At 69.2% G+C, this 57,671-nt stretch carries 46 protein-coding genes and 1 pseudogene (1 of these 47 running past the window's edge); 20 read left to right on the forward strand and 27 right to left on the reverse strand.

The window, feature by feature from the left end; translation table 11 throughout:
- On the forward strand, window positions 1–1,390 hold a 1,390-nt coding region (locus E0H50_RS38450), incomplete at its 5' end, for an HNH endonuclease (protein WP_131296085.1).
- Window positions 1,391–1,582: 192 nt separating this feature from the next.
- Here the strand turns inward: E0H50_RS38450 and E0H50_RS38455 are convergent.
- Window positions 1,583–1,786: a hypothetical protein gene (locus E0H50_RS38455; protein WP_131296086.1), complete on the reverse strand. Its 204-nt coding sequence runs from the start codon at window positions 1,784–1,786 to the stop codon at window positions 1,583–1,585.
- Between the two features lie 156 nt (window positions 1,787–1,942).
- On the opposite strand from E0H50_RS38455, the gene E0H50_RS44110 reads away from it, so the two are divergent.
- Window positions 1,943–2,164 carry a hypothetical protein gene (locus E0H50_RS44110; protein WP_238151643.1) on the forward strand — a complete coding sequence of 74 codons (222 nt, stop codon included), beginning with the start codon at window positions 1,943–1,945 and terminating at the stop codon, window positions 2,162–2,164.
- Between the two features lie 95 nt (window positions 2,165–2,259).
- Here E0H50_RS44110 and E0H50_RS44115 read toward each other — a convergent pair.
- Together E0H50_RS44115 and E0H50_RS38465 are read right to left on the reverse strand one after the other, a co-directional pair.
- Window positions 2,260–2,433, reverse strand: a pseudogene (locus E0H50_RS44115) (RNA polymerase sigma factor); the annotation flags it as partial.
- 112 nt (window positions 2,434–2,545) lie between these two features.
- Window positions 2,546–3,352 (reverse strand): TRM11 family SAM-dependent methyltransferase, encoded by an 807-nt coding sequence (locus E0H50_RS38465; RefSeq protein WP_131296088.1) that lies wholly within the window; start codon window positions 3,350–3,352, stop codon window positions 2,546–2,548.
- Window positions 3,353–3,641: 289 nt separating this feature from the next.
- Between E0H50_RS38465 and E0H50_RS38470 the strand changes: the two genes are divergently transcribed.
- The gene (locus E0H50_RS38470) at window positions 3,642–4,358 is read left to right on the forward strand and encodes a class I SAM-dependent methyltransferase (RefSeq protein WP_131296089.1); all 717 of its coding nucleotides are present in this window, start codon (window positions 3,642–3,644) and stop codon (window positions 4,356–4,358) included.
- Between the two features lie 99 nt (window positions 4,359–4,457).
- On the forward strand, window positions 4,458–6,266 hold the full coding sequence (locus E0H50_RS38475; RefSeq protein ID WP_131296090.1) for a glycoside hydrolase family 2 protein: 1,809 nt from the start codon (window positions 4,458–4,460) through the stop codon (window positions 6,264–6,266).
- Here the strand turns inward: E0H50_RS38475 and E0H50_RS38480 are convergent.
- Window positions 6,251–7,276, reverse strand: a complete 1,026-nt coding sequence (locus E0H50_RS38480) for a YeiH family protein (protein WP_131296091.1) — start codon at window positions 7,274–7,276, stop codon at window positions 6,251–6,253. The two genes, E0H50_RS38475 and E0H50_RS38480, sit on opposite strands and share 16 nt — an antisense overlap.
- A gap of 161 nt (window positions 7,277–7,437) precedes the next feature.
- Here E0H50_RS38480 and E0H50_RS38485 point away from each other — a divergent pair, with 161 nt between their 5' ends.
- From E0H50_RS38485 to E0H50_RS38505, 5 genes are all read left to right on the forward strand, one after another.
- A complete protein-coding gene (locus tag E0H50_RS38485; protein WP_131296092.1) occupies window positions 7,438–8,211 on the forward strand; it encodes a GntR family transcriptional regulator in 774 nt (257 codons plus the stop codon).
- Window positions 8,212–8,242: 31 nt separating this feature from the next.
- Window positions 8,243–8,638: a VOC family protein gene (locus tag E0H50_RS38490; protein WP_131296093.1), complete on the forward strand. Its 396-nt coding sequence runs from the start codon at window positions 8,243–8,245 to the stop codon at window positions 8,636–8,638.
- A gap of 24 nt (window positions 8,639–8,662) precedes the next feature.
- Entirely contained in the window at window positions 8,663–9,448 is a 786-nt protein-coding gene (locus tag E0H50_RS38495; RefSeq protein WP_131296094.1) for an arylamine N-acetyltransferase family protein, read from the forward strand.
- Window positions 9,449–9,581: 133 nt separating this feature from the next.
- On the forward strand, window positions 9,582–10,292 hold the full coding sequence (locus tag E0H50_RS38500) for an ArsR/SmtB family transcription factor (RefSeq protein WP_131296095.1): 711 nt from the start codon (window positions 9,582–9,584) through the stop codon (window positions 10,290–10,292).
- A 53-nt stretch (window positions 10,293–10,345) separates the two neighbouring features.
- Entirely contained in the window at window positions 10,346–10,585 is a 240-nt protein-coding gene (locus E0H50_RS38505; protein ID WP_131296096.1) for a hypothetical protein, read from the forward strand.
- Between the two features lie 343 nt (window positions 10,586–10,928).
- Here E0H50_RS38505 and E0H50_RS38510 read toward each other — a convergent pair whose 3' ends face one another.
- The 4 genes from E0H50_RS38510 to E0H50_RS38525 all read right to left on the reverse strand — a co-directional run bounded on the left by E0H50_RS38510 (window position 10,929) and on the right by E0H50_RS38525 (window position 13,103).
- A complete protein-coding gene (locus E0H50_RS38510) occupies window positions 10,929–11,591 on the reverse strand; it encodes an anti-sigma factor family protein (RefSeq protein WP_131296097.1) in 663 nt (220 codons plus the stop codon).
- Window positions 11,588–12,097, reverse strand: coding sequence for a sigma-70 family RNA polymerase sigma factor (locus tag E0H50_RS38515; protein ID WP_130388757.1), 510 nt, complete (start codon window positions 12,095–12,097; stop codon window positions 11,588–11,590). Before E0H50_RS38515 ends, E0H50_RS38510 begins: the two co-directional genes overlap by 4 nt.
- 40 nt (window positions 12,098–12,137) lie before the next feature.
- A complete protein-coding gene (locus E0H50_RS38520) occupies window positions 12,138–12,518 on the reverse strand; it encodes a DoxX family protein (RefSeq protein ID WP_238151638.1) in 381 nt (126 codons plus the stop codon).
- Window positions 12,519–12,683: 165 nt separating this feature from the next.
- Entirely contained in the window at window positions 12,684–13,103 is a 420-nt protein-coding gene (locus tag E0H50_RS38525) for a MarR family winged helix-turn-helix transcriptional regulator (RefSeq protein WP_131296099.1), read from the reverse strand.
- Window positions 13,104–13,155: 52 nt separating this feature from the next.
- Here E0H50_RS38525 and E0H50_RS38530 point away from each other — a divergent pair, with 52 nt between their 5' ends.
- Complete coding sequence (locus E0H50_RS38530) at window positions 13,156–13,749, forward strand: TIGR03086 family metal-binding protein (RefSeq protein ID WP_131296100.1); 594 nt, start codon at window positions 13,156–13,158, stop codon at window positions 13,747–13,749.
- Between the two features lies 1 nt (window position 13,750).
- Here the strand turns inward: E0H50_RS38530 and E0H50_RS38535 are convergent, their stop codons facing one another.
- Genes E0H50_RS38535 through E0H50_RS38545 form a run of 3 tightly spaced genes read right to left on the reverse strand, consistent with a single transcriptional unit; the run spans window position 13,751 to window position 26,428 of the window.
- Window positions 13,751–25,720, reverse strand: a complete 11,970-nt coding sequence (locus tag E0H50_RS38535) for a WXG100-like domain-containing protein (RefSeq protein ID WP_131296101.1) — start codon at window positions 25,718–25,720, stop codon at window positions 13,751–13,753.
- Between the two features lies 1 nt (window position 25,721).
- On the reverse strand, window positions 25,722–26,105 hold the full coding sequence (locus E0H50_RS38540; protein ID WP_131296102.1) for a hypothetical protein: 384 nt from the start codon (window positions 26,103–26,105) through the stop codon (window positions 25,722–25,724).
- A complete protein-coding gene (locus E0H50_RS38545) occupies window positions 26,102–26,428 on the reverse strand; it encodes a YbaB/EbfC family nucleoid-associated protein (protein WP_131296103.1) in 327 nt (108 codons plus the stop codon). Before E0H50_RS38545 ends, E0H50_RS38540 begins: the two co-directional genes overlap by 4 nt.
- Window positions 26,429–26,529: 101 nt before the next feature.
- On the opposite strand from E0H50_RS38545, the gene mycP reads away from it, so the two are divergent.
- Window positions 26,530–27,738: a type VII secretion-associated serine protease mycosin gene (gene mycP, locus E0H50_RS38550; protein ID WP_131296159.1), complete on the forward strand. Its 1,209-nt coding sequence runs from the start codon at window positions 26,530–26,532 to the stop codon at window positions 27,736–27,738.
- Between the two features lie 39 nt (window positions 27,739–27,777).
- Here the strand turns inward: mycP and E0H50_RS38555 are convergent, their stop codons facing one another.
- The 5 genes from E0H50_RS38555 to eccCa form a co-directional block, all read right to left on the reverse strand.
- Window positions 27,778–28,071, reverse strand: coding sequence for a hypothetical protein (locus E0H50_RS38555; RefSeq protein WP_131296104.1), 294 nt, complete (start codon window positions 28,069–28,071; stop codon window positions 27,778–27,780).
- Between the two features lie 14 nt (window positions 28,072–28,085).
- Window positions 28,086–28,412 (reverse strand): WXG100 family type VII secretion target, encoded by a 327-nt coding sequence (locus E0H50_RS38560; protein WP_131296105.1) that lies wholly within the window; start codon window positions 28,410–28,412, stop codon window positions 28,086–28,088.
- A 120-nt stretch (window positions 28,413–28,532) separates the two neighbouring features.
- The gene (locus E0H50_RS38565) at window positions 28,533–29,975 is read right to left on the reverse strand and encodes a hypothetical protein (protein ID WP_131296106.1); all 1,443 of its coding nucleotides are present in this window, start codon (window positions 29,973–29,975) and stop codon (window positions 28,533–28,535) included.
- Window positions 29,972–30,322 carry a hypothetical protein gene (locus tag E0H50_RS38570; protein WP_131296107.1) on the reverse strand — a complete coding sequence of 117 codons (351 nt, stop codon included), beginning with the start codon at window positions 30,320–30,322 and terminating at the stop codon, window positions 29,972–29,974. The genes E0H50_RS38565 and E0H50_RS38570 overlap by 4 nt, the downstream gene beginning before the upstream one ends.
- The gene (gene eccCa / locus E0H50_RS38575; protein WP_131296108.1) at window positions 30,319–34,188 is read right to left on the reverse strand and encodes a type VII secretion protein EccCa; all 3,870 of its coding nucleotides are present in this window, start codon (window positions 34,186–34,188) and stop codon (window positions 30,319–30,321) included. Before eccCa ends, E0H50_RS38570 begins: the two co-directional genes overlap by 4 nt.
- A 114-nt stretch (window positions 34,189–34,302) precedes the next feature.
- On the opposite strand from eccCa, the gene eccD reads away from it, so the two are divergent.
- The 7 genes from eccD (at window position 34,303) to E0H50_RS38610 (ending at window position 42,481) form a co-directional block, all read left to right on the forward strand.
- Window positions 34,303–35,607, forward strand: coding sequence for a type VII secretion integral membrane protein EccD (gene eccD, locus E0H50_RS38580; protein WP_131296109.1), 1,305 nt, complete (start codon window positions 34,303–34,305; stop codon window positions 35,605–35,607).
- A 3-nt stretch (window positions 35,608–35,610) separates the two neighbouring features.
- Window positions 35,611–37,026, forward strand: coding sequence for a type VII secretion protein EccB (gene eccB / locus E0H50_RS38585; RefSeq protein WP_131296110.1), 1,416 nt, complete (start codon window positions 35,611–35,613; stop codon window positions 37,024–37,026).
- A gap of 26 nt (window positions 37,027–37,052) precedes the next feature.
- A complete protein-coding gene (locus E0H50_RS38590; protein ID WP_131296111.1) occupies window positions 37,053–37,367 on the forward strand; it encodes a hypothetical protein in 315 nt (104 codons plus the stop codon).
- 5 nt (window positions 37,368–37,372) lie between these two features.
- On the forward strand, window positions 37,373–38,572 hold the full coding sequence (locus tag E0H50_RS38595; protein WP_131296112.1) for a hypothetical protein: 1,200 nt from the start codon (window positions 37,373–37,375) through the stop codon (window positions 38,570–38,572).
- 302 nt (window positions 38,573–38,874) lie between these two features.
- Window positions 38,875–39,567 (forward strand): type VII secretion protein EccE, encoded by a 693-nt coding sequence (locus E0H50_RS38600; protein WP_165547441.1) that lies wholly within the window; start codon window positions 38,875–38,877, stop codon window positions 39,565–39,567.
- A gap of 170 nt (window positions 39,568–39,737) precedes the next feature.
- Window positions 39,738–40,835, forward strand: a complete 1,098-nt coding sequence (locus E0H50_RS38605) for a helix-turn-helix transcriptional regulator (RefSeq protein ID WP_131296114.1) — start codon at window positions 39,738–39,740, stop codon at window positions 40,833–40,835.
- Window positions 40,832–42,481, forward strand: a complete 1,650-nt coding sequence (locus tag E0H50_RS38610) for an AAA family ATPase (RefSeq protein WP_131296115.1) — start codon at window positions 40,832–40,834, stop codon at window positions 42,479–42,481. The genes E0H50_RS38605 and E0H50_RS38610 overlap by 4 nt, the downstream gene beginning before the upstream one ends.
- On the opposite strand, the gene E0H50_RS38615 is transcribed toward E0H50_RS38610, so the two are convergent.
- Window positions 42,476–43,012, reverse strand: coding sequence for a hypothetical protein (locus E0H50_RS38615; protein WP_131296116.1), 537 nt, complete (start codon window positions 43,010–43,012; stop codon window positions 42,476–42,478). The genes E0H50_RS38610 and E0H50_RS38615 overlap by 6 nt on opposite strands.
- Window positions 43,012–43,572 carry a hypothetical protein gene (locus E0H50_RS38620; protein ID WP_131296117.1) on the reverse strand — a complete coding sequence of 187 codons (561 nt, stop codon included), beginning with the start codon at window positions 43,570–43,572 and terminating at the stop codon, window positions 43,012–43,014. The genes E0H50_RS38615 and E0H50_RS38620 overlap by 1 nt, the downstream gene beginning before the upstream one ends.
- On the opposite strand from E0H50_RS38620, the gene E0H50_RS38625 reads away from it, so the two are divergent.
- Entirely contained in the window at window positions 43,571–45,211 is a 1,641-nt protein-coding gene (locus E0H50_RS38625; RefSeq protein ID WP_131296118.1) for a serine/threonine-protein kinase, read from the forward strand. The genes E0H50_RS38620 and E0H50_RS38625 overlap by 2 nt on opposite strands.
- On the opposite strand, the gene E0H50_RS38630 is transcribed toward E0H50_RS38625, so the two are convergent.
- The 6 genes from E0H50_RS38630 to E0H50_RS38655 all read right to left on the reverse strand — a co-directional run bounded on the left by E0H50_RS38630 (window position 45,212) and on the right by E0H50_RS38655 (window position 53,984).
- Window positions 45,212–47,251, reverse strand: coding sequence for a transglutaminase TgpA family protein (locus tag E0H50_RS38630; protein ID WP_131296119.1), 2,040 nt, complete (start codon window positions 47,249–47,251; stop codon window positions 45,212–45,214).
- Window positions 47,248–48,375, reverse strand: a complete 1,128-nt coding sequence (locus E0H50_RS38635) for a DUF58 domain-containing protein (protein ID WP_131296120.1) — start codon at window positions 48,373–48,375, stop codon at window positions 47,248–47,250. Before E0H50_RS38635 ends, E0H50_RS38630 begins: the two co-directional genes overlap by 4 nt.
- Window positions 48,372–49,370 (reverse strand): AAA family ATPase, encoded by a 999-nt coding sequence (locus tag E0H50_RS38640; RefSeq protein WP_238151641.1) that lies wholly within the window; start codon window positions 49,368–49,370, stop codon window positions 48,372–48,374. The genes E0H50_RS38635 and E0H50_RS38640 overlap by 4 nt, the downstream gene beginning before the upstream one ends.
- Window positions 49,371–49,375: 5 nt before the next feature.
- A complete protein-coding gene (locus E0H50_RS38645) occupies window positions 49,376–51,691 on the reverse strand; it encodes a fibronectin type III domain-containing protein (RefSeq protein WP_131296121.1) in 2,316 nt (771 codons plus the stop codon).
- A gap of 95 nt (window positions 51,692–51,786) precedes the next feature.
- Window positions 51,787–53,139 carry an AfsR/SARP family transcriptional regulator gene (locus E0H50_RS38650; RefSeq protein WP_165547443.1) on the reverse strand — a complete coding sequence of 451 codons (1,353 nt, stop codon included), beginning with the start codon at window positions 53,137–53,139 and terminating at the stop codon, window positions 51,787–51,789.
- 152 nt (window positions 53,140–53,291) lie between these two features.
- Window positions 53,292–53,984 (reverse strand): VOC family protein, encoded by a 693-nt coding sequence (locus E0H50_RS38655; RefSeq protein WP_131296123.1) that lies wholly within the window; start codon window positions 53,982–53,984, stop codon window positions 53,292–53,294.
- Between the two features lie 78 nt (window positions 53,985–54,062).
- Here E0H50_RS38655 and E0H50_RS38660 point away from each other — a divergent pair, with 78 nt between their 5' ends.
- Window positions 54,063–54,608, forward strand: coding sequence for a DUF2231 domain-containing protein (locus E0H50_RS38660; RefSeq protein ID WP_131296124.1), 546 nt, complete (start codon window positions 54,063–54,065; stop codon window positions 54,606–54,608).
- 5 nt (window positions 54,609–54,613) lie between these two features.
- Here the strand turns inward: E0H50_RS38660 and E0H50_RS38665 are convergent, their stop codons facing one another.
- The 3 genes in view from E0H50_RS38665 to E0H50_RS38675 are tightly spaced (at most 18 nt apart) and all read right to left on the reverse strand, a layout consistent with a single transcriptional unit that may run on beyond the window.
- Window positions 54,614–56,212 (reverse strand): arylsulfatase, encoded by a 1,599-nt coding sequence (locus E0H50_RS38665; protein WP_202868522.1) that lies wholly within the window; start codon window positions 56,210–56,212, stop codon window positions 54,614–54,616.
- Between the two features lie 17 nt (window positions 56,213–56,229).
- Complete coding sequence (locus E0H50_RS38670) at window positions 56,230–57,525, reverse strand: Gfo/Idh/MocA family protein (RefSeq protein WP_131296125.1); 1,296 nt, start codon at window positions 57,523–57,525, stop codon at window positions 56,230–56,232.
- A gap of 18 nt (window positions 57,526–57,543) precedes the next feature.
- Window positions 57,544–57,671, reverse strand: the 3' portion of a protein-coding gene (locus E0H50_RS38675) for a hypothetical protein (protein ID WP_131296126.1). It continues 289 nt past the right edge of the window; only the last 128 of its 417 coding nucleotides appear in the window; its start codon lies off the right edge, out of view; the stop codon is at window positions 57,544–57,546.

Consider the following 57,671-nt stretch of genomic DNA (forward strand, 5'->3'; position numbering starts at 1 on the left):
GGTCCCGACCACCGTCCCGGTCGCCGACCTCGACTTCGCCGAACAAGAACTCGTCCGCTTGGGGCGCCACCTGGCCCCCGCCGATCTGCGCAAGGCCGCTGAACAGTCTCGCGACATCCTCGACACCGACGGCCCCGAACCCGACGAACACAAAGCCGCCGCCCGCGAAACCCTCACCCTCAAAACCGCCGACCACGGCGTGAAGTTCACCGGGTACCTGGCCAACGACAACGCCGAACTCTTCCGCACCCTGATCACCACCGGCGCCCGCCCCCACAAGACCATCGACGGCGAGCCTGACCCGCGCTCCCGCGAGAAGCGCCAAGCCGACGCCCTCACCACCACGCTAACCCTGGCCGCCACCGCCCTCGACACAGGCACCCCGTCTCCCACGATGCCCCGCCCCACCAGCAAGCCAGCCAGCTCCACGGAGACCAGCACGCCGGAGACCGGCTGCACGGAGGATGACTCCGCAGGGACTGGTTCTACGGCGTCAGGCTCCGCGGAGGCCGGTTCACTGGCGACAGGCCACCAGCCGGTTGTGGTCGCTGGCTCGGGTACTGGTTCGAGTGGGGATGTGGGTAGGGAGGTGGTGCCTGGGTTCGGGGCGAAGGCGAACCTCACCGTCACCATCGACTTCCAGGACCTGAAGGCGGCCACCGCGGACGCGATCGGGCACACCGTCTACAGCAACGGACTGTCCGCAGCCACCATCCGCCGACTCGCCTGCGACGCAGGCGTCATCCCGATCGTGCTCGGCTCCAACTCCGAACCCCTGGACGTCGGCCGCGCCGAACGGCTCGTCACCCGCGCCATGCGACGCGCTTTGAATACCCGCGACCGCGGCTGCGTCGTGTGCGGAGCCCCACCCATCATGTGTGACGCCCACCACCTCACCTCCTGGATCGACGGCGGTGAAACGAAGATCTCCAACCTGGTGTTGCTGTGCCGCCGCCACCACTCCGACCTGCACAACGGCCACTGGACCATCACCGTCACCGACGGCGAAGTCCACGTAACCAGACCCCACTGGGCCGACCCACCACCCCGCAGCCCACACAAACCACCAGACACCGCACCCCCAGCACACGACCCGCCGGGCAGAACCCACCTGCCCACCGACGATCCACGGCGCAGGACCGACCTGCCCGCGGACGATGCACGGCGCGGGACCGACCTGCCCGCGGACGATCCATGGCGTGGGGCCGACCTGCCCACCGACGATCCATCGAGTGAGATCGACGGGCCCGTGCCCGGCGCACCCCGCGTCAAGACGAGCCGCTGGCACGCCGACGAACAGACGCGCGCAGAAGCGGCCCGGTTCGCCGTCTGGGGTGAACGCACCACGAACGAGTCCGGCGCCGGACCGCCATCCTTCGCCACGATCTGAACCCCGGCGTGTCATCCGCAACCCCCGGCACCAACGCCAAGTGCCGGGGCTGCGGGCTGCCCGCTCGTCGGCCCCGACCCTCGCTGGCGGTCCCGGTCAGCGCCGCTTCTCGTTCGAAGACGCGGAGACCTGCCCAGCCGCAGTTCAATTCGTGGGTCTCTGATGAACACCGAGGGATATCCGCGGGAGTGGCTATCGGGAGGGGCGGATGTTGCCGACCATCCACAGCCCGCCGCCGCCGGCGCAGTCGCGCCCTGTCCACGTGTCCTTGAAGTTGTCGGCACCGCCGCCGCCGATGTCGAGGGGAGTGCCGGACTTCGCGACGACCTTGTTCGTACGGTCGAGGATCTCGAACGACTGCGCGTCTCCCCGGACCGTGTACCCACGGGGCCACACGAGCGTGGTCCTGGATTGCCCCGCCCGAACGCACCCACTCGCGTCCACGGTCAAGGTGGCTCGGAGAAGCGCCTCCATCCCGCTCGGACTGTCCGTGTCGGACTGGACGATTCGAGGCAGGAGGTTGGCTGTCGACGGCTCAGTTGCTGTCGGGCGGTGTCCGTCGCCGGGACGGACGGCCAATGCGGTCGCCGCGAGCACCACCGCGCCCAACGCGACACCCCCGGCCGCCAGTCGTCTGCTGCGGATCCGGCGCCGCTGGATGCGCTCGACGACCGCGTCCTCGCCGAGGTCAACGAGGTCACTGCCCTCGGAGAAAGGGTCGCCAGCCCTCTCCGGACCTCGTCCGCCACCGCGAGCCGGTCGTCGTCGTGGTGAGGTACGTCGATCAGTAGATGGAGGGTCGCGTTCCACCGCTTGAGTCGCCGACGACTGTCGACGTACTGATTCAGTATGGCGCGCCGGACGTACGCCTCGAGCTGGTCGATGTCGTCGCCGGTCCGCCGACGGCTGAACACCCGCGTGAGCGCTTCCTGGACCAGATCGCCGGCGGTTGTCGGGTCACCGGTCAGGAGATAGGCGTAGCTGCGTAGCGCGCCGCCGCGCGTGGCCAGCAACGTCCGGAACGCACGCTCCCAGTCAGCCACCCCACCACCGTCCGTCCTCTCACCTACCTGGACGAACAACCGGGCAGCGGCGTTGGGGGTCAGGCAGAACAATTTTCGAAGAGTGTCCGTCGGGACTTGCAGGACTTCAATCTCATCTGTCGCCTGTTGACGATGCAGTGGTTCTGGCCGGCCGGGTTCGGGCGAGGACGTAGGCGGTCGGCGTCGCGCCGTTGTATTTGAGGAGGCGCTGTCGCACGACCTTCAGCCCGCCCTGCCGTTCGATGGCAGTGCGGAGCAGGCGTTTGTCCTCGGTGAGGAGTACGGCGCGACCGTCACCGCTGAGGATCCGGTCGAGTTCGTCGAGTGCGGCGGGATAGAGGGTGCGGTTGCCGCGATGGCTACCGACCTGTTTGCCGAACGGGAGATTCGCGACGACCCGGTCCACGCTGCTGGTCGCGAACGGGAGAGCTTCGGCCGCCGCCTGGGAAAGGGTTCCGGACAGGTTGCGAGCGGCCAGGTCGAGCGCCTTCGGGTCATGGTCCGTCCCGACGGCGAACGCGCCCGGCTCGCGACGCCGTACGGCCCGCAGGATCGTGCCGGTCCCGCAGAACGGATCGAGCACCTGATGCCCGGGCCGGATCTTCGCCAGCCGCACCAGCACCTCGGCAACGATCAGATTCGTTGACCACGGCAACCGTTCCACCCACCCGAACCGCCGCGTCCAGGCCATCGACCCGATCTCCGTGATCGAACCGTCCTCCAGATCGCGGACGGCGATCGTCGAATACAGGGCGCAGCTGATGAGTTCGTCGAGCAACCCGTCGAGTGTGCACTCGACGGTGTCGACGGATGACTGGCGGATTGAGTGGATCGACGACATCGGCCGGAGCTCCTCGATGAGGAGGTCGGTGGCGCCGTCTATGGTGCGAAGAACGAGATGGTTGGTGACGCGGGGCAACGAAGCTCCTGAAGGCTCGCGATCGACAGAACAGTCGAAGCGCGGCGCAGGCACGCCACATCGAGCCGACCTCGTCCAGGGCCCGCCACGACGTACCTACACCTTCAGAAACGCTGCATCGGGCGACAGCCTAGGCGCACCACAGTGCGAGTTCACCACAGGCGAGCTGCAACCCGAGGCGATCGCCCTCTACGAATCGAGCGGATACACCCGCACGGCGCCCTGGGGAAAGTACGTCGATCAGCCCGGAACACACTGCTACGCAAAGGAAATCCGGTAGAATTCAGAGGTGACGGGACCTCGTATCTTCACGGTTGACCAGTTGCTCGATGTGCTCGATCAGGTGGTGAGTGGGAGTGGACGAGGAGATCGCTCCAGCGCCTCCGCCGCGGAGTACTGGACCGGCTTGCTGACCACGCCCGGGCACCCACTGGCCACCCAGCTCCCGGACGAAGCGCTGGTCGACTGGCACGAGCGCGGCCTGCTCGGGGACCTCCAGACCGCACGAGTTCTCGACGTCGGCTGCGGTGCCGGCCGCAACACCAGATGGTTCGCCGAGCAGGGCGCGACCGTCGACGGGATCGACCTCGCCACGGACCTCCTCGACACGCTCCGGCCGAGCATGCCCGCCGCGGTCACGTTGACCGCGGTCGACGTACTGCGTGATCCGCTGCCGGCCGGTGAGTACGACGTGGTGTACGACTCCGGGTGCTTCCACCACATCGCGCCGCACCGCCGCATCACCTACCTCCAGCGGGTCCTCCCCCTCGTGCGCCCCGGCGGGCGGTTCGGCATCGTCGCCTTCGCCGCCGAGCGCATGGACATGCCCAGCGACCTCGACGTGGTCACCACCGGCGACACGTACGGCGGCATGACCTTCTCCGTCGACGACCTCCGCACGATCTTCGGCACCCTCACCCCGGTCGAGCTACGCGCCGTACATCCGGACCGTGAAGGCACCTTCGCCGCCGACTTCCTCAACGCGGGCCTCTTCACTCGGCCCTGAGCAGTCGATTCCAGTGGCTGGAACTGGCCATTGCTGGGTCCATTCCAACGTTGTAAAGTGCAGCTGTCCCGCCACCGATCAAGCATCACGGGAGAGTTCATGTCGCAGCCTCGTGCGGAGTACCCGCGTCCGCAGTTCGTCCGGCCCGAGTGGGTGAACCTGAACGGCGAGTGGCAGTTCGAGATCGACCGGTCGGACTCCGGACTGGAGCGCGGCCTGCGGGATCGCGAGCTGACGCAGCGGATCGTCGTACCGTTCGCACCGGAGACCGAGTTGTCCGGGATCGAGGACGTCGACTTCATGGAGGCGGTCTGGTACCGCACCACCGTCACGATCCCCGCGGAGTGGGACGGCAAGGACGCCGTACTGCACTTCCAGGCCGTCGACCACGACACCACCGTCTGGGTGAACGGCGAGGAGGTGGTCCGGCACCGCGGCGGGTTCACCCCGTTCAGCGCCAACCTGCACCACGTCGCCGAGCCCGGCCAGGAGGCGACCATCGTCGTCCGCGCCCGCGATACGCACCGCGGCCCGCAGGCACGAGGCAAGCAGAGCCAGCTGTACTTCAACCACAGCTGCCTCTACACCCGTACCACCGGCATCTGGCAGACCGTCTGGCTCGAAGCGGTCCCGACGGTGCACCTGAAGCGGCCCCGGATCACCCCGGACGTCGCGGGTTCCAGCTTCCACCTCGAGGTCCCGGTCTCGGCCAACAAAGCCGGCTACACGATCAAGGCCACCTTGAAGGACGCCGACGGTGAGATCGTCAGCCACGAGGTCCGCGCCGATCTCGACCTGGCGCCGCGTCTGACCCTGCAGGTCCCGGCCGACCGCGTCCGCCTCTGGGACACCACGGATCCGCACCTGTACGACGTACGCCTCGAGCTGATCGATGCCGACGGCAACGTGGTCGACGGGGCCGACTCGTACGCCGGTCTGCGGTCGGTGAGCATCAACGGCAAGGCGATCCTGATCAACGGCAAGCACGTGTTCCAGCGGCTCGTGCTGGACCAGGGGTACTGGCCGGAGAGCCTGATGACCGCGCCGTCCGAGGAGGCGCTGGTCCGCGACATCGAGCTGAGCCTGGCGGCTGGGTTCAACGGCGCGCGCCTGCACCAGAAGGTGTTCGAGGAGCGGTTCCTGTACCACGCGGACCGGCTCGGGTACCTGGTCTGGGGCGAGTTCGGCGACTGGGGTTCGGGCGTCGGCAACACCGACAAGGAGAACCAGCAGCCGACGGCGTCGTACGTCGGCCAGTGGCTCGAGGCGGTCGAACGCGACTACAGCCACCCGAGCATCGTCGGCTGGTGCCCGCTGAACGAGACGCACCAGCTCCTCCACGACCGGATCACCCAGCTCGACGACGTGACCCGCGCGATGTTCCTGGCCACCAAGGCCGCCGACACCAGCCGTCCGGTGCTGGACGCCTCCGGCTACAGCCATCGTGTGCCGGAGACGGACGTCTGGGACTCGCACAACTACGAGCAGGACCCGGCTGAGTTCGCGCGGCAGATGGCGGATCTCGTCAACGACAAGCCGTACGGCAACACCGGCGGCCCCGAGGGCAAGCCGATCTCCCTGGCGTACGACGGCCAGCCGTACTTCTGCAGCGAGTTCGGCGGCATCTGGTGGAACGCCGAGAAGGCGGCCGCCGGCAAGAGCGGCAACTCCGCGGACTCCTGGGGCTACGGCCAGCGCGTCGCGAACGAGGAGGACTTCTACACCCGCTTCGCCGGCCTGGTCGACGCGCTCCTCGACAACGAGCTGATGTTCGGCTACTGCTACACGCAGCTGACCGACGTCTTCCAGGAAGAGAACGGCATCTACAACTTCGACCGCACCAACAAGCTCGACGTACCGCGCATCAAGGCGGTCCAGGACCGCCAGGCTGCCTACGAGAAGGACTGAATACCGAGGCTGCCGGCAGCGACCAGGACCCAGAGGATCGCTCCGAGGAGGAGTGGTCTGGGTCCTGCGTCGCGCAGCTCGCGCGGGCGCAGGGAGAGGCCGATCGCGGCGAGCGCTGCGGTGATGAGGGTGCTGCCAATGATGGTCAGGGTCGGCAGCCAGGACTCGGGTACGGCGCCCGCCGAGCGGAGGCCGGCCGCGGCGATGAAGCCGATCAGGAACAGCGGAACGAGCTTGCGCCACGGCAGCGGCTTCCGGATCGACGCGGTCGCCCCTTCGTAGGAGCCCTCGGCGGTGGCGTCGAGGGCGCGGGCGACGCGGTTCTCGCGGCGGATCTTCAGCGCGACCAGTGTCAGCACGATCGGGATCAAGGTGAGCGACCGCGTCAGCTTCACGACGATCGCCTGGTCGCCGGCCGCTTGGCTGTACGCGTACCCGGCTGCGACGACGGACGACGTGTCGTTGATCGCCGTACCGGCCCACAACCCGAAGGCCTCGGGGCTCAGGCCGAGCAGGTGCCCGAGCGGCGGGAACGTCAGGACGGCGACGATGTTGAAGGTGAAGATCGTCGCGAGCGCGTAGGCGACCGACGACCGCTTGGCGCCGATCGCGGCGGTCGCGGCCGCGATCGCGGAACCGCCGCAGATCGCGGTTCCGACGCCGATCAGGATCTGGGTGTCGCCGCGTACGCCGAGGATCCGGCCGAACAACCACGCGCCGCCGAGAGCGAGCGCCAGCGTGCCGAGCATGACGGGTAGCGACGAGACGCCCACGCGCGCGACCTGTTGCAGCGACAGCCCGGTACCGAGGACGACGATCGACAGCTGGAGCAACGTCTTCGAGGCGAAGTCGTACCCGGGCCGCCAGACGTCCGAGCGCAGCGCCGGGACCACACTGCCCGCGATCACGCCGAGCAGGATCCCGAAGACCGGTCCCCCGACGAGCGGCACGAGTCGCCCGAGCGGGACAGCCGCGGCGGTCACCAGCAGCACGATCCACAACCCGCGCAACCGGCGTACGGCAGACCCGAGGCGACGGACGGTGGGAGCGGCGGAGTGAGGGCGAGGTGCCCTAACCTCGAGCTGCACCACTAGCCGGTTCCCTTCCGTCAGAAATGTACGTACATTCACGGTAGGAGATGACCGGACATTTGGCAACCCGGGAAGGATCCATGCGGAAGCTTGAGCGAGGGAGCGGCGAGCCGCTGTGGAAGCAGCTGCAGGAGGATCTCGTACGCCGGTTGCGCTCCGGCGAGTTCGATGACGCGTTCCCGGGTGAGCTCGCGCTGGTCGAGGAGTACGAGGTCAGCCGGCACACCGTCCGCCAGGCGCTCGGACAGCTCCGTACCGACGGTCTGATCGTCGCGGAGCGCGGCCGGCAGCCCCGGGTCGCGACCGCACCGGAGATCCGCCAGCCGATGGGCGCGCTGTACAGCCTGTTCTCCTCCGTCGAGGAGTCGGGCCTGCCGCAGCACAGCGTCGTACGGGCACTCGACCTCCGCGCGGACGGCGTGGTCGCTGCCCGCCTCAACCTCGAAGGTTCCATTCCGCTGCTGTACCTGGAGCGCCTCCGGTACGCCGGCGACGAGCCGCTCGCCCTCGATCGCGTCTGGCTACCCGCCAGCCTCGCCGAGCCGCTGCTCGACGCGGACTTCACCCACACCAGCCTGTACAACGAGCTGGCCGAACGCACCGGCATCAACCTCGACCACGGGCGCGAGGACATCCGCGCGATGAACCCGAACCCGGCCGAACGCGCGCTCCTGCACTGCCCCGCCGACGCCGCGGTCTTCTCGATCATCCGCCAGGGCACCGCACAGAACCGTCCGGTCGAGTGGCGGCACACAGTCGTCCGCGGCGACCGCTTCGCCCTCTCCGCCGAGTACTCCGCCAACGCCGGCTACCGCCTCACCCCGGCCACTACTGCCCTCGCTCAGGCCTGGTAGTTGACGCCCCGCGGTTGTAGATACTGGCTGGATGAGTGTCAAAGAGCTGCGGTTGGTGGTGACGGTGGACGACTACGACGCCGCGGTGGCGTTCTACCGGGACGCGCTCGGGCTGCCCGAACGCGAGTCCTACACGACCGGCGATGCGCAGGTGATGATCCTCGAGGCCGGCCGGGCGACGCTCGAGCTCGCGAACCGCGCGCAGGCCGAGTACATCGACGAGGTCGAGGTCGGGAGGCGCGTGGCCGGCAAGTTCCGGGTCGCGCTCGAGGTCGACGACTCGGCGGACACGACAGCCCGGCTGACCGACGCCGGCGCCACGGTCGTCGCCGAGCCGACCCGTACGCCGTGGGACTCGCTCAACGCCCGCCTCGAGACGCCGGGCGGTATCCAGCTGACCTTGTTCACGGAGCTTGACCTCAAGTGAACTGGAAGTGTTGAGGTAGCGGGCATGTGGAACACCTCGCACCTGGACCTCGACGCCTACCTGCGCCGGATCGGCCACGAACGCGTCGCGCCCTCGGCCGACGCGTTGCTCAGCCTGCATCGGGCGCATGTGCTGGCGATCCCGTTCGAGAACATCGACGTGATCCTCGGCACGCATCCCGGCATCGGCCTCGACGCGATTCAGGCCAAGCTGGTCGGCCGGCAGCGCGGCGGGTACTGCTACGAGCACGCGCTGCTGTTCGGCGCAGCACTCGAGCAGCTCGGGTTCGACGTCGTACGGCGGGTCGCCCGGGTGCAGCCGCACAAGGCCGGGCCGCGGACGCATGCACTGCTGAAGGTCGGCGTCGACGGGCAGGAGTTCCTGGCCGACGTGGGATTCGGCGCCGGGCAGCTGTACCCCACCCCGTTGAAGGACGGCGCCGTCGTCGACCAGGCCGGCTGGGACCACCGCCTCACGCTCGACGGCGACGTCTGGACCCTCTCGAAGCAGACCGCGAACGGGTGGATCCCACAACACGCGTCCAACGACGAACCGGTCCGCCCGATCGACTACGAGGTCTACCACCACTACGTCTCCACCCACCCGAACTCCCCCTTCACCGGCCGGCCCGTGGTGATGCGAGTCGCCGACGGCGTCGTACGCCGCCTCGTCGGCGACACCCTCACCGTCGAACACGCCGACGGTCGCACTACCGAACGCGCCGTACCTCCGGCGGACCTTCCCGACGTCCTGGCATCCCTGGACGTGATCCTCAGCGAGGAAGAGATCGACCGCCTTCGGTTGGTCTAGACAAGTTCCCTGCGTGATCGCGCCCGCCGACGTAGAGGATGGAGGGTTCGATCGTCAGGTGGGTCACGTGAATCGAGACCAGGTACGGGACTGTTCGGCGGAGAGCTAAGTGTTGGGGCGGCATGATGGGGTCATGACGGCCGAAGGTGAGGAGTTGGCGGGGTGGGCTCGGATGTTGGCCGATGGGACGAGGGCAACGGTTTGTTTGGCGTTGCTCGACGGGCGGGCCTGGACGGCTAGTGAGCTCGCCAGGTTGGCGAAGGTTTCCCGGCCGACGATCAGCGAGCACCTGAACCAGCTGGTCAACGGCGGCCTGCTGACCGAGGTGCGCCAAGGTCGGCACCGGTACGTGAAGCTCGCCGGACCGGACACCGCCGAGCTGCTCGAAGGGCTCGCCGCGCTGGCGCCGCGACGTACCGAAGTGGTGAACAGCCTGGCGGCCCACAGCAGGCGGGACGCGTTCGCGCGGGCCCGCACGTGCTACGACCACCTGGCAGGCAAGCTCGGAGTCGCGCTCGCCGACGCGATGACCGAGCGCGGTCTGATCGACTGGTCGGACGGGACCGCGTTGACGCCGGACGGCCAAGCCTGGTTGGAAGATCTCGGCATCGAGCTCGAGGTACGCCGCGGCCGCCCGGCCGTCAGGTCCTGTCTGGATGTGACCGAACGCCGGCCGCATCTCGCGGGCGCGGTCGGGGCGGCGTTGTGCAGGCACGCATTACGGAACGACTGGGTGACGCATATCCCGGGCGGTCGCGCGTTGAAGGTGACGGGTTCCGTTCAAGCGTTCGGTCTCCCTGTGAGAGTTGTCAAAGAATTGCAGCCGGGCCCGCGTGAAACATAGAAGTAACACGCGTCCGGGAGGCGCGCGGCTCCGAAACCCCCTAGCCTTCGGCCATGACTGAGTTCGAGCCCGGCACCGATCTGGTGTCCCGACTCCCTCTGCCCAGCCATGTCGTCGTCCTCGCGGACGACAAGTGGCGTCGCGGCTGGCTGATCGGCCGCGACCATGAGGAATCGGGATGGACCGCTCTGGTGCAGTACGAGGGCGACGACGGCAACGAGCGGACGGAACGCCTGCCGGCGGACCGGATCGCTCTCCCGGAGTCGAACGGCCCGACAGAACAAGCGTCCTAGGGAGGGAACGCGAAGCAGTGCGAAGGCCCCCGGGGTGATGAGTCACCGGGGGCCTTCGTGCGTAACGCTGCTTGGGCGCCTCAGAAGCATCGAGAACCCCGTCCCAGACCCTTCGGGCGGACGGCCTGGGACGGGATCCTCAGTGGCGTTACACACGGTGTATCGCCGGTAACGCCCCGAGTGTTACAGAATCGGCAGAACTTTCTTGCGGCCGCATCACGACAGTCACGACGTACGGCGGCCCCGGTGCACGTCCCTGAACACCGGGGCCTGGACCAGCGGCCTCTCGAGCGACCGCTGCTCTTCACTGTCAGGTGCCCGAACACACTGCGGACATGCGTGTTCAGAAACGCACAGCGAGCAATACCCGGCCGGACTCCGAGCTGCGGATATCCAGGGCCTTGATCTCGTTGCGCCGCAGCTTCGTGGTCGCCGCCGGCTTCACCGTCGTCCCGGGCGAGGACGTCCAGCTGGCGATCAGCTCGACCTTTCCGGTCGTGTCCGTGACGTACAACTCGTAGCCGCGGGCCCGTTCGCTCGGCGTCGCGAGTTCGTCGTACCGGCAGCTGATCTCGATCGTCGTACCCCACGGCTCCGGCACCAGCCGGGCGTCCGCGGACAGCTTGCTGGACACCGTCTGGGCGAGTACGACGTAGTCGCCCTTGGGCTCGTTGCGGGTCAGCGGGACGACGACCACCGCACCGATGACAGCGGCCGCAACGGCGATCCCGGTCGTCAGCGCGCCGAATCGGATCCGTTGCCTGCGCCGGTCGCGCTGGACGTTCCGGACCAGACCGGGCAGCAGGTTCGGCGGCTCGGCCGTGATGGTGGCCAGCGCCCGGTCGGCCGGCAAGGCGGCCAGCACCCCGGGGATCCCGGCCAGGGACGCGACCCCGGTCGAGCACTCCTCACACGTGTGCAGATGTTCCTCGTACGCGCGCCGGTCCTTCGCCGACAACGCGCCCAGCAGGTACGCCGCGTCCCACTCCCGGTACGGGTCGCTCACTGGCTCGTCACCCCCTTCTCCTGCAGCGCGAGCTTCAACGCTCGCAGCCCGTAGTGCAGCCGCGACTTCACGGTGCCCGACGGGATGTCCAGCTCCTCGGCGATGTCGGTGACCGTACGGCGTCCGTAGTACGCACGAACGATCACCTGCCGATGTTCCTCCGACAGCTGAGCCAGCGACTCGGCGACCAGCCAGGCATCGAGTACGGCGTTCGCGTGGTCGGCGCTCGGGTTCTCCGGGAGGTCGTCGCTGGCGACCTCCCGGCTGACCCGGGCGCTGCGCCGGTCGTCGATGACGAGATTGCGCGCCACCGTGAACAGCCACGCCCGGGCCCCCGCCTCGTCCTCGGCCAGGATGTTAGGCCGCCGCCAGGCCCGCAGCAGGGTCTCCTGGACGACGTCCTCCGCCAGCCGGTCGTCGCCGGTCAGCCGGACGACGAACCGCCACAGCGCAGGAGCGTGCACATCGTGCAGCTCACGCAGCAGCGTCGCCCGGTCGTCGGCCATCGGCGCTCCTGAACTGTGGGACTGCGGGTCTGCCATCGGGTTACTTGGTCGCTACGGCTGCCTGCGCCGATGTTTTCGCCGCCCGCTGCACCGACCAGGCACCGTTGCCCAGGAAGGCGATCAGCAGGAAGGCGAAGCAGAACAGGGCTGCCTTCTCGCCACCATTCTGCACGGGCAGCAAAGCATCCACCTGATGCACGGTGAAATACGCATAGGCCATCGATCCGGAGCACAGCAGCGCGGCGTACCGGGTGCCGAACCCGATCATCACCAGCGCACCGCCGATCGTCTGGATCAGCGCCGCCCACCAGGACGGCCAGACGAACGCGTCGACCTGCTTGGTTCCGAGGACACCGAACAGCGCGGCCGCACCGTGGGTGGCGAACAGGAACCCCACGACGATCCGGAAGACAGCGATCACTTCTCTCTGAAAACGCTCGAGCACCTGCACAGGGCCTCACTCCTTGGGGCGGGGTTGGTGTCTGTGCCTGGTTCGAACGATTGAGTGCTCTACTTGGTTCAACACTCCGTGATTCGAAGATCACACTCCGAATCGGTTGTGTTTCGGTCGCCGAGTTGCTAGCCGTCAGCGTGCGTCGTGCAGTTCTTGCAGGATGCGGACGAAGGTCTTGCGGTCGGCCGGGGCGAGCGACGTGAGGACCTGCTCCTCCTGCGCCTGGATCTCCTTGCGGACAGTACGGCGTACGCGGCGGCCCTGCGGTGTGATCGAGAGCAGGCGAGCGCGGCGGTCGGCGGGATCCGGGGTGCGCTCGATCAGGCCGGCCTGCTGAAGTTCGTCGAGGGTGCCGATGATGCGGGACTTGTCGGCGCCGATCGCCTCGGCGAGGGCGGCCTGGGTCCGGACCGGGGTGTCGTCGAGCGCGGTGAGCACCGAGTACCCCCACATCGAGACGTCGTGCGCGGCGAGCACGGGCAGTTCGAGCGCGATCAGTTCCCGCACCAGCGGATACAGCATCGCGGCGAGATCGGGGCGCTCGGTTGCCATGCCCGGAAAGGTAGCACTGGCGCAATCATATGCTGGCGCTTACGATAAGCTCATGCCTACTATCAATTATCTCGATCTCGACGCCGAGGCCGTCCGGGCCAGCATCGGACTGGTGAGCACTGCGACCACCGCCGACCTGGCCAGGCCGACCCCGTGCCGCGCCTGGACCCTCTACGGCCTGCTTGCCCACATGGCCACTCAGCACTACGGCTTCGCGGCCGCGTCCCGGGGCGAGTCCGATCCCGCGATCTGGAAGGTCCGCGATCTCGGCGACGACCCGGTGAAGGCGTACGTCGAGTCCGCCGAGCACGTCCTGGACGCGTTCGCGCAGCCCGGCGTCGCGGAGCGGACGTTCACGCTCGCCGAGTTCGGGCCGGACGCCGCGTTCCCCGGCGCCCAGGCGATCAGCTTCCATTTCATCGACTACGTGGTGCACAGCTGGGACGTCGCGAAGTCGCTCGGTACGACGGCGACCTTCGCACCCGCCACGCTCGAGGCGGCGCAGGGCGTGGCCCAGGTCGTGCCCACCGGCGAGGTCCGTCTCACCCCGGGGACGCCGTTCGCGCCCGACGTACCGTGGTCGGGCGAGGACACCCTCGACCGCATCGTCGCCCACCTCGGCCGCAATCCCGCCTGGCCGAACTGACCTAGGCGGCTCCCGACGGGTTCGGGGGTGGGATGCTGCCGGCGGTGTGCAGGTTGCCTTCGGCAACTGCTGCGGCCGGCGGAGGCGTGGAGGTTTTGCCGCGGAGGGCGTCGTACTCGCGGCGGAACATCGTCAGGTACGCCGTCCCGCTCGCGTAGCCGGTGTCCTTCGACGCGACCTGGAAGCCGCCGCGCCGATCGAGGCGGCGATCCTCGTAGCGCAGGTAGTAGTCGACATCGACCTTGACCGTGACGACCGGACCGCGCTCGTTCATCGTCGTCTCGTTGCGGTTGCCGGTGCTGTCCGAGCTCCTCTCGCCGACCTGCTCACCGCTGGACAGCCCGCCCTGGATCCCGGTGGGGTTCGATCCGCCCACCGACCGGGACGTCGGCAGCAGCCGGTTGCTCTTCGTCGTCAACTGCGTGATCCGTTGCTGCCGGTCGATCTGCCCGAGTTGTGCGTCGCCCTCCGCCACCAGCTGCAGGTTGGACAACTTGGCGCGGACCTGCACGGCGACCAGCCGTGAGCGCCGGCCCGGCACCGGCAACTGCACCATGGTGTGGCCTTCCGGCGAGGCGATCCGCTCGAACGCGGCCAGTCGCGTGGCGGCGGACAGCATGTTCTCCAGGGCGGTCCGGTGAAGGCGAGCACCTTCCTCCGTCAGCAGGTCCGGCTTCCCGAGCCGGCTGTACACGGTCTTGAACAGCTTCCGCGCGATCGTCCCCTCGACAACCGTCCCGCGCGGGAGCACGACGTTGCCCGTTTCGGCGGCCTGGGGCATCGGAGCGTTGACCGCCGAGGCGGGGACGAGCAGCGTCATCTCACCGGTCAGGTTGCGAGGCTCGGCCCCGTCGACCTGCACAGTCATCCGGTAGCCGCGGGACACCCGTTTGGTCGGGTTCCACAGGGCGCGCGACATCCGGGTGTTCTGCTCGGTGCTCGACGCGGTCGTCGACGTACCGAGATCCGTCCCGACTCCCGCCGTACCCGACCCGACTTTGCCGAGCGAGCCGCCGACCTGACCGCCGTACGTCGTGGCGCTGGTGACGCTGCGGCTCTCCTCGCGGTAGTCGTAGGCCTGGATGATGTTGAACGCGTTCTCCTGGCCGCCCGCGTCGGGCACTCCGTCGATCCTGATCGGACCGTCGTACTCCAGCTTGATCCGGACAGTCACCCGCCGGCCGTCACCGGTCGGGTACTCGGTGACGAAACCGCTCTGGCTGAGCAGGTCGTCGATGTGCCCGTGCCACCGCAGCCCGGCGAGATCGCCACGCAGACCGGCCGCGAACACCGGGTCGTCGAGTGCCTCCGGTGCACTGCTCTCGGCAGCGGCGAGCACCTCGCGGTACAGATCGGTTTCGTGGCCGTCCGGGTCCTGCAGCGAGGTCTCGTCGATCAGCCCGGCGCCCATCGTCGTGTCGTAGTAGCCCGGCAGCCGCACCGTCGTCCCGCGCTCGATCAGCTCCTCCGCCGTAGGCATCACGGCATCGAGCAAGCCGGCCTGTCCGGTCCGGTGCAGCCGAATCCGCTCCAGCCACCAGTTCATGCGCAAGACCGCGACCGTCTCACGCAGTGTCGCCGCCAGCCGTTCGCGCTGCACGGGGTCCGTTTGGCGGCGGGCGATCGCGAGGACCGTCCGCGACGGAACGTGCAGCTCGCCGTTGAGCAAACGATTGACGGCCTCGTCGACCTTGGTCGCCGGGAGGTCGAGTTTGCCCAGTCCGTACAGCCGCAGTGCGTCACGTTCCGGCAGCGTCAGCATGACCGCGCCGCTGCGGACCACCGCTGCGCGCGGCTCGGCGCCGATCGCGCGCAGCTCCGCGACCACTCCGAGATCGGCCCAGAACTGGTAGTGCTCGCCGTCACGGATCGCGAGCCGTTCCACGCCGCCGATCTGCGTCTCGGTGCTGCTCGCGGACCGGTCCTTCGAGCGGCTCCCACTGAGCGAGCCGCCGTACGACGACCCGTCCGTCGCGACCGCGCCGTCGCCGCCACCGAGGCCGAACGTGCCGCTGGTCGAGGTTCCGGTGGTGAGCGTCGAACTGCCCAGGGTCAGGTTGATCTCGCCGTTCACCGGACGCCCGGAGCCGACGTACCTGAGATTCAGCAGCGTCGTGTCGACCGTCAGACGGGCACGGCCGGTTGTCACGCCCCGCCGGTTCACCGTTTGCTCGACGTTCGACGGCGCGGGGGTGACCAGCAAGCTGGTGCGGTACGGCGCGGTGAGGAGCTCGGGCCGCGCCGCCAGGTTGCGCGGGTTCAGGAACGCGCTCAGGTGGTGCAGCGCGGAGCTGTCGCCGCGGGCGAGCTCCGGCAACTCGTCGGTCAGCTGCCCCACCAGATCGCCGACGTCGACGGCCTGGAAAGTTGCCGTACGCAACAGGGCTGGATCGACCTTGCCCTTGATCGCCGGCGTCGGTTCGGTGTCGTCGTCCCGCCGGCAGAACTCGCTGTCGATCGAGAGCCGGGCGGTGCCGTCGACGGTGACGATCGGCTTGGTTTCGTGGCCCACCTCGGTGATGACGATCGAGTGCGGTACCTCGAAGACCGCGACCGGCGCGGTGCTCTCGGTCAGCGAGACGCGATTCACCGTACTTCCGGTCGCCCAGCTGATGAACCGGCCGAGCGAGGAGCGTCCGTAGCTCGGCGCGATCTCCGGCGTCGAACCTTCCGCGCCGGACGCAGGCTTGTCGCTGAAGCCGAATTTGGCCTGCCAGGGAAGGCTTCTGGACCATCCGCCGGACCGGCCGGTGGTGTTCGAGCCGATGTCGAGGTTGACCACGGTCTCGCCGGTGGAGAGTCCGAGGAGCCTGGCCTCGCCGGTGTACGACCGGAGCCGGATCCGGTAGGTGTGCTGCTCCGGCGGCAGCCCGGTGCGGTGCCTGTCGAGACGGAGCACGATGCCTTCCTGGGCGGCCGGATCGTAGCCGGTCTCGAGGCGGTGCCGGGACAGTTGCTGGCCGATCCGCTCGAGATTCGCGAGCTGGCCGGCGGCCAGGGCGGGGTCCTTCCCGCCGAGCTCGCCGTACGGGATCAGGCCCTTCGCGGACAGGTGCTCGAGGAACTGCTGCAGGGCCTCGTCGGCTCCGCTGAGCTCCTGCACGAGAGCGGGTCCCGCACCACGGATCAGCCGCGGGCCCTCCGGATGCTGGGACGATCGGTCCTGGAAGTCCCTCTGCATCCACACAGGTAGTTGGATGGCCTCGTCGGTCGGCTGCGGGTCGCCGCGCAGCAGTCGGCGGCCGTCCACGCCGTACCTGGGTTGCCCGTCCTCGTCGCGGACGATCGCCGCCGACGGGACCGGAAGCCCGTAGCGGTACGCGTCGTTCTCGGGCATCCGCAGTACGGCGTCACCGGCGGACGTCAGCGTGAACTCGCCGGCCTGGTCGACGCGGTGGATGGTGAGGCGGTGCTCCAGGCGCAGCTTGACGCCGATCGTCGGCTGCATGCGCTGCACACTCGGATGGATCGCCGTGTCGCCGGTGTTCACCGAGCTGTCATGGCCCGCGTTCACGCCGACCCGTCCACTCGGTCCGAGGTCCCAGGACGACGTACCCAGGTCCTGCGTCGCCGTGCCGCCGTACCCCGCCGAGACCGCGACCGAGTCCCCGGCCGCGAACGTCTCGCCGCCCGACGTCCCAGAGAAGCCGACCCGCAGTCGCTCGACCTTGTGGTCCTTCGAGCTGTCGCCGAGCAGCGTCGCCTGCTTCCACACTGCGACGGTCTCCAGCCGGGCATACGCCACCGCGCGACCGCCGCTGGTGATGACCCGGGTGAGACCGCCCGGGCGGGTCGTCTCGGCGAGCCGGCCCGGCGCATCCTCGGTGATCAGGCCGCGCAGCTGGTCGTGACCGATCCGGTCGAGTCCGCCGAGTCGTTGCCTCAGGCCCGCAATGGCGCGGTCGGCCAGCTCGTTCAGGCCGTCGACCCGGGTGGCGACGTGTTCCGGCAGGTCGGTACGGCGTTCGTCCGACGGGATTCTGACCGTTTCCGCGGCCGCGCCGACGGCGTACGCGTGGCTGATGCCGAGTTCGAGGGTCGTGGTGTCCTTCGTGGTACCGCCGGCGACCACGTGCCGCGCGGACCATGAGCCGGCAGCAGACGTCCGCATCCGCCAGGACCAGGTGGGGTGCGACGAGCGGAAGCGGTGGATCTCGCCCTGGATGACCTCGACCGCTCCTGGCAGTCCGTACTCGGTCGCACCGCCCGTAACGCTGAGGGCGACGTTCTTCGTGTACTCGATGCTCGGCGAGATCAGTGCCGCGACCTTCAGTGGGTTCGTGTCCGGCAAGGCCGACAGGAGAGGAGCGAGCCTTAAGCCGCTGCTGGCGCTCACCGTTTGGGTGATGGTCGTGGCGACGTTGTAGCCGCCTTGTACGAGCTGGCCGAGCTGTGCCTCTTCGATCAGCACCGGGTTGTCCAGGACCTCCTGGAGCTCGCTCGGATTGAGGGTGAGCTCGAACTGCGTCAGCTCCGTGACATCCGCCCTTGGATCGTTGCCTACGGTCAGGACGAGTCCGTCGGGTGACAGCAGACGTCGGGTCTCTGCCCGCAAGGTGCGGTGCAGCAGCTCGGGGGTGATGCGGAATGTCTTGTTTTGCTGGGCCAGCGCCTCGTTCAGCTCGTTCGTCAGCGCGGTCAGGTGTGGCAGCTGGCCGGAGACGGTGGCTGTTTGCAGGACGTCCTTCGGCGGCAGGCTCTCCGCTCGCCGTTGCTCGTACAGGGCGTCTTGTCTTTTGGCTGCTTGGAGCATCGCGGGAGTCGGGGTGTCGAGATAGGCCTGCCAGGCTTGGCGAGCTTGGTCAGCCTGTTGCGCGGCCGCCCTACAGGCCGCCGCGATCGCCGTGTGGCGGCCGGCCTTGGTGGGGTCATCCAGTGCCGTCGCGGCGCTTTCGGTGCGGAAGTTGGCCCTGTTGATCAGGTCAGTCTGGTGTTGTCGGAGCGCGTTGGGCCGCAGCTTGGCGTACGTCGGCCAGTCGAGCGGCGGGCGCTCGGGCTGGAGCAGGCTTGCCGGGACGGCTCGCGCGTGGTCGGCGGCGAGGCTGCGGTGGAAGTCGACCCGGGCCGCGAGGGCGCGAGACGGCGTACGGCGATGTTCCTCGGCGAAGACGATGTCTGCGGCGATGTCCAGCAGGCCGCGGCCGGTGGTGGCGTGGGACTGGATCTGCGCCAGCGTGAACGGGCCGTAGCGGCCGTTGGTGGCTTGGTGGATCTTCGCGGCGATCAGGGCCGCGTTCTCCGCATCGACACTCGGCTCGTGATGACGACCCGGTGCCCAGGTCAGATCGGTGAGGTTGCGGGTGTGGATCGGGTCATTGTGCAGCACGGACGCACTGACCGGGCGACCCTCGGGGCCGTCGGATGTGGTGTGCGGGTCGAGGCCGGCCCGTTGCATGGCGTCGGCGTACTGCGTGAACGTCGCCGAGATCCGGACGAGTACGTCGGTGAGCTGGTGGAGTTCGGTCGGGACCCGGGCGTCGTAGCGTTGCAGGAGGCGTTGACGTTCGGTGTCGAGGTCGGCGAGGCGTATCTTCAGCTCGGCGAGCGTGGCGCGGTTCTGGCCGTGCTCAGCGGCCGGATCGGGCGCATGCGTGGGCCCGAGGCTCTGGCCCGCACGAGCGGGTCTGCGTCCCGGGCTCGGGAGTCGCGTCGGGCGGGACGACGGCGGCTCGGTGAGTTGATCCTCTCGCCGATCGATCTCTTCGGCCAGCCACGCACGGATCGTGTTCCGCGGCAGGACGGTCCTGACCCGTTGCCGGAGCCCGCGCGGCAGCGGCGGAACACCGAAGCGCCGCCCTTCGATCTTGTTCAGCTGACGCAGAACATGCCCCAGCTCCCTGCGCGACCGGTACGGCGACTCGCCGCGCTCCAGCCGGTCGACCAGATACCCGACCTCGGCGCGCCGGCCTGCACGAACCTGATCGACCTCCGACTCACCCCGGTACGCCGACAACACCCCGGCCACCGCATGCGCGACCGCCCGTCCAACCACCTTGTCACCGGCCCGCGGCGACAGCTGGATCCGGGCCCAATCCGCCGCCCCTGCAGTCCGTTCCCACCGAACCGGTCCGCCGCTGAAGATGCCCGACACGTCGAACTTCATCGTGAGCCGCTGCCCACCCGCCAGCGTGACGGTGATCCGCTCCTCCTCAATCACCACGTCACGCGCTTCCCCACGAGCGGCCGCAACAGCAGCCGCAACCTGCGGCGCCACGCCCCGCGCCGCACCACGAACCGCAACCCGATCCGGCATCCGACGCCCGTCTCCGCGGAACTCGCCGCGATCACCCGTCCGACCAACCCAAACGCGCCGATCACGCGCCGAACCATCGTCGTGCACCGGGCGGTTCGTGCGGATGGCTCGGAGGAGGGTGCGGAGGATCTTGTACAGCGGGGCGAGCTCGTGGTCGTGGCGGGCACGCTGGAGCGTTTCGTTGCTGATGGCACCGATTCGGTGGAGGGCGGTGCCGAACACCGTGGAGAGCACCCCGTTCCACGCCTGGGTCAGGCGGGACGGTACGCCGCCTTCCGCGAGCCGGGCGAGGAACTCCTCGTCGCGGAGATCGCCCGGCAGGTCGGCGTACAACTCGTCGATCTCCGCGGAGAGCTCGGCGTCGAGCCGGCGGAGTTGATGAACGGCAGCGAGGATCTGGGCGCGTTCCTCGGGACTGAACAGCCTCCAGCCGTAGTGGCCGACGATCTCGTGCCAGACCGATGCGCTGACGTCGGCCGGGCTGCTGTGGTCGGCGGCGGAGAGGTAGACGACGCCCCTCCCGTCCTCCATCCGGAAGAACCCAGGTCGCGGACCGGCGCTCGGCGGAATCCCGTGCTCGCGCGCCAGCGTTGCTCCGTCCGCTTCGACGACGACGTCGAGTTCGATCCCGTCGGGCAGCCGCATCTGGCGTCGTACGGCGTCCACGGCCTGGCGGACGGCTCCGGCACTCATCCCGTCGGTGGGCGCGGCGAGCAGTCGCGCGCGATCGGCGTCCTGGTGCGCGTTCTCGACGGCGGCCCTGACCAGTTGGTCGCGAATGTCGATGCTCTCCATGCCGAGCCCGTGGTCGGCGCGGGCGAGGCGCTGGTAGTCCGGGTCGTCGAGTAGGGGCAGGACGTCAGCGAGGTCGATCACGCGGAGGTTGCCCGTCGCGGGGTCGATCAGGGGCTGCAGTTCACCGTGCGAGTGGTGTCCGCTGTCGAGCAGCCGGCGGAGGTACTGGTGCAACTGGAGCACGGTGTCGAACGTGACCGCGCGGCGCGCGCGACCCACCTCGGCGATCGCGGCCGGCTCCGAGGGTTGCGGATCGTGCACCATCGCGCCCTGTACCCGTCCCATCGCCAGACCGACGTACGGCTTGCCGGCGATCGTCGCCGTGACCAACCCGTACGGCGTCGGTCCGTAGCCGGTGCCCGCTGCGGCGACGACTCCTGCGAACTCGTCGGCGATGTTCTTCCGCTGCTGCGCGTCGGCCTTGTCCGGGAACAGCTTGACGATCCACTCGGCGCCGTCGCGCGCGATCGAGTACACGCCGGCGTGCTGGTCGAGGTTGACGATCTGTCCCCGCCGGCCGCTGGTGCTCAGCCGCTCCCCTGGGCGGACCTCGCCCAGGTCGGTCGCGTCGGTCCAGGTGTGTGAGCTCCAGTGCTCCACGTCGACCATGTCCGGCGATCCGGTGATTCGGGCGTCGAGTTCGACTGCGCGGCCGAAGAGGTCGTTGTAGTGGTGCCAGCCGCTGGCCTCGGCGAGCAGTTCCGCGGGTTCTAGCGCCCGCAGGCCGGGGCTTTCCAGGAGGGGCCGCAGACCTTCGATCAGCGCCGGATCGTTGCCGGTCACCTGCTTGATCGCGTCGACGACCCGGAGCTGGTCGGTGGCAGACAGGCCTTGGTACGACGGGGTGGTCCGCAGCATGTCCGGCACCAGGGCATCGGACTGCTCGCGCCCCCGCCGACTGCGGGCCGTGTCGTCCGGCCCCGGCGTCGTACCGGACGAGTTGTCCGGGGCAGGAGTTCTCTCGGGTACGGCGGTGTGTTGGATGCGGATGTCTGCGAGGTTGGTGTGTTGGGCGTTGAGTTGGCTGGACTCGACTGCGGCTGAGTAGTTGCTGACGGCTAGTGACTGTTCTGCCTTCTTCAGTGCTTCGTGTGCGGCCTTCAGGGTTGCTGCGTTGGTCTCGCCGCGGGCGTGGGCGACGGCCGCTTCGGTGTAGTTGCGGAGTGCCTCGTTGTGGGCGGTGGTCGACGGTGCGTCGTGGTACGCGACGGCGGCTTCGAGGGCACTGCTGTGGCGGCGGAAGAGTTCGTCCTGGTGGGACGCGTACAGGGACGCCTCACCAGGCGCGCCCTGCCGGCCTGCGCGGTTCAGGGCCTGGACAGTGCCGCGCGGCGACTCGACGTCGTGGAACCCGACGCGCACCGCCAGCCCGCCACCAACCGCTTCCCGGCCGTCGCCCTTGACCGTGAACACGTGGTCAGCGGCGCTCGGCCGATGCCCGAGATCGAACGCATCCGGGTGAATCTCGATGTCGATGCCGCGGCCGAGCACCTTGTTCCCGATCGTGATCGTGCCCGGCTTACCGGCCTGCTTCCAGATCGCGTCCATCCGCGCGTCGAACGTGTGCTCGGCGATGAACCTCGCCATCGCCTCGGCGTTCACCTGCTGGATCTCGATGCCTCCGGCAAGCTCGTGTTCGGCGAGCCGCTGCTCCACGAGCCGGGTGACCAGCGCCACCTCGTCGTTGTGCTCGACGACGATCGCCTGCGGCCGGCCGGCCGACGGGTCGCCGTCCTTCGACATGTCCGCGATCGCCTGGTCGACGATCGCCCGGTACTTCGCCTCCGCGGTCGCGAAGTGCTGCGGCGGCCGGAACTCCAGCTTGCGCGTGTTGAACGACTCGATCTCGACGACCCGGCCGATCTTGTCCGCGCCGTACAGGTCGCGGACAGCCTGCCCGGCGTCCTTCGCCGTCCCCGACATCCCGCTCAGGTGGTCGTAGGTCTCGAGCAGGTCCTTGGTCCGGACCGCGTTGGTGTGCTTGGCGTCGGCTCGCAGGTCCAGGCCGTGCCGCGCCTCGAGCGCCTGGGCGACACCTGTCCAGCGCTGCTCGAGCAGCGTCTCGCGATCGACCAGCGGTTCACCGGAGTGCTTGCTGACGATCAGGATCGTCTCGTTGCCCTCGATCACGGCCCGGATGTAGTCCCGGCCGGGCTTCAGGACCCAGCGGGCCTGCGCCGCGTGCTCCAACCGCGTGACGTGGGTCGCGAACCGGCGCGACGTGGGTTCGACACCGATCAGCTCCGCCAGCCGCTGCCGGCCGGCTTCGGTGAGCTTGGGTGCTGCCCCGTCGACCGTCAGCCCGAAATCGGACTTGTCGAACTTGCCGCTGTCCAGCGCCCACTTCGCGAGCATCACCTCGGCCTGGGTCTTGGCCGACGCCTCGCCGGCCGCGCCGGAGCTGTGCGTGTAGACCTGCGTCGCGAGTTCGACCGCGACCGCGTCGACCTCGTCGACGACGACGTGTTTGCCGGGCACCCGATGACCGCGGCCCATGCTCCACCCGAACGCGGCGACGTCACCGACGTACACGGTGGGGCGGCGCGGTTTCCCGTACCGGACGGCGGGATCGACCTGTACGACGTCGTACCCGAGCGGCTCGAGCACCTTGCGGAACTTCTCGTGGGCCTGTGCGGCGAGGCTCCGGTTCGCGGTCATGAAGTGCACCGGGTGCTCGGCCGCGGTCATGCCGAGTGCGAGGACGGCGACCGCGGTCTTGCCTTCGCCGGTCATCATCTGCACGAGCAGGTCGGAGCGCAGCGCGAGGTCGGCGTGGATCTGGGTCCAGTTCATCGCGAAGCCCCAGCCGTCCGGGGTGCGGTGGACGAGCTCGTGAATCGCGAGCATGCGCGCTTCCTCGGGGGTCAGGCGCACTTCCGAGACCAGGTTCAGTTTGCCCTCGGCGAGCTGCCGGATCTCGGCCGGGCTGAGCCGCGACAGCGTGTAGTCCAGCTTCGCCGCGAGGTACGAGACCCGGCGCGCATCCGCTGCCAGCTTGGCGTTCTGCACCTGTGCGTCCGCGTCCTTGGCCACCATGAGGTCGTGCTGCGCGGTGTCGTCCTTCGCCCTCGCATGATCCCGCTGCTCGCGGAGCTCATGTGCCCGTGGATCGGTGTCGCCGTGCTTCCTGACGTGCTTGTCGAGCGCTTTCTCGGCGTCCCTCAGCTCCCTGCCGGACTGGTCGGCGGCGCGCTCTGCGTGCTCGGTCGACGGTGCGTTCTTCCGGTTCTCCACGGCGGTCTGATGCTCGTCGCGCGCCTTGGCCGCGTCAGCTTCCCGGCGGTGCACCTCGTCCCGGTGCTCCTGCCGCCCGGTCCAGTCCCGTACCTCGGGAGTCGCGGCGTGCTCCTGCCGCGGGCGCTCACCTGGGTGCGGCTGAGCAGCCGCAGGCTGATCAGCATGCTGCGCTCCTTCACCGGCAGGTGTTTCGGCCCGCCGGTTGGCTACCTGCGGAACATTCTCCTTCTTCTCAACCGCATCGGACTTTCCTGTCTCTGCGGGCTTTTCCGGTACGACGGACTTGTCCGGGCCGGAGGGCGGTTTGTCGGACGGAGCTGCCTTCTCCGGGGCGACAGTCTTCTCCGGTGCAGTGGTTCTGGTGTGGTGTTCCGCCGCCGTCGTCTTGGTAGTCGTCGTGTCCGTTCGAGCACCAGAACGAGTGGAGGCTTCCGCCGTACCGACCCCACTGGCCGGCTGCGTCGTGTGAACGCCGCCCACCGCACCCGTCTCCGTGCGCGATTCAACAGCCGCATTACCCGCATGCACGTTCCCGCCGGTCGTCTGCCCGACCCCGGTGCCGGCATCCGCGACCGGAGCGTCGGCTGTCGAGTGCGCCGTCTGTGCACCGGGTTCGGCAGCGAGTTGTGGCGGGTCGGGCGGTGGGCGGTCGCCGCCGACCATCGGGTGGTCCCTGACCGGCTCGACCCGGATCGGGTCGCCGTGCGGTGCCGCGGCGGCCGGCCCGTGCGAGCCGCCGCCCGGGACCGCCGCGCCCATCACCGCGGACTTCCAGACGGACTCGAAGGTCAGCGGGTGCCGGGTGACGACCCAGTCGGCGGCCGGCATCGCCACCGCCATCGTCGTCGCACCGGCGATCCGCCGGCCGACGAACCGCGGCACCCGGCCGTTCAGCGCGCTCACCTTCCCGGTCACAACCCCGCCCAGCTTGCCCATCCCGACACCGGTCGCGATCGCGATCGGTGTCGCCACCGCGGCGATCGCGGCGTACTGCTTGGTCTCGTCCCAGTTCCAGCCGTCCGCGTGGTGTCCGTCGGGTGTGGTGCGGCCCGACTGCCCGGTGAGTACGCCGTACCCCTGGGCGATCGTGTTGGGTGCCAGGCCGTAGACGCCGGCGCCGACACCGGCGATCGCCGCTCCGCGGAAGAACTTGACCGGCGTCATCGCCAGCGCCTTCCCGGCCCGCGCCGCGAGTGCCGAGAGCGCCTGCTTCATGACGCCACGCGCCCGGTTGTGGATGAAGTCCTTCAGCGCCTGGCGGAACGCGGCCCGCATCCCCACGGACAAGGCCTTACCCGCCGGGATCGCGAACATCAGGACGCCGACCGCGATCTGGGCGATGATCATCACCTTGGCGCGGACGATGGTGTCGGCCTGGTCCCGCAAGTACTGCGCGAGCTCCTCGGCCGCACCGGCGATCGTCTCGACGCCGCCGAAGTCCTTGTCGGTCCCGTACGCCAAAATCTGCGCGGACAACGCGCGCCCGGCCTCGCCGTTCCACGCGGCGGCGACGGCTGTCGACCCTTCGCGGCACCCGGTCGCGACGGTCGTACGGAGTTCTTTGGCGATCGCGTCGTACTGCCGGGCATACTCGCGCAGGGCGTCCTCGTCACCGCCCGGCCAGTCGTCGGGGTCGACACCGACGATCGCGCCGAGGAACTCGACGACCGGATGCCAGAAACCCACGTCAGCGACCCGGCGTCGAGGCGTCCGGCGTCGGCGCGTCGGCCGGCAGCGGCTTGCCGTTGGCCTGCAGGCCGAGGTCGGCGGCCCGGATCGCTTCCGCGTTGTGTCCGTCGACACCCTGGACCAGGTTGGCGGCCGCGGCGACGCCGTCGGAGATGTTCATCAAGCTTTCCCGGAGCGCCGCGCCGGCGTCGTTCAGACCGGCGACGCGGGCGCTGAATCCCTCGAAGATCGCGCGGCCGGTCTCGTCACCGCCGCACGCCGCATCGACCCCCTCGCGGGTGATCGCGCCCAGCGCCTGGGTGAGCGCCGTACCGCCGTCCGTCCCGGTCTGCAGAAGCTTCCTGGCCGCCCGGTACACGGCCGGCAGATCCACCTCGGTCATGACAGTCGCTCCTTCAGGTCGTCGTACCGGGCGGCGATCTTGCCTGCCATCGCGGTACTGGCCTCGGACAGCGTGGCGAGGATCGCGGTGGCCAGTCCCTGCGGGTCCTGGGCCCGGAAGACGTCCGGGTCGAACTCGAGTTCCCGGATGTCGCCGTGGGCGCCGATCGTGACCTTGATCAGCCGATCGGGAGAGACCACCGTCGCGGTGAGGGCGTCGAGCTCGGCCTGGACGGCGTTGATCGCGGACAACGAGCGTTCGAGCTCGTTGTGCAGGCCGAGCGCGGCCAGTTCCTGACCGAGTCTGAGCTCCGACGGTTCCATGGGACCAGGGTCCGTTCCGGTCGGCGGTCGTGGTCAGCCCTTGGCCACAAGGGGTCAGAACCCGTGGCCCGATCGGGACGAGACCTAGGGTCCGGAACGTGATGACTGTCAGAGGATGCCGCTGGACCGCGGCCGCCGCCGGTGCGCTGCTCGCGGGTCTGCCGGCGATCGCGTCGGCGCCGGCCGCGTCCGCCGTACCGCCGGCCGGAATGTGCCAGAACGCCGAGCCCGGCGGGGCCGCGGTGAACAAGTTGCCGTGGGCACAGACCTGGCTCGCGCCGGAACGGGTACCGCCGCGGATCACCGGCCGTGGGGTGACCGTCGCGGTGATCGACTCCGGGGTGGACGCCGATCATCCGCAGTTGCGGGAGCGTGGCGCCGTACTGCCCGGGAGGGACCTGCTGACGCCCGGTGACACCCGCGCGAACTTCGACTGCGTCTCGCACGGTACGGCGGTGGCGAGCATCATCGCCGCGCGCCCGGTGCGCGGGATCGGGTTCCGCGGGATCGCGCCCGGCGCCCGGATCCTGCCGATCCGCGTCAGCGAACGCGACGCGAGCGAGCAGCAGGGCGAGGCGGTCGACGCGACGGTGTTCGCCGGCGCGATCCGGTACGCCGTCGACGCGGGCGCCTCGGTCATCAACATCTCGCTGTCGATGTACGCCGACCTGAAGCCCGTCCGTGACGCGGTCCGCTACGCGCAACGGCACGATGCGCTGATCGTCGCGGCGGCCGGCAATGCCCACGCCCAGCAAGGCGAGGACCCGATCACGTACCCGGCGGCGTACCCGGGTGTCCTCGGCGTCGGCGCGATGACGATCGACAGCAGCCGGCTGCAGAGTTCGCAGATCGGCTCGTACGTCGACATCTCCGCGCCCGGCGGTGGCGTTCTCGCAGCGACCCGCGTCAGCGGCCATCGGTACTTCGACGGCACCAGCTTCGCGGCGGCCTTCGTCAGCGGTACGGCGGCACTCGTCCGCTCGGCCGATCCTCGGCTCAAGGCATCCGCGGTCGCGAACCGCTTGATCGCCACCGCCACGCCCGCGGCCGGCCCGGCGGATCAGTACGGCGCCGGTGTGGTGAATCCGTACCGCGCCGTGCAGGACAGCCTCGGTACGGCGAAACCCGGCGTACTGCCGCGGGTCCGTCCCGTGCAGGTCGATCCGGTTGCGGAACGACGTACCGCGGCCCGGAACGCCGCGACCCAGGACGGCCGCCGGATCGCTGTAGTCGCAGGGGTTTGCGCCGCATTGGTCGTCATCGCCGCGATCGTCGTACCGCTAGGACGACGGCGCCGCTGGAGCGCATGACAAAGCCCGGCCCTTCGGAGGGCCGGGCTTTGCGTCGGGTCAGCAGTTGGCGACGGCGTCCGCGGCCTGGGCATCGGCGCGCTTCATGCCGATCCACGAGTCGTCCATCGCGTCTCCCCGGCGCCGCAGTACCAGGTTGATCTCCTCGTTGGCCTGGGCCCAGAGGCGCTGCACCTCCTGGAGCTGCGGCGAGCCCTGCTGGCTGACCCACGCGGCCAGCAGTTGCTGCATCGCGGTCTGGAACTGGTTCTGCAGGTCGGTCACCTGCTGGTTCGCGGTGACCATGTCGACGGCGCCCTGCGCCATCCTGTCGAACGGGTAGTTGAGCATCATGACGAGGTCCTCTCCTACAGAACGGTGGTGTCGATGGTGGTCCCGGAGGCGCCGAGGCCGCTGAACGCCGACTGGCTGCCGGCGTCCTGCGCCTCGTAGGCGACCTTCGAGGTGGTGATGCCGTCGGACATCCGGTGCAGCTTCGTGCACAGCTTGTCCACCGCGTCGAGGTGGTTGTTGTGGCCCTGCCAGAAGGTGTTCTTGATCTCGCCGTCCATCGGGGTCAGGCTGCTCATCGCACCGTCGAGCGTGGTCATCACCGCCTTCAGGGCGTCGCCGATCCGCGCGGCTTCGGTGGCCGTCCGCACCATTCGATCGAGTTCGGTCTCCACACCGGCCATGGTGTTTCCTCCTCTGCTGGGTTGCCGGTGCGTGATCACCGGTCGGTGTCACGCTAGGGCGGTGCGCGCCGGTCTCCCCGTCGCGTACCGGTTGCGGCCATCGGATGGCCGGTTCTGCGGTCAGAGTCGCCACAGGTCTTCGTCGAGCACCTCTCGCTCGGCAGGGCGTGCAGCGGTCCGTTTGCGTTTCCTCAGTGGGGGTACGCCGGCTGCGGTCCGCGACTCGCCGTTCGAACGGCCCTGCAGGTCGGACTGCACGCCGTGCCGCCGCAGCCGTTCGGTCTCGCTCTGCTCCGCGGGCACGTTGAAGCCGGGGCGGCGTCCGGTTCCGGCGCCGGGTTTGACGTCCCGTACACCGTTGCCTCCGGCCCCCATTCCACCGGACTGCGGCGGGTACATGGGCGGCGTACTCTGCTGGCTGCTCGTCACTGCCGCGGACGATGTCTTTCCGGACAGCGTCGGCTCAGCGCCGGCGGTACCCGCCACCGTTGCGGACTTCTGCACCGGCGTCGCGCGTTCCGACGTACCCGGCACGTGCCCGCTGTTGCCCAGGGCACCAACACCGCCACCGCCGAGCGATCCGATCGGCAAGTGACTGCCGCTGCTGGTCGCCGGCGGCGGGGAGGCGCTCGCGTGGAAGGTCGGGGCGGTCGTCGTCCCGGAGCCGCCGGCCAAGGCGGGTTGATCGGTCGGCAAGGACTTGGTGGGGTCGGTGGTGGTCGTCGCGGTGGTGCCCGGGTCGACCAGGTCCTTGGCGTGCTGGGCGAGCGTGAGCCACTTGTCCAGGTTCTCCGGGACCTTGCCGACCAGGTCGATCCCCTTGCCGACCACATCGATCAGCTTCCCGGCTTCCTCGACCGGATCCTTCGCCTCCGGCTTCTTCTCCTCGGGCTTCTTCTCGTCCGGCGCCTTCTCGTCCGCCTTGGTCTGCGCATCACCGGCCTTCGCCTGCTCCGCCCCGCCGCCGCCCTGGTCCTGCTGCTGCGACTGCGGACCGCCGGCAGCGGGCTTCGCCACCACCGGGCCTTTCCAGTCATGGTTGCTGAACTCCGCCTGCAGGCCGTCGAACGCGATGCCCAGCATGGCGGACATGATGTTCATCTCGATCGAAGCGGCCAAAGCGGCGGAGTCCATCTCCCGCAGGCCGGCCCGGATCACCGGATCCTCGCTGGAGTTCGCCTTCTGCTTCCCGGCGTTCCAGGCGTCCAGCAACTGCCGCATCACCCCGCGGGCGCCGTCGAGCACTTCCGCGACTCGGTTCAGGCGCTGAGCGACAGCTGCCGTCTGCCCGTTCCAGGTCTCCAGGAAGTTCACGCCGTCGGTGACCTCGTTCCGGAACGCCGTCCAGCCTTCGGAGCCGGTGCTCTGCTGCCAGATGGTGACCTTGTTCAGCGCCGTGCGGAGCTCACCGGACGCCGTGTGCAGCGCCGTACCCGCATCGGTCCACCGCTGGGCATGCGCCCGCCACGGGCCGGACTTCTGGCCGTCCAGATCGTCGTACATCGCCTGGACGTCGGTGCAGCCCGTGTACGGACCGTTCGTTCCCGGCAAGAAGAAGTTCATCGTGGCACTTCCGGTGCGGCTTCGCCGTTTCGGTTGCCGCGGAGCTGTCCGTACTTGGGGTCCCAGGCGTTCTGGAACTCGGTGGCGTTGACGTGGTCCCGGCCCTCGAACTGCTGGGCGATCTGACGGGACAGTTGCTCGAACGCCTGCAGGCCGCGTCGGGCCCGGTCCAGGTAGAACTCGGCGGCGTTCGCCACCTTGCCGTACTTGTCCACGGCGACCTCGCTGCCGCGGATACCGCCGCGGAGGTCGCCGCCGCTCTCGTCGGCGAAGCCAGGGACCTTGACGTCGCCGGCGGCGTTGCCGAACTGATACAGCTCAGGGGAGGAAAAGGCCAGGTCGCTCATCGTTCTCCGTCCGGTTCGTCGGGGCACTCCACCAGTTGGACGAGTTGGGTGTCGCCGCGGCGGCCGACCAGCCGGCCGCGGCCTGGTGGCAGGGATTCGGGTTTGGTGGTGCCGAGCAGCGGGCCCTCGGACTTGTCCCCGCTCATCAGCAGACCGGGGGTGCCGAGGTCGCGCAGCCGGGCGATCAGCGGTTCGTAGATCGCGCGGCCCGCGCCGCCGCTGCGGCGGGTGATGACCAGGTGCAGGCCGATGTCGCGGCCGTGGGCGAGGTAGTCGGTCAGACCGGACAGTGGGTTGGTCTGACCAACGACCAGGTCGTAGTCGTCCACCAGGATGTGGATCTGCGGCCCGGTCCACTCGCCGGACTGGCGGCGTTCGAGGACCGGCAGCAGGTCGGCGACCATCGCCTCGACGCCGCGCGGCTCGGAGAAGGTGCCCATCACGTGCTCACCGGCGACGGTGAGCGAGCGGCGGTAGTCGACCAGGATAATCCGCGCCTCGGTCGGCTCGTACCGCTCGGTGATCGAGCGGGCCAGCCGGCGCAGGAAGCCGGTCTTCCCGGATTCGGTGTCACCGAAGAGCAGGAAGTGCGGGTCGGCCTCGAAGTCGATGGACACCGGCCCGAGATCGCGTTCCGCCAGTCCGATCGGCAGGCCCGCCGCGGGAGTCCGCGTCAGTACGGCGGTGAACTCGTCCTCCCGCAGTTGTACCGGGAGCAGCCGTACCCGCGGGGCGCCGGACACCGGCCAGGCGGCGGCGAGCTGCGGACCGAGGTCGGCGGTCGGCGTGGCCACGACGAAGTGCTGCGCCTTGTCGGCGAGGCCGCGGCCCGGCTTGTCGGCCGGCACGCTCATCGCGGCCCGGCGGTCCACCACCGAGTCGGACGGGTCACCGAGACGCAGCTCGATCCGGGTGCCGAACAGGTCGCGGATCGTGCCGCGCAGGTCGAACCAGCGCGAACAGCTCGCGATCACGTGGACGCCGTACGCGAGACCGCGACCGGCGATCTCGCCGAGGGTCGCCTCGAGGTCCTCGAAGTCGGAGCGCAGGACCGGCCAGCCGTCGACCACCAGGAAGACGTCACCCCACGGGTCGTCGGCGAACTCACCGGCCGCACGCCGTTCCCGGTACGACGCCATGCTCTCCACACCGTTTTCGGCGAAGTAGCGCTCCCGTACGGTCAGCAACTGCTGCACTTCCGCGATCGTCCGGCGTACCGCGCCGACGTCGAGACGGGGCGCCACGCCGCCGACATGAGGGAACTCACGGAGCGCCCCCAGCGAACCGCCACCGAAGTCGAGGCAGTAGAACTGCACCTCGCGCGGCGTGTGTGTCAGCGCCAAGGCCGAGACGAGCGCGCGAATCGCCGTACTCTTCCCGCTGCGCGGTCCGCCGACCACGACCGCGTGGCCGGCGCCGGCCGAGAGGTCCACGACGAGCGGATCGCGCCGCTGCTCCAGTGGCTTGTCGACCAGCCCGATCGGCACACGCAGCGTTCCGCGCGGCCCCGCAGCAGCTAGCCCGTAGTCGGGGTCGACTGTGAGCGCCGGCAGCAGGTCAGTGAGCGGTGGCGGGTCGTCCAGTGGCGGCAGCCAGATCTGGCGGGCCGGCTCACCCTTGTTTTCCAGGCGATCCACGAGGATGTCGAGCAGCTTCTCCCCGACACCGTCCTCCTCCGGCTGCTCATTGACCTCTGTCACCGGCTTGGACACGTAGGCACTGGTGTACTCCGCGACCTCGTCCGCGACGTCTCCGCCCGTCGGGGTCACACTGGCTGCTGCGCGATGCACGCCGGACACGTAGGCGGAGCGGAAGCGAACCAGCGTCTCAGTGCCGATCTGCAGGAACCCGTGCCCGGGCGCGCGCGGCAGCTCGTACGCGTCGGGGATACCGAGCACCACACGGCTGTCCATCGCGGAGAAGGTCCGCAGACCGATCCGGTACGACAGGTGCGCGTCCAGACCGCGCAGCCGGCCCTCCTCCAGTTTCTGGCTGGCCAGCAGCAGATGTACGCCGAGTGCTCGGCCGAGTCGGCCGATCTGGTTGAACATCTCGATGAAGTCCGGCTTCGCCGACAGGAGCTCGGAGAACTCGTCGCAGATCACCAGCAGCGTCGGTACTTCGGGCAGGTCGGCACCTGCCGCTCTGGCGAGCTCGTACTCGCGGACGGACTCGTAGTTCCCGGCCCGCCGCAGCAGCTCCTGCCGGCGGATGAGTTCACCGCCGATGGCGTCCGCCATCCGATCGACGAGTGCCAGCTCGTCGCTGAGGTTCGTGATCACCGCACTGGTGTGCGGCAGCCTGTCCAGCTTGGTGAACGTAGCGCCGCCCTTGAAGTCCACCAGGGCGAAGTTCAGGCTCTCCGACGAGTGAGTCGCGGCCAGTGCGAGCACCAGACTCCGGAGCAGCTCGCTCTTGCCGGAGCCGGTCGCACCGATCAGCAGACCGTGTGGGCCCATACCGTCCTGGGCGGACTCCTTCAGGTCGAGCTCGACCGGCGTACCGTCCGCAGTGACACCGAAGCGGACCCGCAGCCGGTCCCGGTTCGGTCTGGGACCCCAGTGCTGTGCGGGGTCGAAGGTGTACGGATCGCCCAGGCCGAGCAGGTCCGTCAGACCGAACACCGACGCGAAGCTCTCCTCGCCGTCACCGCCGGCCGACAGGCGCAGTGGTGCGACCAAGCGGGCCAAGGCGTCCGCGTCGGGGATCGTGAAGCTGTCCGCGATGCCGACCTCGGACTCGCCGTCCATGGTGACGCTGGTGAGTGCACCGTCGCTGGCCACGTCCAGCAGCACAGTGGAGCGGTCGAGCAGTCGCGGCGGCTGTGTGGTCAGGTCGATGACGCTGACGCCCTCCACGCCGTTGCCGGTCATCAGGTGGTCCGAACCGATCACGTCACCGCCGTCGATCAGTACGACGATGTGCGGGTCGTCCACGCGGCTGGTGGCCGCCGGGTCGAACCGCGGCCGCTGCGCCAGCAGGTCACCCAGTACCGACTCGAGGTCCGGAACACTCTTGCTGATCAGGCGGATCGGACCCAGCGCGTCGGACTTCTCCGGGTGATGTGCGTGCGGCAGCCACTTCAGCCATTCCCAGTCCGCTCTGGTCTCCGGTCCGATGACAGCTGTGATCAGTAGGTCGTCAGGCGAGTGGAACGTCGCCAGCTGCGCCACGAGTGCACGTGCCAGGCTACGAGCGCGGTCCGGGTCGCCGTCGACGTACACCCTTGAAAAGCCACGCAGTGCCATAGCCACGGGCAGTCCAGGAACAGACGAGTACGTCGTGATGAAGCGGCGCAGTGCACCGGCGGAGAGCGGCTCCAGTTCCTCCAGCGGCACGGTGTCGGGTGGGGCGACCGTTGTGGCCAGCGGTTGCGCTCCCGTACCGACACGGACGATCGCGAAGTCGGTGTCGTTGCGGCGACGCTCCCAGAGGCGGTAGCTCTCCACCAACGTCCACAGCTGCGTCGGGTCCGGATGCAGATACGACAGCGCCTTTCGTTGCTGTACGACGGCGCGCCTGGCCCGGATGCGCTGCTGGGACAGGTGTCTGAGGTACCCGCGCCGTGCCCGGGCCATCTCCCGCCGTGGTGCGCCTTGGCCGGCGAACGCCATTCCCGCCACGCCCAGAGCCGACAGGCCGAACAGCCCGCCGACGATGTAGCTCATCCGGCCACCGCCGCCGAGCGTCGAGTACATCAACGCCATCGCGGCGCCACCCGCGAGCATCGGCACCATCATCACGTACTGCGAGAGCTGCTTGCTCGCAGGTTGCGGCAGTGCCGGCGGCGGTTCCAGGGTGACGTCGCCACTCGGCAACGCGGGACCCTCGCGCCGCGGCGGTCTGCTGACGATGACTGTCGACATGTTCCAGGACGCTAGGTGGCGCCGTCGCACGACAGGGGGCGGCGGCCACTAGCTGACTGTCCACAAGCTGCAAGTGCCCGGTCTTTGTGGTTCTGCGGTGCCACCTTGGCTGACGTGAGCATTCGTGGACTGGTCAAGATCACCATCGACGCACCCGAACGCCGCATCGACCTGGCGCTGCCGGAGCGATCGACGGTGGCCGAAGTACTGCCCGGCATTCTGCGGCACGCGGGTGACGACCTCGCCGATTTCGGCGCCCTACAAGGCGGTTGGGTGCTCCGCCGGCCCGACGGCGAGGCCCTGGAGACACATCTGGACCTGGCCGGACAGGACGTCCGGGACGGCGAGATCCTGCATCTCGCACCGGCGCACCAGCACTGGCCGGAGCTCGAGTACGACGACCTGGTCGACGCGATCGCCACCGACGCGCGGTCCAGTGGCCGTGCTTGGACGCCCGGTGCGAGTCGCTGGTGCGGACTCATCGCAGGAACGGTCGCGGTGCTGACCGCGCTTGTTCAGCACCCCAGTGCGTACTTCGCGCTTGCTGTCGCCGGCGGGCTGATGGCGATCGGCGTCGTACTGTCACGTGCTGTCGGCGACGCGGCAGGTGCCGCGATGGTCGGCGCGGTGTCGCTGGTGTTCGCGCTGGCCGGCGGGGTGCTGCTGATCGACCTGCCTGAGTTCGGCGCACCACAGCTGACCGCGGGTGGTGCGGCGCTGCTCCTGTTCGGGTTGCTCGGGTACGTCGGGATCGCTCGCCATACCGCGGTGTTCGTCACGGCAATGACCGGAGGCGTGCTCGCACTCGTAGCGGGGTGGCTGGGCGGTGCACTGGACGGTACGCGGTCAGCTGCTGTTGTCGGCGCCGTTGCGGTCGCGTTGATACCAGTGGCCGCACCACTGGCCATGCGGATCGGGCGGCTGCCGAAGCCCGTTCTGCCCAGCAGTACTGCGGATCTCTTGGCTGACGCACCGCAGCCACCTCGTCGTCTGCTGCATGCCGCAGTACTGCGGTCTGCCGCTCTCTACACGGGCATCCTCGCGGGACTCGCAGCTGGACTTGCCAGTTGCCTGTACGTACTGGCGCGGTCCTCGTCGACGCCCGGACGCGTGCTGGTCGTGCTCATCGTCGGCATCTGTTTGCTGCGATCGCGGCTGCTGCCGGTCGTGGCGCATCGGCTGAGCTTGATCGGCGCTGGTCTTGCCGGGCTCGGATGCCTGCTCGTGCAGTCGCCGTACGCGTTGCTGGTGTTCGCTGCGGTGGCTGTGTTCCTCGGGCTCTGGTACGCGCGGCACAAGCCGGGCGCGTACTTGGCCCGGTACGCCGAGCTGGCAGAGGTCGTCCTGGTGTTGCTGGTCGTTCCGATCGTGCTGTGGGTCCTTGGGCTGTACGCGTACGTGCGTGGGCTGGGTGGGTGACCGATGGCCTCGAAGCGGGATCAGCTGCAGTCACACCAGTTCGTCAAGCAGCGGATGACCCATGCGCTGCTGTTGCGGGAGACCGACCCGGAGTACCCGCCGTTCCGCCGCGGCGTAGTGGCGATGCTGGTCGGTATCGGGCTCGCTGTCCTGGTGCTGGCCGGGTGCGGTGTGTACGGGGCGCTGTCGCCGGGTGGGAAGACGTCGTGGAAGTCCGGCGACCGCGTCATCGTGGAGAAGGAGACCGGCACGCGGTACGTGTACCGCGACGGAGTGCTCTACCCGGCCGCGAACTACGTGTCGGCGCTGCTGCTCGCGAACAAGTACAGCGCACCGCTGATGGTCTCGGCGAAGTCGCTGCTCGGTGTACCACGCGGTCAGCGGGTAGGGATCCCGGATGCACCGGACTCCTTGCCTGCCAAGGGACGGCTGCTCGGGAGCGGGTGGTCGATGTGCGCGAAGCCGATGGTCGACTCGTCGGGCAGTCCCGCCGTGCAGTCGGTTCTCCTCGTGGGTACTGAGCAGTCCGGTACAGCAACGGACTCCTTGCTCGCGGTTGGGCCTGACGGGCGCCGGTACCTGATCTGGCGCGGCTACCGGCACCTGATCCAGCAGCAGACGACAGTGACCGCAGCACTCGCCCTTAACGAGGAGGCGTGGCTGCGGGTGCCCTCTGTCTGGCTGGACCTCATTCCGTCGGGTCCACCGCTCGGTCCGATCTCCGTGCCCGGTGCGGGCACACCGTCCACGCTGCTCCGCCCAGGTCGAGTCGGCACGTTGTACGTCGTACAGACGTCGACCGGACAGGGCCAGTACTACCTGTTGCAGCGGGACCGCTTGGTGGCGATCAGTTCGCTGCAGTACGACGTACAGCGCACGGCTCCTGCGACTCGTAAGGCGTACCCGGGTGCTGTGCCGGAGGCGGTTCGGCTGGACCCGGCTGTGGTGGCTCAGGTGTCCGGTGGTGTGGGTACGGCGACTTCTGACTCCGCACTGCCGCCGACCAGGCCGACCTTTGCGCGGCCGGAGTCGTCCGAGGTGTCGGTGTGTGCTGTGTTCTCCAATAGCGAGTTCCGGCCTCGGTTCACGCTTGCTGCTGAGCTGCCATCGGCCGGCGACGCCGGTGTGACCGCGGGACGTGGCCAGGGCGGACTGGCGTTGGCTGACGTGGTCGTCGTACCGCCGGGTCATGGGGCCGTTGTCGAGTCGATGGCAGCGCCCGCACAGCCGGCTGGGTCCGGGGCGTTGTCGTTCGTGAGCGATCTCGGGCGGCGGTACCAGCTGGCGAATCGCGACGTACTGGGTGTCCTCGGCTACGACCAGGCACCTGTGGTGCGGCTGCCGGCCGAACTGGTCAGTCGGCTCCCCGCGGGCCACGCACTCGACCCGTCCGCCGCGACCTACCCGGTCGGCCCTTAACCAATCCCTCAACCTCAGGAGGAAGTATGGACATCGGCACACTGACCGTGGTGCCTGACGAACTGCGGCAGTTCGCCACGCTCGCACCGCTGGCGACTGTCACTCCGGTCTCCGGCACCGTCCAGGCGACACCGCCGCTGGCCGGTCCGATGCCGGAGAGCGCGACGGTCGAGGCGCACGTCCGGTTCTGCGTGGAGAACACCGGCACGGTCACGCTGCAGGCGACCGACGGCATCGCGTCGCTGATCGAGGCAGCGCTGTCGATCGCGACCAGCTTCGAGTCCACCGACCAGATCAACGCAGCTGCGCATCGCACCCTCGCCGACGAGTCGCGGGTCTGACGGCCATGGGCGCGTACTTCGGGATGGAACTGAACGCGATGGCGGCCATGCTCTACGGGCAGCGCGCCGAACCCTGGCACACGGGCGCCGACATGTGGGGCTCGGCCTGCCAGCAACTGCTCGCCACCCACGGCGACCTCGGTGCCGCGAACGCCACGATCGCCACGTGGCCGCTCAGCATCGGCTCGGTGTCGCAACTGGCGTTCAACGGACAGGTGATCGGCAGTCTCGCATCGCTCGGCGAGTGGGCGGCGTACACCGGTGCGATGTCCGCGGCGCTCCGGCTGGGCGGTACGGCGCTGAACGCGGCACAGGCCGCGATGCCGGCGCTGCAGAGCGGGTACGACACAGCGGTGTCGCTGAGCGCGGTGCCCATCATCGGGCCCTTCGCCGCGCAGGTCGCGGTCGGTCTGCAGCAGGTCGGCGCCGGGATGATGGAAGCGGTCGGTGTGGTCATGCAGGCTCCCACGGCAGTACCTCCGCCGACTCAGGGGTGGCAGGGGCCTGGAGGCACCGGAGCGCCGACGCCGGCGTCACCCGCTCCCTCCATACCGGTGACCGACGTACTGGATGCGACGGACAAGCTGTTCAGTGCGATGAGCAAGGGCGCCACCTTGGTGCAGACGGTTGCCGGGCTGGCCCAGTCGGGCACCGGGCTCGGGAACGGCGTGACGACCAAGTTGCCAACCTCCAACGACCTGCTCGGGACGCTTGTCCACCCGGACCTGCCGACGCTCGCAGGTGGAACAGTGACCCCGCCGACCACGCTGCCGGCGACCGTCGGAGTGTCTGCGACCACCTCGGCCGGGATGCCCGGCGGGATCCCGGCAGCCGTGCTGGCCGGGTCACTCGGCGCGTTGACCAACACAGTGCGCCCAACGACGCCCGGTGGTGTGGGGCCGTCAACGGGTGCGCGCATCGCCGCGGGAACCGAACCGGGCCTGGCCGGTGGTACGGCGCGTGCCGCGGCGTCAGCTGCGAAGGCGATGCCGACGATCGCGCCGCCGATGTCCGGCGCAGGCGGTGGCGGCGGGTCGAACGAGCCCCGCTTCGGCAACCGGAAGCGCGACGCTCTGCAGCGTACCGGTGTGCAGTCCGACCTCCAGGGCCGTACCGCCACGGAGTCACCGGAGCAATTCACCCTGCCGCCGGTACGCCGCCGTACCGCGGCCGGCCCGGTCCTGGACAACGAGCTCTTCCGATGACCACCACAGCCACCTCAGCTCAGCAGGTGACCGCAGCTGTCACGGCGTCTGTTGGTACGGCTGTCACGAGCACGGTCGCGCCGCCGCGGGCTGTGCCGGTGCAGCCTGCTCCTGTGCGGCCTGCTGTTCGGTCTCATGTTGCGCCAGTGGTGGTGCCTGCTCCAGCCGCTCCCGTCAGCGTCGCTGCACCGCCGCCTGTCGAGGCGCGGCGCGTGCCTCGGGTGCGGCTGGGGCAGGTGGTGTGCTGGCAGCTGGTGGGTGGTTTGGTCGCCGCTTCCATTGGCCGGGAGTTGGTGGCGGCAGTGATTGCCGGGTTGGTCGGGCTTGTCGCTTTAACACTGACAGCGAGCTGGCGGCGCGGGCTGTGGTCGTACCAGTGGCTCCACTTAGCAGTGGCGTACGTGATCCGAGGCACCCGGTTCGTCGCGATGGACGGGGCACGCAGCGAGCTCGAGGACGGGGCGGGCACCATCGTCCGGTCCGACGGGATCACAGTGCTGCTGGAGACCGACGTACCGCCGGAGGTGACCCCGGCCGAGCTGCTGGAGGAGCACGCCGGACTGCGGCTCAAGCTGCTCCGCCGCCCCGGCCGGGCGTGGATCGCCCTGACCGCGCTCCGGTCCGCCGACCGGCCGCAGGACACCGAGCTGGAGCTGCTGCTCACCAACACCGTCCGCCGACTGACCCGGCGGCTCCGGCGTCGCACGTTCCGGGCGGTACCGCTCGGGCCGGACGAGCTGACCGAGGTACTCGCTGCGCTGACCCCCGACCAGCTCACCGAGGAGTGGGATGCGCTGGCCGTCGGAGTCCGGCGCTTCCGGATGTACGCCGTACCCGCGCACCTCGCTCTCCAGCAACCCGGTGTGGTGGCTGTCAGCACCTCCAGCGACCTGGACCATGCGCTGGTCCTGGCTCCCGCGGACGCTCCTCTGGCGTCGGCCGCCGTGCCTCAGACCGGCCGGCACCGGTCGGCCTTCACTGCCGCCCTGCCCTGATATAGCGGCCTGACCAGGCGATACATCGCTCGCTGGACAGCCGCTGTATCGGGTGTACCGGGCGGTGTATCAGGCGTGGACAGCGGCGAGATTCGCGCTGGACGGGGGCCCGCGATGGTTCTGGTGTTCACCGAGTCGCACCGACTCGACCGAATCGAGCGAGGTGTCCCGTGTACCACTCCGAGCCCATCGAAGGCGCTTCGTACGTCCGTACGGCCCGCTACCCGCGCGCTGTGAAATCCGCCCCGCCGGTCCGCACCACCGGACGGCGGCTGGCCCACCTGGGCGTCGACGCGACCGCCGAGCAGACCTACCTGGTCGTCCTCGAGCGGCCGTCCTGGACCCCGGCCGAGCTCGGCGAGCGGCTCGGCCTGGACGAGGCCGCGACCCACGAGGTGATCCAGCACCTCACCGGCCTCGGCCTGCTCGCCAGGGGTACGTCGGGTGGTGTGGTCCGCCCGCTCAACCCGCGCCTCAGCCTCACCGCGCTGCTCGCCGAACGCGAGGCCGACCTGGCCCGCGTCACCCGCGACCTGGAACGCAGCCGGGTCGCCGCGGCCGAGATCGCCGGCGAATTCGCCCGCCGCCACCCGGCACCGCTCGGCGACGGCAACAGCGCCCTGGACTGGGCCGGCAGCCCCGCCGCGGCACAGCGCACCATCGAGGGTCTGCTCAAGTCGGCGGCCGGCGAGGTGCTGGTGAGTACGCCGGCCACCGCAGCGCTCGCCGACCCGATCGCGGGCCTCCGCGAGCTCGGCACCGGCGTACTGGCTCCTCCCGTCCGCTACCGCATCCTGGTCCCGGACGCCGCGCGGACCGACCCGATGCTGGCCCGTCGGCTGCAGCAACTGACCCGCAACGGCGCACAGGTCCGGACGGCGACCGCCGTACCGCTCTGCGCGATGATCGTCGACTCGGCGACCGTGGCCCTGCCCGCTGACCGGACCGGACGCGGCGCCGTCAGCATCCTCCGGCTGGCGTCCGCTGTCGGCGCGGTGACGGAGCTGTACGAGCGGATCTGGCACTCGGCCACACCGCTGCGGCAGCCGACCGGACTGGGCGACGCGTCCGGGCTGACCGTCCGCGAACGCGAAGTACTCTCCCTGCTCGGCGACGGCGGCACCGACGCGTCCGCTGCCGCGCAGCTGGGTGTATCGGTCCGGACCGTCCGCCGCATGGTGTCCGAGATGATGGCCCGTCTCGGCGCCCAGAGCAGGTTCCAGGCCGGGCTGAAGGCGGCCGAGCGTGGCTGGGCGGGGACGCGATGACCCGCACCCTGCTGGTGGCACCGGACCGTCCTGGTGCCTACCCGAGCATCGGAGCCGCCGTACTCGACGCACCCGACAACGCGATCATCTCGATCGCTCCGGGCGCCTACCGAGAGGTCATCGACCTCGCGGACCGGTCGGTGACCCTGACCGCCGACACAGGCGACGTCGTCATCGACGCAACCTCGGCCCAAACGCCGGTACTACGGACAACGGGCGGACGGCTCGTACTCCGCGACCTGACCATCCGGGCCGGCGACGCGCCGGCAGTCGAGCTCAACGGCGGTGCCCTGCGTGCAGAACGTTGCGCGCTCTCAGGCCGCTTCGGTCCGGTCGTACTCGTCACCGGGCCGGCCGAGGTGTCGGTGTCGCACTGCAAGATCGACGGCGGCGAGCACGGTCTGGTGCTCGAGGACTGCACTGCGCAGGTCGAGCACACCAAGGTGTCCGGTGTGTCCGCCGACGGCGTCATCATCCGCCTGGGCGCGGCCGTCGTACTGCGCGACTGCCAGTTCACCGACTGCGGACGCCGGGGCATCTACGCGTACCAGTACGGCCGACCGACCATAGAGAGCTGTGAGGTCTCAGGTACGTCGGAAGCGGGCGTGCTGATCGCGTACGACTCCAGCGCGATGCTGAGCCACACACTGATCCGCGACACCGCCGGGCCGGCTGTGGTGTTCGGACGCCGCTGCCACGGCGAGGTCGTGTCCTGCCGCTGGGAGAACACAGCCGAACCAGCACTCGACCTCGCCGAGCCAGAGCTCGTTTCGGTGACAGCCGCGGTACAGGTGGAGCCACGCGCGACCACCAACGAGCCCGCTGCCGCGGATGTGGAGTCGCTGCTGGCCGAGCTGGATGCCATGGTCGGGCTCGCAGGAGTGAAGGACGAGGTCCGCAGTCTCATCGACGAGATCCAGGTCAACGAGTGGCGAAGGAAGGCAGGGCTACCGGTCGGCAGTCTGAGCCACCACCTGGTGTTCGCCGGCGGTCCCGGGACCGGTAAGACCACGGTCGCCCGCATCTACGGCAAGCTGCTCGCGGCACTCGGCGTACTGCCGAAGGGACAGTTCAGCGAGGTCGCACGACGTGACCTGGTCGGCCAGTACCAGGGTCACACCGCGGAGAAGACGTCGGTGGTGTTCCAGGACGCGACAGGTGGCGTGCTGTTCATCGACGAGGCGTACGCGCTGTCCCGGGCCGGCGCCGAGAGCGACAGCTTCGGCCAGGAGGCGATCGACGCCCTGGTGAAGCTGATGGAGGACCACCGCGACGAGGCAGCGGTGATCGTCGCGGGGTACAGCCACGAGATGCAGCAGTTCCTGGACGCCAACCCCGGTCTCGCGTCGCGGTTCACGAAGACCATCGACTTCGAGAACTACTCCCCCGACGAGCTCACCCTCATCGTGCAGCGGATGGTCGCCGCGAACGAGTACGACCTGGACGCCAGGGCCGCACCGATCCTGCAGCAGCACTTCGCCGCGGTCTCACAGGCGGCGAACTTCGGCAACGCCCGTGACGCGCGTCGCCTGTTCGACCGGGCCCGGAAGGCACAGTCGCAGCGGCTGCGCCGGCTGGACGGCATGCCCGCCATCAGCGACCTCCGGACGCTGCAGCTCGCTGACGTGGCTGCCGCGGTGTCATGAGACCGGTTCGAGGACAGCAACGAAGTCCGACAACAGCTCGGCAACCCCGTCGAGCACTCCGGCGAGCTGAGTACCTGGTGTACCCCGCTCGCCGATTGTCGCCAGTACTTCGCAGTGCGCCCACAGCGACGGCGCAACCCAGCCCCACTGCCAAAGCTCGTAGGTGGTGCTGTTGACGATGGCCAGCGGCTCCAGCCCCGGTACGCCGATCGCGAACCGCTCCAGGTCGTCGGGACTATTGCCCAAGCCCGCGAACAGCGGCAACAGCCGGTACCGGTGCGCGAACTCGGTAGCGTCGTCGGCCCGCGCCAGCACGCCCCGGCTCAGCAACGCGTTGACGTGCTGCTCCGCGTCCTCGATGTCGGCAGCGGTGCACTCGGTCACCAGTTCGGTCACCGTCGTCCAGTGGTGCGCCAGAGACCACACATCGAACTCGGGTTCGCTCAGGCGCTCCGCCGTACGGCCGACGCGGATGACGTGGTGCTCGGACTCGAGTCCGGCGCCTTGGCCGACCGGAAAGACAGTGGTCATCAGAACTCCTGTACGGCGAGGTCCAGGCACGCTGCGGTCGGAGCGAGCAGTGAGTGCAGTGCGGTCAGTACGGCGGGCAGCTCGGCGTCATGTTCCTTGCACGCGATCAGCAGATTGGGAGACAGGTGTCCCGACAGCCAGAGGTCGTAGAGCGTTCGGGTCATCCCGGCGAGTGCCAGCTCGAGAGTGCCCGACCGGAACATCGTGGGGGTCCCCGCCGTGTTCCCGAGGCCCAGGTGCAGTGGAAGGAGCCTGTGTCGTGTGGCGAAGCCGGCCGGGCTGTCCAGGTCGACCTCGGCCAGCAGGCTCCTGCTCAGCAGGCGGTCGATCAGTACGGCGCCGTTCGTGATCTCGCTGTCGGTCAAGAGGTCGATGATGCGGCTGCGCTCCCACGGGCCGGAGTCATCAGGCAGGCTGTGCGCCAGCGCCCAGACCGTGAACTCTTCGGCTGTCAGCTCAACGATTTCACTGCCGAGCCGGACCTGGTGCACCTGACTCTCCGCAGTGCCGGTGAAGTGCGTTCCGAGACACTGGCCGATCGGGAACATCAACAGAGTCATGTTCCGCACGGTGACACGCTCCTGGCAGGCTGCGGGCCCGCTTGCAGCATGTGGCCAGTGTGTGGCCGCAGGCGCCGGGGTGGCGGCGAACGACCTGTTCGGACGGGAAGATAGACCCGTGACCGACAAGACAGGACCTGACTCCGCTCCGGAGCTTCCGGGGTGTACCAACGTGGTCCTGGCCCGGTCTGGGATCCCGCGGGTGTACCGGTGCCTTCGGCAAGGGACTGCGGCGAGTGCGCTGGTTTACCCGGTCCGCGTCGATGCGAGCACCGCGGCCGCGTTCAACAAGCAGGCGAAGGCGCTGCAGGGCGTCGACCATCCGCATGTCGCGTCTGTACTTGAGTCTGGGGTCGCTGACGGTTTTCCGTATCTGATCAGCGTTGGTGATGCTGGGACTCTGGCGGAGCAGATACGGAGTCAGCTGCGCTCGCCTGCTGATCTGGCTGTGCTCGGGCGTCAGTTGGCGCAGGGTCTGGCTGCCTTGCACGGAGCTGGGCTGGTTCACGGTGGTCTCACGCCTGGTGCGGTGGTCTTGCTGGCTGACGGGCAGCCGCAGCTGTCTGCGCTCGCGCTCGGGTTGGGACAGCACACTGGGCACGCGGCGTTGAACTCGCCGAGTCAGCTGTACGTCGCACCGGAGACGTTGCGAGACGGGACGCTGACTGCTGCTTCGGATCTGTACGCGTTGGGGGCTGTGCTGCACGCTGCGATCAGCGGGAAGCCGCCGTTGGCCGCGCGCATGGGTGAGACGGCCGGCGAACACATCCTGCGCGTACTGAACGAGCCGCCGGCACGTCTCGAGGTACTGCCGGACGCGTTCGCGGACGTCATCGCGCGCCTGCTGGAGAAAGACCCCGCCAAGCGGCCCGTGTCCGCAGAGGTCGTCGCCGCCGCCCTAGCGGCGTTGGCAACCCCCACAACCCCGCCAATCCCTCCCATCCGCCCCGTAACCGCCACCCCCAAACAACCACCCGCCACCACCCCACCCCTCCCGCGCCCCGCAGTAATGTCCCGAACCACCCTCCGCACCTGGCCCACCCCCACACCCCAACCCACACCAACTCCCCAACCCCCCACTGCCACACCACCCGCCACCACCACACCGCCCCCCGCCACGACCACACCACCCCCTGCCGCCCAACCACCCGCCAGCCCACCGCCCTCCAGCCAGCCACCCGCTGGACCGTCATCCACCAGCCAACCGTCGTCTGGTGCGGTGCCTGCTGCTGGTGGCAAGCGGAGTTGGTTGCTTGTGGCAGCGACTGTTGTTGTCGCAGCCGCCGTCATCGCGACCCTCGCCCTGGTCAACCGCAAAGGCCAAACCGAAACACCGCCACTCAGCGCCCCAACCCCCACCACACCCTCCACCCCAGCGCTAGCAGTCAAACTGAACCCACCAGCAGACCACAGCACCTACGTAGACCTCACCTGGTCAGGCCCGTCCGACGTCAACTACGCGGTAGTCATCGCACAGGTAGGCCAACCCGCAGTCGTCCGACTCGTCTACAAACACACCAGATACCGAGTCGCGGTAGTCCCCGGCATCCAGTACTGCTTCGCCGTCCAAGCCACCGACGGCATCAACAAGATGGAGACCGACCCGCGACCGGTCCGCGACGCCCAGTGCGAGCGCTGATCACCCGATCAGGCTGCGCACGCTGAACGTCGTACGGATCCGCTCCGACAACCGCCCCTCGGCCAGCCCACGCTGAGCCTTGCGTACGGCGGACCACGCGAACTCCCGGTCCGGATCCGAGTCCTGCCCCGACCACAACGCCCGGTCCAGGCAACCGGCCAGCAATGTCATCGCCTGCGACACCGCCCCGTCCGAGTCACGCGCCAGGTCCCGCGCCGTGGCAGCCGGCGTCACCCGCATCCCGTGGTCCCGCAGCAGATCACGCGCCTCGGCCCACGCCCCAAGCGTCCCGTGCCGCCTGCGCCGCCGACGACGTACCGCCTTGGCCAGCGGCACACCAATGACCCACAACAGCCCGAGCCCCAGCAGAGCAGCAACCGCCAGAACCACCGTGAACCAGTCAGGTCCGTGATGTGGCTTCTGCGACTCCTCCGGGAACGGCAGCGTCGGCTCGGACTGGTGCTCGCGCTCGATCTCCTTCTTGGACGGCAACTGCTTGCGCACCTTCTCCGCCGCACCTGCCAGCCCACCACCCGCTTTGGACGTAGCGGTTCCGGTCGGGTCGAGCGGCACCCAGCCCACACCTGTCACCGCAACCTCGGGCCACGCGAGTACGTCGCGGTTGCGGATCACGTAGGTCCCGTCCGGGCTCGGTGTGTCCGGCTGCTTGAACCCGACGACGAGCCGCGCCGGCAACCCGAGCAGCCGCGCCATCACGACGTACGCCGCGGCGAACTGCTCCGACGTACCGCGCTTGCTGCGCAGCAGGAAGTGGTTGAGCTGCGCGTACCCGTGGCCGGTCGGGAGGTTCTCACCGGTGGCCAGCTTGTAGTTCGTCCGCAGGTAGTTCTCGAGGACCAGTGCCAGCTGGAACGACGGCCGCACGTCACCGGCGATGCCGCGTGCCAACTCGTCGATGCCCACCGGCACCTCACCGAGGTCCGCGGTGCTCCCCGGGTCCGAGTCGACGCCGGACGACGCGAGCTGATCCGAGTCGACTGCCGGCTCGGCCCAGGTGACCCGGTACTGCGACGGTTGCTTCTGCTCGGCCAGCAACGCGCCGGACGCCGGGTCGACCAGCAGCGGCTGGTCATCCACCACCGACAGCGTCCGCGTCTGGCTGGGCAACCACGGCAGCGACCAGTCCGCCAGCGCGACGTCCGCCGACTGCCGCCGTACCGGCACTGTCACGCGGGAGTCGAGTGGCAGTTCACGTCCGAGCCGCTGGAACTTCGGTGCGGCCGTCCAGGTCACTCCGTCGAAGTTGTCCAGGGCAATCACCGGCCAGCGGTCCACTGGACCGTCAGCCCGTGCGGTGAACACCACGGTGTCCGGCGAGTGCAGCCGCGCCGCGATCTCCGTCAGCGGGTTGCTGAGCACAGTGGGCGAGTCAGGCGGGATCGGCTTCTCCAGGTGGACCGCCGTGGACGTCGGCAGCGCCAGTCCGAGTGTGCTGGCACCAACCGCCATAGCAGCGAGTGCTGCGACCAGACGGACCCAGGCGGCACGCTCACCCGGCCACTGCAGTAGCACCAACGCGAAACAGCCAGCGAGAGCCAGTCCGACGAGTACTGCGTCCAGTCCGGTCACTGTGACGTACGCCTGCGATAGACCGGCCACCACCACGGCAGGCAGCAACGCCGCGAGCCGAGACCTCTGCAACACGCGCGCACCCACCAAACAGGCGAGCAGAACGAGCACCGGTACGAACGCGACCAAATCCGGAGACGGAGTGGCAGGCCACGTCGACTCGAGCGTACGCCGCCAGCCCGACGTCACCGCTTCCCACAGAGACACCGGCCGACGAGCAGCGCCCGGTATGACGGCCAGCAGCGCGACGACTCCACCGACCAGCGTCAGCGGCACCCGCCAGCGAGCAACTTGTGGGCGGCGCAGGATCGCTTCCTCAACCAGGTAAGCAACTACAGCGACCGCCAGCATCGGCCAGAGCACAGCCGACGTACCGAACACTGGTGAGAACAACAGCCCCGCCACCACACCGGCAGCAAGCACTCCAAGGATCGGTAGCCGTCTTGTCATGCCGGTACTGCGTTCCAGGCGTCGACTGCTTTCTGGGCCGCGTCGGCGTGAATGACGTGGACGCCGGCGCCGGTGTGCAGCGCAGGCTCGTCATGGGTCAGGTCGATGCACACCACCGGGCGGTAGCTCGTCCTGAGGTTCGGTACGTCGGCCAGCCCCGCGGTGTCCCCGGTCAACACGACCAGTGCGCCACCGTCACGGGCAACTGGCAGTGACTCGAGCAGGTTGGTGTTGGTCGTCGCCTGCTCAACCCTGGCGAGCTCGTCGAGCAGATCGCCGACGGACTGCACGTCGTGGTCCGTGCCGCACGGTGTGGTGAGCCGCAACCGCTGACCTGACTGTGCAGCAACTGCCAGGATCGATGCCGCGACAGAAACCGCGGTATCGAACTGGTCCGCGGTCAGCGCACTCGTACGCGTATCCAGCAACACCTGCAAACGCGGCTGATCCGGGTCGACGTACTCGCGAACCATCAGCCGACCCGCCCGCGCGGAGGCCTTCCAGTGCACGTGGCGGACCTCGTCACCGGGCACGTACTCGCGCAGCCGGCGCAGGTCGATCGAGCCGCGCAGCGGACCAGCAGACACCGGCCCCTCGAAGTGGTGCCGTTGCCGGATGCCAGTCGCCGTACGAGCGGCGTACCGCTTCGGGTGGACGAGAAGCGTGGCTGTGCTACCGATCGAGACCTGACACGACACAAGGCCGAACGGGTCGGAGCGACGCAGCAGCAACGGCCCGACAGGAAGTGGCCCGCGGCGAGCGGTCGGCAACTCGTAGTGGTACGTCGCGACGCCGTTCGGTGCCAGTGCGGTGACTGCAACCTCGGACTGGTGCGCGCCAGCGGTGTCCGCGGCAACGAAGGCCGGCTGTCGCCGCGTGGACTCGTTGCGCACCATCAGCCGCGCCAACGCAGGTTGACCGCACTCAACGCGGTCCGGGTACAGCACACGCTCGACTGTCACCTTCGGACGGCGTACGACGGTCAACACGCTGACGAGCACCGCAGCAAGACCAGCTCCGGCCAGCACCTGCAGCATCGGGTAGCCGAGCAGCTGACCCGCTACGAGCAAGGCGATTGAGCCGACCAACACTCCCCAGGCTCGTGGCGTGAGCCTGGTCCTCATGACACGACGCCAAGAGCCCGCTTGAGATCGCGCCGTACCGGGTTGCCAGGCGCCGGGGTGTCTTCGAGTACGTCGTCCACAACGCTCTCCGCCGTACGACGAGCCAGCGCGGCGTCCGCGGTCAACACCAGCCGGTGCGCCAGTACTGGATGCGCGATGCTCTTCACGTCGTCCGGCGTCACGAACGACCGCCCGTCGGTCGCGGCGATCGCACGGGCCGCGCGGATCAGGGCGATGCTGCCCCGCGGGCTGGCGCCGTACCGGACCGCACTGTGCAGCCGGGTCGCCGCCGCGAGACGTACGGCGTACGCCATCACGGCCTCGTCGACGTACACCGACCTGACCGCGGCGATGACCCCGCGCAGCGTGTCCGGGTCGATCACCGGCTCCAGGTCGTCCGGTGTCGGTCCCGCGCCGTCCAGTGCGACCACCTCGACCTCTGCGTCCAGGTCCGGGTAGCCGATCTCGATCCGCAGCAGGAAGCGGTCCAGCTGCGCCTCCGGCAGCTGGTACGTGCCTTCCATCTCGATCGGGTTCTGCGTGGCCAGCACCATGAACGGGTCCGGTACCCGGCGGGTGTCGGCGTCGACAGTGACCTGTCGCTCGGCCATCACCTCGAGCAGCGCGGACTGGGTCTTCGGCGTACCGCGGTTGACCTCGTCGGCGAGTACGACGTTCGCGAAGACGCCACCGGGGTGGAACACGAACTTGCCCTGCCCCTGGTCGTATACGACGACACCGGTGATGTCGCCGGGCAGCAGGTCCGGGGTGAACTGGATACGGCTCCAGCGGCCTCCGATGCTGCGCGCCAGGCTACGGGCCAGGCTGGTCTTGCCCAGCCCGGGCAGGTCCTCGATCAGCAGGTGCCCGCCGGCGAACAGCGTCGCGATCGCCAGCCGCACCACCTGCGGCTTACCGCGAATCACCCGTTGGACGTTCGCGGAAATCAACTCGTACGCCTGCTGCGGCTCCATCCCGTGCCCCGCCTCCCGCATCACCACTACGCATCCTTCCGTCGACGCGAGGTACGTCGTACTCGTGCGGCCGGCGTACCAGCCGGGGGCAGGGCCGGAGCCGCGGATGCCGGAGCAGCCGTGGTGGATCCGGCTGCACCGGTAGCGGTCGGACTGCTGCTGTTGTTGCGCTCTCGTGTGATCGCCTTGACCGTGAAGGTCAACTGCAGAGCGGTCAGACCGGTGTAGCGAGTACTGGTTGTTGTCACAGTCCGGTCCTGCTGACCGGTGGCAGAGACGACGTAGTGCACCAGCTGGCCGCCGTTGAGGTTCGGCGCGGTCCAGATGAGAGACACCGAGCCCCTGCCTGGAGTGGCGGTCACCTTCGGCGCTGCGGCCGGAGAGTACGGATAGACGGTGCGCGTCGCCGCGGAGCGCGGTGAGGTGCCCGCAGTGTTCGTAGCGGTGACCCGGTAGCTCACGCCCTTGCCCAGCGCCGGCTTCAGCGAGATCGAGGTCTGGTACACCTGTGCCTTCGTCTTCGACCCGTCCGAGCCGAGCACCGTGTACCCGGACATGGTGTAGTCGGACGAGCTCGGCGAGGTCCAGGACACGGTGACTGAGCCGTCGGCCTTGGTAGCTGCGCTGACCTTGGTCGGTGCACTCGGCGGCTCAGCGGTCCCGCTGATCGACGTCACCTTCGTGTCCACGGCCGGTCCGGTGCCGACGCGGTTGGTCGCGGACACGGTGAAGATGTAGCCGCCGCCGTTCAGCAGCTGGCCGAAGCTGTGGCTGCGGGTTCCGCCGGCAACGGTGACCGACCCTGACGCGGGCAGACCGACCACGAAGGTCCCTGGAGCGGTCCGGAAGCTCACCTTGTAGCCGGTGATCGCGGCACCGTTCGCTCGCGCCGCACCCCAGCTGACCGTCGCCTTGCCGTCACCTGGCTTGGCCGAGACCGATCCGGGTGCTCCCGGCGCGGCCGGCGGCGGTGAGGTCGGCTTCGACGTCGGTTTGCTGGTCGGTTTCGACGTCGGCTTGCTCGTCGGCGGCGGCGTGGTCGGCCTGGTCGTCTCGGTCTTCCCGGGCTTGCGCTCCGTCGCCCTGGGCTCGACCTTCTCGGTGCTGCGCGGCTTCTCCGGGCCGACGGTCACGTGGATCGGGGGCAGGATCGGCTTGTGGGACGGCGGCGTCGACGGCGGGGTAGAGGTCGGCGTACTGCTGGGAGTCGGGGTACTCGGGCTCGGAGTCGGCTTCTGGGTGGCCGACGGGGACACCGGCTTGTTGCCGCCGTCGACGTCCACCTCGCTCACGGTCCCGTCGCCGTCGACCACCGTCACGACCTCACCGGTCTCGTCGTCGATGTAGATCCGGCCGTCCTGCCCGGCAGTCACCCGCGGACCGCCCTTGTGGTCGCCCTTCTTCTTGCTGAGCTCATGCGTGTGCAGCGGCTTGCCGTCAGGAGCGAACGTCCGCACGACCCGCTTGTCGGTGTCCAGTACGGCGACAGCGGCGCCGGTCGCGGCGACGGCGTCGTACCGCCCCGGGGGCAGGTTGATGCTGTCGGCGCGCTTGGCACCGGCAGCGTCGACGAGCAGCAGCCGCTGACCGGCGAGGATCGGTATGCGCCCGTTGACGTCCGACTGGGCTACGACGGAGGTGGTCGGCAGCGAGCCGGTGACGTCCATCGGCACCGCACGGCCGGCCGTCTCACCGGTCAGCGGGGTCAGGGTCCGCTTGGACAGGTTCGCGAACGCGGGCTTGCCGCCCACGCTCAGCAGCGCACCGGCATCACCGGCCTGGGACGGCAGCTGACAGGCCAGCGTGGTCGAGCCCGGCGCCAGCTGACAGAACTGCTCGGCGTTGCGCACCCACAGCGCGCCGTCGGCGGTCGCGATCGCACTGGACACCACACTGCCCACGGTGACCGTCTGCTGCTGGTCACCGAGCCGGACGATCTGACCGTGCTGGCGGTAGACCAGGTACGGCCCGCCCTGCGTCTCGATACCGATCGGTTCCTCCGGGATCCCGATCCGGACCGTGCTCTTCACGGTCAGGTCGGACTTGCCGAACACGATCACACCGTCCGCACGGACGACGTACCCGTTGGTGCTGCCCTGGACGACCTGGCTGCCGGCCTCGGTCTGGACGCCACGGACCTCGGCGTCGACGCTCTTGCCGCCGCCGTCGACCCGGAAGACCGCGCCGACGGTCGCGTTGTACACCCAGTGGCCGGCCTGCTGGAAGGCGACCGCGGGGGCGCCGCGCCCCAGCGCGGACAGGCCGACGAACGTCCCGAGGATCAGGGCCGCGACCGTCCACCACGCAACGGGCCGACGGATCGCGCGAGCAATGCGGGTCATGGGTTAGAAGGTGCCTCTCATCTGTCCAGCTGCGGTACAGCGGCGATACATCCGGCCACGAGTCGTCCGGAAGCGGACGTCAGCACGTCACTGGCTCACGAGGCGACCGGTGACCGTGCCGGGTCCTCCGGTTCGCCCAGCTCGGCGAGAGCCGCACGGGCCTCGCCCGCGGTCTGCGAATCCGGCAGCAGCCGCAGCGCACGGCGCAGGTACTCCGCAGCCTGCTGACGCGCTCCCGCGCTCGCCTCGGCCAGCGCCAGGTTGACCAGCACCGTGCCCTCGGCCTCCCGGTCGCCGTGCACCGAGGCGATCGCCAGCGCGGCAGTGAACTCACCACGTGCGTCGTGGACCCGACCGGACCGCGTATGCGCGATCCCAAGAACATTGCGGGTGATGAGCTCGCCGTACCAGTCCTTTGCGGCACTGGTCGCAGCAGCGACCTCGGCAACCAGCGGGGCCCAGCCCGGCACGTCACCACCGGTCTCGATGAACTGGTGGATCGCAGTGGTCAGCAGCCACGCGTTGGACACCTCGTCCGCCGCCAGCAGCTGGCTGATGGCAGTGGTGAACTCGACGTGCCGCGTGGTGAACCAGTGGTGGGCCGCAGCCGCATGCTGTCCGTTCAGCGCGGCGGCAGCGTCCAGCACGGTCCGCACGTACGCATCAGGTCCGGGCCCCTCGGGCTTGGCCGTCTGAGGCTCCTCCGGTACGTCGGTTAGCAGTTGCTGCTGCAGCGCACGGAGCTCCGGCCCCGGCTCGGTGCCCAGCTCGTCCACGAGCGCACTGCGGGCCTTCTGGTACGTCGCGAGCGCGTCAGCACGCCGCCCCGCGTCCCGGTACGCGACAAGCAGCCGCACCCAGTTCGTCTCCCGCAACGGGTCCTCGGCGGTCAGGCTCTTGCACAGCGCGATCGCGTCGGCGAATCGCGACGTACCGATCAACGCGTCCGCCAGCCGCTCCCGGACCGACCAGTGCAGCTCGGCCAGCCGCACCACCTCCGGCTGGTGCCCGTCCGTGACGAGCCCTTCGTACGGCGCGCCTCTCCAGAGCGACTGTGCCGACTCCAGGTGCTTCAGCGCCGTCGCCGCGTCGCGTGCGGCCAGGGCCTCATCACCTGCCGCCAGCAGCGCCTGTAGCCGGTCGGAGTCCAGCTCGCCGGCTTCCACCCGGATCCGGTACGCCTTGGAGCGGCTCTCGATCCGCTGGCCGTCCGCACCGAGCGGTGGGAGAGCCCGGCGGAGCTGCCAGATGTACGTGCCGATGTTGCGCTCTGCCGACACCGGAGGTGTCTTACCGGCCCAGACCGTATCGATGATCTCGCCGACGGAGACCCAGGTGTTCGCCTTCACCAACAGCAGCGCGAGCAGCGCGCGGGGTTTGTCGGCACGGATATAGCTGACCGCATCGGTGCCATCGATCTCCACCGGCCCCAGGACCCGGAACAACACCGCCGCACCACCTCCACCTGCGCTGAACTCACACCGAACCACTCCGACGCAACGACCTCCCGGGCGGTTCCGTACCCACCGCCCATGTTTCGCTACAGAAGGTAGTTACCCGTCAGCATGCCGCGCCACCCCCATCAAAGCGGAATCCCGGGTCAGCCGTCCCGGCCCTGCCAGGTCGTGATGCAGGCTTCGTTTCCCTCCTGGTCGGCCAGCACCCAGAAGGCGGGGGCGCGCGTCGCGGACACAAGCCGGCCGCCCGCCGCCAGTGCTGCCTCCAGGCGCCGCGGGGCCTCGTCGTGCGGAACAGAGATATCGAAGTGGATGCGGTTGCGCTGCGGGCGCGCTTGGTCCATCTGCTGGAACCAGACGGCCGGACCTTGTCCGACCGGGTCGATGAGCGGGTCCTCCGGCCCCTCGGCACCTGCCTCGCCGGTGTAGCCCAGCACCGCCCTCCAGAACGCCCGGATCCCGCCGATGTCCAGGGCGTCGATCGCGATCTCCAGAGTCTGGACGGATCGCGGCGCCCCCGTTCCGATCTCGGGCTCCGTCGACAGCCCGGACTTGTCCACGGCGGCAGAGATCCGAAGCGCGAGTTCGACGTCCAGGGTGGTGACCGCCGCGTGCTCCACCGACTGGAGGGTGAAGACGACCCGCTCGGGGCGCGCATCGACCCGGAGGTGGCGGTCGGCGTCGCCGCCGCACACCGCGACAGCATCCGCAGCCAGGCCGACCGCCCGCGCCAACGAGCCGACCGGAACCGACGTCAGCAACGCACCCAGCACGAACCGCCACCCAGCACCCTCGACCGCCTCCGAAGCTTCCTGCCGACTCAGCACCTGTTCCATAGCCGCATCCTCGCAGGCCATCGCTACGGTCGGTCGAGCGCTTCCGAGAGCGACTGGCGTACGCGTATCGTCAGACGCGTGGCATCAAGACCGTTGCCGCAGCGCGCTGTTCGCGCTGTCGGTGAAAGCTCGCTCGCTGAGCGCGTGGCCCGTGCTCAGGAGCTGGCTTATGCGCCGTTGATCGACTGGGTACGGCGCAGTCCGATGCATACCGACGTACTGGGTCACTCGATCCATCCGTCGCTCACCGACGTGACCACCGGGTGCTGGCTCGGCACGACCCTTCTCGACCTCGCCGGCCGATCCGAATCGCGGCGCGGTGCGGCCCTGCTCGCCGGGCTCGGAGTACTGGCGTCTGTGCCGACAGCCATCGCGGGCGCCGCCGACTGGTCGGACCTGTCAGGTTCCGAACGCCGGATCGGCGCGGTCCACGCACTCGGCGCCGACACGGCGATCTTCCTCTTCGCCGGCTCGCTCGTCGCCCGCCTGCGCGGCAAGCACCGCAAAGGAGCAAAGCTCGCCCTCGCCGGAAACCTGGTCATAGCAGCCGCAGGCTTCCTCGGCGGACACCTGGCCCTGAACCGCGGCACCGCCCGCCGAGACTCCTTTGCCGAGAGCAACTAGGAAGCTCAGCGCCAACTGGAAAGCTGTACGTCGCTCACATGGCCGAACCCTGCACCGGTAGCCCGGAGCACCTGTTCGCGGGGCAGGACGTCGCAGCGATCGGCCCACTCCTGCCACTGTGCCGACATCACCCGCACCCGATCCGGATGCTTGGCGCTCAGGTCCGTCAGCTCAGTGCGATCCGAGGCGAGGTCGTACAGCTCCCAGTCCCCCGGGTACTTGCGGACCAGCTTCCACGGTCCGATCCGGATGGCGGCGTTCCCCTCGTGCTCGAAGTACAGCGGATGCTCCGGCGTCGGCGTACCGCGCCATGAATCGAGCATGCTCCGCCCCTCCAGCGGCAGCACGTCGCGGGGATAGTCGGCCCCGGTGATCTCCAGGACGGTCGCCAGTACGTCGGGAAGCTGGTGCGGATCGTGATCGGTACCGCGGTGCAGCCCGCCACCGGGCCAGTGCACGATCATCGGAGTCGCGATACCGCCCTCATGCACCCAGTGCTTGTACTCCCGGAACGGTGTGTTGGACAGGTTCGCCCACGGCTTGCCGTACGACGCGAACGTCTCAGGGCCACCAGGTGTGACAGTGGTGTCGTTGCCGCGCCGTACCCGACGCCCGTCCCGCGTCCGGGTCGGTGTGTGGATGGGGCGATGCGACAGCTCATCCACCCAGCCGGTCGGGATCTCCTCTGCACAGCCGCCGTTGTCGGACAGGAACATGATCAGGGTGTCGTCCAGCTGACCGGTCCGGGTCAGTGCCTCCACCAGGGTGCCGACTGCGGCGTCCATCAGCTCGACCTGTGCGGCGTACACCTCCATCCGCTGCTCCTGCCAGTCGGTGTCAGCGGTCTCCGCCCACGGCACGACGTCGGCGTCTCGCTCGCTGAGCGGCCAGCTGCCGTCGATCAGCCCGGATTCGATCTGTCGCTGGTAGCGCCGTTGCCGCAGCACGTCCCAGCCCTCGCGGTACCGCCCGCGGGTGCGCGCGATCGCCTCCGGCGGTGCGTGCAGCGGCCAGTGCGGCGCGTTGAACGGGAGGTAGAGGAAGAAGGGTGCGCTGCTGGCCTCGGAGTGATCGGTGACGAACTCAGCAGCGCGGCGTCCGAGCTCGTCGGTCAGATAGAGGTCCTCGGGCAACTCTCCGGCCGGCTCGGTGTCGCACGTCAGCGTCGCCGGATCGTAGTAGCTGGCCGCGCCGTTGATGATCCCCCAGAACGAGTCGAAACCACGCTGCGTCGGCCAATGACCGTCCGGCGTGTGCAGGCTTCCGGTGAGGTGCCACTTGCCACGGATGGCCGTCGTGTACCCGGCCGCGCCCAGCACCTCCGCCATCGTGGCGCACCGGTTGTTGATCGTGCCCGGATAGCCCAGCGGACCGTCGTTCTCGACCAGTACGCCGATGCCGGTCTGATGCGGATGGAGCCCGGTCAGCAACGACGCGCGCGCCGGAGAGCAGCGCGCGGTGTTGTAGAACTGCGACATCCGGACGCCACCGGCCGCCAGCGCGTCCAGGTTCGGGGTGTCGATCTCACCGCCGTAGCAGCCGAGGTCCGAGTAGCCCATGTCGTCGACCATGATGAGCACGATGTTGGGGCGGGTCTGCGGCACGTGTCCTCCGTGTCTGGTCAACTGGCGACGGTCGGCTGAAGCTCGGTGAGCTCGACCCAACGGCGGTGCTGCCGCGCTCGTTCGGCGGCGAAGACCAGCAGGTGGCCGTTGATCGAGTCGGCGAGCTGTGTGCTCGACACACTCGCCGGCTCGCCACGGACGACCCGGACGAAGTCGGCCACGAGCCTGTGATCACCGCCGCCGTGCATGTCGTCGGTCACGGACGTGGTGATGATCTCCTCGTCGTACGACGCGGCTCGGTCGGTGCGGATCCGACGTACCCGAAGTGTTCCGTCCTCCAGCGCCCCGGAGATCTCGCCGGTCGTGCCGACGACGTGGAGCGTGCGGCTGGACGCCGGCGTGTTGGTCGCCAGCGCGAACGACCCGATGACACCGTCGGCGAACTCGACGCTCACGGTCTGCCGATCGAGTACGTCGTTGTCGGCGTGCCACACGCACCGGCCGTAGCGGTTGTCCGTACGCAACGACTCGAGCTTCTGGTCCAGGTCGAGCTCAGGGCTCAGGTGCTCGGCCTGCTCCCAGATGTACTCCGGCCACTTGTTCAGCTCGACGTACAACCGCTGCGCCGAGTACGAGCACGTCGCCTCGATCGAACAGTCCGACAGGCACCGCGTCCCCGCCCCCTGCGGCGCCCGCTCAGGAACGAACATGCCACGCGATCCCGAGCTGGCGACCCGGGCCGGAGCCGCGGCGTTGCACAGCCAGGTCATCAGATCCAGGTCGTGGCAGCACTTCGCCAGCAGCATCGACGAGCCGGACTGCTCGGAGTTCCCCCAGCGACCACGCACGAACGCCATCGACATGTGGTCGTAGCTGACGTGCTCGGCCATCTCGATACTCAGCGGCTCACCGATCTCGCCGGCGACGATCCGGCGCTTCGCTTCGCTGTAGAACGGCGCGTAGCGCAGCACGTGACAGATCATCAAGGTCCGCCCGGACGTACGCTGCGCCTCGGCCAAGGCCATGAGCTCCGGCGCGCTCTGCGCGATCGGCTTCTCCAGAAGTACGTCGTACCCGCCGGCCAGCAGGTGGATCGCGGTGGGCACATGATCCTGGTCCATCGTGGCGTCGATCGCGACGTCGGCGACCGCGCCCGCGTCCGGGAGGTCGGTCAGCGACGAGTACCGGGCCGCCGGCGGGATCCCGAACTCCGTACCCCACCGCTCGCGCCGCGTCGGATCAGGCTCGACGATCGCGGTGATCGCCAACTCGTCGGGCGCGACCTGCGCGTAGCGCGAGTAGAGCACGCCACGGTGCCCGGCGCCGACGAGCACGGCCCTTACTTTCTGCATCTGTCGCGGTCCTTCTGCTCAGGCGGGAGTGATTCGGTGAACCTCGACGTACCCCGCTCGACCTACCGCCAACCACTTCTCGGAGACGTCAGCGAGCGCAACACCTTGCAGATTCGGCGAGCACGGCGCGCCGGTGCGGTCCACCG

It is taken from the genome of Kribbella sindirgiensis, from assembly GCF_004331435.1.
In the GTDB taxonomy this organism is placed as follows: Bacteria; Actinomycetota; Actinomycetes; order Propionibacteriales; family Kribbellaceae; genus Kribbella; species Kribbella sindirgiensis.

What these genes read in the sequence shown, in the direction of transcription:
- E0H50_RS38475 (WP_131296090.1), top strand. Translation starts at nt 4,458, where the DNA reads ATGTCGCAGCCTCGTGCGGAGTACCCGCGTCCGCAGTTCGTCCGGCCC.
- E0H50_RS38485 (WP_131296092.1), top strand. Translation starts at nt 7,438, where the DNA reads ATGCGGAAGCTTGAGCGAGGGAGCGGCGAGCCGCTGTGGAAGCAGCTG.
- E0H50_RS38490 (WP_131296093.1), top strand. Translation starts at nt 8,243, where the DNA reads ATGAGTGTCAAAGAGCTGCGGTTGGTGGTGACGGTGGACGACTACGAC.
- E0H50_RS38495 (WP_131296094.1), top strand. Translation starts at nt 8,663, where the DNA reads ATGTGGAACACCTCGCACCTGGACCTCGACGCCTACCTGCGCCGGATC.
- E0H50_RS38500 (WP_131296095.1), top strand. Translation starts at nt 9,582, where the DNA reads ATGACGGCCGAAGGTGAGGAGTTGGCGGGGTGGGCTCGGATGTTGGCC.
- E0H50_RS38505 (WP_131296096.1), top strand. Translation starts at nt 10,346, where the DNA reads ATGACTGAGTTCGAGCCCGGCACCGATCTGGTGTCCCGACTCCCTCTG.
- E0H50_RS38515 (WP_130388757.1), bottom strand. Translation starts at nt 12,097, where the DNA reads ATGGCCGACGACCGGGCGACGCTGCTGCGTGAGCTGCACGATGTGCAC.
- E0H50_RS38525 (WP_131296099.1), bottom strand. Translation starts at nt 13,103, where the DNA reads ATGGCAACCGAGCGCCCCGATCTCGCCGCGATGCTGTATCCGCTGGTG.
- E0H50_RS38530 (WP_131296100.1), top strand. Translation starts at nt 13,156, where the DNA reads ATGCCTACTATCAATTATCTCGATCTCGACGCCGAGGCCGTCCGGGCC.
- E0H50_RS38540 (WP_131296102.1), bottom strand. Translation starts at nt 26,105, where the DNA reads ATGACCGAGGTGGATCTGCCGGCCGTGTACCGGGCGGCCAGGAAGCTT.
- E0H50_RS38545 (WP_131296103.1), bottom strand. Translation starts at nt 26,428, where the DNA reads ATGGAACCGTCGGAGCTCAGACTCGGTCAGGAACTGGCCGCGCTCGGC.
- mycP (WP_131296159.1), top strand. Translation starts at nt 26,530, where the DNA reads ATGACTGTCAGAGGATGCCGCTGGACCGCGGCCGCCGCCGGTGCGCTG.
- E0H50_RS38555 (WP_131296104.1), bottom strand. Translation starts at nt 28,071, where the DNA reads ATGATGCTCAACTACCCGTTCGACAGGATGGCGCAGGGCGCCGTCGAC.
- E0H50_RS38560 (WP_131296105.1), bottom strand. Translation starts at nt 28,412, where the DNA reads ATGGCCGGTGTGGAGACCGAACTCGATCGAATGGTGCGGACGGCCACC.
- E0H50_RS38565 (WP_131296106.1), bottom strand. Translation starts at nt 29,975, where the DNA reads ATGAACTTCTTCTTGCCGGGAACGAACGGTCCGTACACGGGCTGCACC.
- E0H50_RS38570 (WP_131296107.1), bottom strand. Translation starts at nt 30,322, where the DNA reads ATGAGCGACCTGGCCTTTTCCTCCCCTGAGCTGTATCAGTTCGGCAAC.
- eccCa (WP_131296108.1), bottom strand. Translation starts at nt 34,188, where the DNA reads ATGTCGACAGTCATCGTCAGCAGACCGCCGCGGCGCGAGGGTCCCGCG.
- eccB (WP_131296110.1), top strand. Translation starts at nt 35,611, where the DNA reads ATGGCCTCGAAGCGGGATCAGCTGCAGTCACACCAGTTCGTCAAGCAG.
- E0H50_RS38590 (WP_131296111.1), top strand. Translation starts at nt 37,053, where the DNA reads ATGGACATCGGCACACTGACCGTGGTGCCTGACGAACTGCGGCAGTTC.
- E0H50_RS38595 (WP_131296112.1), top strand. Translation starts at nt 37,373, where the DNA reads ATGGGCGCGTACTTCGGGATGGAACTGAACGCGATGGCGGCCATGCTC.
- E0H50_RS38610 (WP_131296115.1), top strand. Translation starts at nt 40,832, where the DNA reads ATGACCCGCACCCTGCTGGTGGCACCGGACCGTCCTGGTGCCTACCCG.
- E0H50_RS38615 (WP_131296116.1), bottom strand. Translation starts at nt 43,012, where the DNA reads ATGACCACTGTCTTTCCGGTCGGCCAAGGCGCCGGACTCGAGTCCGAG.
- E0H50_RS38625 (WP_131296118.1), top strand. Translation starts at nt 43,571, where the DNA reads ATGTTCCGCACGGTGACACGCTCCTGGCAGGCTGCGGGCCCGCTTGCA.
- E0H50_RS38620 (WP_131296117.1), bottom strand. Translation starts at nt 43,572, where the DNA reads ATGACTCTGTTGATGTTCCCGATCGGCCAGTGTCTCGGAACGCACTTC.
- E0H50_RS38630 (WP_131296119.1), bottom strand. Translation starts at nt 47,251, where the DNA reads ATGACAAGACGGCTACCGATCCTTGGAGTGCTTGCTGCCGGTGTGGTG.
- E0H50_RS38635 (WP_131296120.1), bottom strand. Translation starts at nt 48,375, where the DNA reads ATGAGGACCAGGCTCACGCCACGAGCCTGGGGAGTGTTGGTCGGCTCA.
- E0H50_RS38640 (WP_238151641.1), bottom strand. Translation starts at nt 49,370, where the DNA reads ATGCGGGAGGCGGGGCACGGGATGGAGCCGCAGCAGGCGTACGAGTTG.
- E0H50_RS38645 (WP_131296121.1), bottom strand. Translation starts at nt 51,691, where the DNA reads ATGACCCGCATTGCTCGCGCGATCCGTCGGCCCGTTGCGTGGTGGACG.
- E0H50_RS38655 (WP_131296123.1), bottom strand. Translation starts at nt 53,984, where the DNA reads ATGGAACAGGTGCTGAGTCGGCAGGAAGCTTCGGAGGCGGTCGAGGGT.
- E0H50_RS38670 (WP_131296125.1), bottom strand. Translation starts at nt 57,525, where the DNA reads ATGCAGAAAGTAAGGGCCGTGCTCGTCGGCGCCGGGCACCGTGGCGTG.